This window comes from Collinsella aerofaciens, from assembly GCF_015558785.1.
GTDB lineage: Bacteria > Actinomycetota > Coriobacteriia > Coriobacteriales > Coriobacteriaceae > Collinsella > Collinsella aerofaciens_P.
In genome coordinates this window covers 57672-103676 of sequence record NZ_JADMOP010000006.1, presented here as the reverse complement: position 1 = coordinate 103676, position 46005 = coordinate 57672, and the positions used below count along the sequence as shown (strand labels likewise).

The 46005-nt window shown below is 62.0% G+C and carries 31 protein-coding genes (1 of these 31 cut by a window edge); 20 read left to right on the top strand and 11 right to left on the bottom strand.

Features of this window, described 5'->3' with window-relative positions; genetic code table 11:
• Positions 1 to 149: 149 nt before the first annotated feature.
• A complete protein-coding gene (locus I2G40_RS04610) occupies positions 150 to 1406 on the bottom strand; it encodes an Nramp family divalent metal transporter (protein WP_195544344.1) in 1257 nt (418 codons plus the stop codon).
• Positions 1407 to 1928: 522 nt separating this feature from the next.
• Here I2G40_RS04610 and gltB point away from each other — a divergent pair.
• The 5 genes from gltB to I2G40_RS04585 all read left to right on the top strand — a co-directional run bounded on the left by gltB (position 1929) and on the right by I2G40_RS04585 (position 12172).
• Complete coding sequence (gene gltB / locus I2G40_RS04605; RefSeq protein WP_195544343.1) at positions 1929 to 6626, top strand: glutamate synthase large subunit; 4698 nt, start codon at positions 1929 to 1931, stop codon at positions 6624 to 6626.
• A gap of 5 nt (positions 6627 to 6631) precedes the next feature.
• Positions 6632 to 8113: a glutamate synthase subunit beta gene (locus tag I2G40_RS04600; protein ID WP_195544342.1), complete on the top strand. Its 1482-nt coding sequence runs from the start codon at positions 6632 to 6634 to the stop codon at positions 8111 to 8113.
• Between the two features lie 416 nt (positions 8114 to 8529).
• Complete coding sequence (locus I2G40_RS04595; RefSeq protein ID WP_195544341.1) at positions 8530 to 9237, top strand: hypothetical protein; 708 nt, start codon at positions 8530 to 8532, stop codon at positions 9235 to 9237.
• Between the two features lie 272 nt (positions 9238 to 9509).
• Positions 9510 to 10586 carry a hypothetical protein gene (locus I2G40_RS04590; protein WP_195544340.1) on the top strand — a complete coding sequence of 359 codons (1077 nt, stop codon included), beginning with the start codon at positions 9510 to 9512 and terminating at the stop codon, positions 10584 to 10586.
• 188 nt (positions 10587 to 10774) lie between these two features.
• Positions 10775 to 12172 (top strand): amidohydrolase family protein, encoded by a 1398-nt coding sequence (locus I2G40_RS04585; protein ID WP_229090655.1) that lies wholly within the window; start codon positions 10775 to 10777, stop codon positions 12170 to 12172.
• 107 nt (positions 12173 to 12279) lie between these two features.
• On the opposite strand, the gene I2G40_RS04580 is transcribed toward I2G40_RS04585, so the two are convergent.
• From I2G40_RS04580 to I2G40_RS09765, 6 genes are all read right to left on the bottom strand, one after another.
• Complete coding sequence (locus tag I2G40_RS04580; RefSeq protein WP_195544338.1) at positions 12280 to 12753, bottom strand: hypothetical protein; 474 nt, start codon at positions 12751 to 12753, stop codon at positions 12280 to 12282.
• Between the two features lie 112 nt (positions 12754 to 12865).
• Positions 12866 to 13135 carry a metal-sensing transcriptional repressor gene (locus tag I2G40_RS04575; protein WP_229066831.1) on the bottom strand — a complete coding sequence of 90 codons (270 nt, stop codon included), beginning with the start codon at positions 13133 to 13135 and terminating at the stop codon, positions 12866 to 12868.
• Between the two features lie 135 nt (positions 13136 to 13270).
• A complete protein-coding gene (locus I2G40_RS04570) occupies positions 13271 to 13492 on the bottom strand; it encodes a heavy-metal-associated domain-containing protein (RefSeq protein WP_006235338.1) in 222 nt (73 codons plus the stop codon).
• Positions 13493 to 13639: 147 nt separating this feature from the next.
• Positions 13640 to 15979 carry a heavy metal translocating P-type ATPase gene (locus tag I2G40_RS04565; protein ID WP_195544337.1) on the bottom strand — a complete coding sequence of 780 codons (2340 nt, stop codon included), beginning with the start codon at positions 15977 to 15979 and terminating at the stop codon, positions 13640 to 13642.
• Positions 15980 to 16631: 652 nt separating this feature from the next.
• Positions 16632 to 18386 (bottom strand): protein kinase domain-containing protein, encoded by a 1755-nt coding sequence (locus I2G40_RS04560; protein WP_229090659.1) that lies wholly within the window; start codon positions 18384 to 18386, stop codon positions 16632 to 16634.
• Positions 18387 to 18886: 500 nt separating this feature from the next.
• Positions 18887 to 19849 carry an FHA domain-containing protein gene (locus tag I2G40_RS09765; RefSeq protein WP_195544336.1) on the bottom strand — a complete coding sequence of 321 codons (963 nt, stop codon included), beginning with the start codon at positions 19847 to 19849 and terminating at the stop codon, positions 18887 to 18889.
• Positions 19850 to 20437: 588 nt separating this feature from the next.
• On the opposite strand from I2G40_RS09765, the gene I2G40_RS04550 reads away from it, so the two are divergent.
• The 8 genes from I2G40_RS04550 to I2G40_RS04515 all read left to right on the top strand — a co-directional run bounded on the left by I2G40_RS04550 (position 20438) and on the right by I2G40_RS04515 (position 31887).
• Complete coding sequence (locus I2G40_RS04550) at positions 20438 to 22681, top strand: DEAD/DEAH box helicase (protein ID WP_195544335.1); 2244 nt, start codon at positions 20438 to 20440, stop codon at positions 22679 to 22681.
• Positions 22682 to 23301: 620 nt separating this feature from the next.
• Positions 23302 to 24063, top strand: coding sequence for a 4Fe-4S dicluster domain-containing protein (locus tag I2G40_RS04545; RefSeq protein ID WP_195544334.1), 762 nt, complete (start codon positions 23302 to 23304; stop codon positions 24061 to 24063).
• A gap of 340 nt (positions 24064 to 24403) precedes the next feature.
• Positions 24404 to 26236 carry an NAD(P)-binding protein gene (locus tag I2G40_RS04540; RefSeq protein ID WP_195544333.1) on the top strand — a complete coding sequence of 611 codons (1833 nt, stop codon included), beginning with the start codon at positions 24404 to 24406 and terminating at the stop codon, positions 26234 to 26236.
• Positions 26230 to 28041, top strand: coding sequence for a [FeFe] hydrogenase, group A (locus I2G40_RS04535; RefSeq protein WP_229090654.1), 1812 nt, complete (start codon positions 26230 to 26232; stop codon positions 28039 to 28041). Before I2G40_RS04540 ends, I2G40_RS04535 begins: the two co-directional genes overlap by 7 nt.
• 2 nt (positions 28042 to 28043) lie before the next feature.
• The gene (locus I2G40_RS04530; protein ID WP_195544332.1) at positions 28044 to 29099 is read left to right on the top strand and encodes an ABC transporter substrate-binding protein; all 1056 of its coding nucleotides are present in this window, start codon (positions 28044 to 28046) and stop codon (positions 29097 to 29099) included.
• A 3-nt stretch (positions 29100 to 29102) separates the two neighbouring features.
• Complete coding sequence (locus I2G40_RS04525; RefSeq protein WP_195544331.1) at positions 29103 to 30479, top strand: ATP-binding cassette domain-containing protein; 1377 nt, start codon at positions 29103 to 29105, stop codon at positions 30477 to 30479.
• 215 nt (positions 30480 to 30694) lie between these two features.
• A complete protein-coding gene (locus I2G40_RS04520) occupies positions 30695 to 30895 on the top strand; it encodes a type II toxin-antitoxin system RelB/DinJ family antitoxin (protein WP_195544330.1) in 201 nt (66 codons plus the stop codon).
• A gap of 83 nt (positions 30896 to 30978) precedes the next feature.
• Positions 30979 to 31887: a CPBP family intramembrane glutamic endopeptidase gene (locus I2G40_RS04515; RefSeq protein ID WP_195544329.1), complete on the top strand. Its 909-nt coding sequence runs from the start codon at positions 30979 to 30981 to the stop codon at positions 31885 to 31887.
• 156 nt (positions 31888 to 32043) lie between these two features.
• Here I2G40_RS04515 and I2G40_RS04510 read toward each other — a convergent pair whose 3' ends face one another.
• Positions 32044 to 34179: a YgiQ family radical SAM protein gene (locus I2G40_RS04510; protein WP_324252570.1), complete on the bottom strand. Its 2136-nt coding sequence runs from the start codon at positions 34177 to 34179 to the stop codon at positions 32044 to 32046.
• A 250-nt stretch (positions 34180 to 34429) separates the two neighbouring features.
• Between I2G40_RS04510 and I2G40_RS04505 the strand changes: the two genes are divergently transcribed.
• The 3 genes from I2G40_RS04505 to I2G40_RS04495 all read left to right on the top strand — a co-directional run bounded on the left by I2G40_RS04505 (position 34430) and on the right by I2G40_RS04495 (position 38127).
• On the top strand, positions 34430 to 35146 hold the full coding sequence (locus I2G40_RS04505) for a YoaK family protein (protein ID WP_118377270.1): 717 nt from the start codon (positions 34430 to 34432) through the stop codon (positions 35144 to 35146).
• Between the two features lie 165 nt (positions 35147 to 35311).
• A complete protein-coding gene (gene fucO / locus I2G40_RS04500) occupies positions 35312 to 36478 on the top strand; it encodes a lactaldehyde reductase (protein WP_035137361.1) in 1167 nt (388 codons plus the stop codon).
• A gap of 605 nt (positions 36479 to 37083) precedes the next feature.
• Positions 37084 to 38127 (top strand): M42 family metallopeptidase, encoded by a 1044-nt coding sequence (locus I2G40_RS04495; protein WP_035137360.1) that lies wholly within the window; start codon positions 37084 to 37086, stop codon positions 38125 to 38127.
• Between the two features lie 136 nt (positions 38128 to 38263).
• Here the strand turns inward: I2G40_RS04495 and mnmA are convergent, their stop codons facing one another.
• Complete coding sequence (gene mnmA / locus I2G40_RS04490) at positions 38264 to 39655, bottom strand: tRNA 2-thiouridine(34) synthase MnmA (protein WP_324252569.1); 1392 nt, start codon at positions 39653 to 39655, stop codon at positions 38264 to 38266.
• The gene (cysK, locus tag I2G40_RS04485) at positions 39544 to 40482 is read right to left on the bottom strand and encodes a cysteine synthase A (RefSeq protein ID WP_118256362.1); all 939 of its coding nucleotides are present in this window, start codon (positions 40480 to 40482) and stop codon (positions 39544 to 39546) included. Before cysK ends, mnmA begins: the two co-directional genes overlap by 112 nt.
• 253 nt (positions 40483 to 40735) lie before the next feature.
• Between cysK and I2G40_RS04480 the strand changes: the two genes are divergently transcribed.
• Entirely contained in the window at positions 40736 to 41164 is a 429-nt protein-coding gene (locus I2G40_RS04480; RefSeq protein ID WP_022094857.1) for an RrF2 family transcriptional regulator, read from the top strand.
• Positions 41165 to 41308: 144 nt separating this feature from the next.
• On the opposite strand, the gene I2G40_RS04475 is transcribed toward I2G40_RS04480, so the two are convergent.
• Positions 41309 to 41668, bottom strand: coding sequence for a phage holin family protein (locus tag I2G40_RS04475; RefSeq protein WP_055285729.1), 360 nt, complete (start codon positions 41666 to 41668; stop codon positions 41309 to 41311).
• Between the two features lie 325 nt (positions 41669 to 41993).
• Between I2G40_RS04475 and I2G40_RS04470 the strand changes: the two genes are divergently transcribed.
• The 3 genes from I2G40_RS04470 to I2G40_RS04460 all read left to right on the top strand — a co-directional run.
• Positions 41994 to 42293, top strand: a complete 300-nt coding sequence (locus tag I2G40_RS04470; protein ID WP_022094855.1) for a YerC/YecD family TrpR-related protein — start codon at positions 41994 to 41996, stop codon at positions 42291 to 42293.
• 220 nt (positions 42294 to 42513) lie between these two features.
• Entirely contained in the window at positions 42514 to 45612 is a 3099-nt protein-coding gene (locus I2G40_RS04465) for a PD-(D/E)XK nuclease family protein (RefSeq protein WP_195544326.1), read from the top strand.
• A gap of 3 nt (positions 45613 to 45615) precedes the next feature.
• Positions 45616 to 46005, top strand: partial view of a UvrD-helicase domain-containing protein gene (locus I2G40_RS04460; RefSeq protein WP_195544325.1) — the start only. 3243 nt of this gene lie beyond the right edge of the window; only the first 390 of its 3633 coding nucleotides appear in the window; the start codon lies at positions 45616 to 45618; its stop codon lies beyond the right edge, outside the window.

Here is a 46005-nt window from a genome sequence, read left to right as displayed (position 1 = left end):
GCGCCTTTAGACGCGAGCCCGGGGCCCGTGGGTTATACCCTAAGAGCAAACCACCCTTTTTAAGGGTGGTTCTGATTTATCTGACGGTTTAAAACGGTCTCACGTGTTACAGATTAAGACGTTATATCTGGACAGTCACGCCATCCCAATTACATCCCCGTTAGCAGCACGATGTCGAGAATCGTCACGATGACGCCAATCCCTACGAGCAGCGCGTTGAGCGGGCGCGAGTTGGCGTATTTGCCCATAACGCGGGCTGAGCTGGTGAGCCGTATGAGCACAAAGACCGTAATCGGCAGTTGAAGCGACAGCAGTGCCTGACTCCAGATGAGACCCTCAAAAGGATTTGGGACGACCAAGCACGCCGCCACTGCGCCGACGAAACAAGCCGCCACCCCGATCGAGGAATGTCGGTCGTGGATGTCGTATTCCTCGTCGAACATGCCCGCGGTGATGGTTCCCGCCGCCATGCCCGCTGTCACGCTGCTCGATAGTCCCGCGAACAGCAGCGCTACCGCAAAGATGGTCGAGCTCGCCGGGCCCAAGATGGGGGAGAGCGTGGCCGCTGCGACGGCGAGGTCGTCTACGACAATGCTGTGCGCAAAGAAGGTCGTTGCGGCCAGGATGACCATGGCCGAGTTGATTGCCCAGCCCACGCCCATCGAAAAGAGCGTGTCGAAGAGCTCGTAGCGCAGACGTTCTTCGATAACTTGCTCGCCTTGGCCTTCGAAGTGCATGGATTGGATGACCTCGGAGTGCAGGAAGAGGTTGTGAGGCATAACAACCGCGCCTAGGACACTTACGATAATCGCGGCCGAGCCGGTGGGCATACTGGGTGTGATCCAGCTTGCGGCGGCCTGCGGCCAGTCGACCTTGACCAGCGTAAGCTCAGCCAAAAACGAGAGTCCTACCACGCCTACGAAGGCGATGATCCATCGCTCGGCGCGCTTGTAGGAGCTCGTCATGAGCATCGCCATCGATACTGCCGCCACGATGACGCAGCCCGCGCGCACGGGCAGCCCAAAGAGCATTTGAAGGGCAATCGCGCCACCCAGGACTTCGGCCATGGCGGTGGCGATGGTCGCGAGATAGGCGCTGGCGAGCACCATGTGTCCCACGATGCGGGGGAGGTAGTGTGTCGTGGCCTCGGCAAGACAGGTGCCCGTGGCGATGCCCAGGTGCGCCGCGTTGTGCTGCAGCACAATGAGCATAATTGTGGACAGCGTGACGATCCACAGCAGCGCGTAGCCAAACTGCGAGCCCGCGGCCATATTGGAGGCCCAGTTGCCCGGGTCGATAAAGCCGACGGTCACGAGCAGCCCGGGGCCGATGTGCCGCGCAATGTCTAGGCCTCCGTGACCACCGGTGCGCCGGGAACCAAAGTGTTGTTTGAGATGGTTGAGCATGGTGCACTCCTGCGTGCCGTTTGTTTGACGCCGTAAAGGGTACCCGTTTTAGGCTTAAAGGTTAACCGAGACTAACAAAATTGTTGTATTTGAATAGGATGGGGAAAGGAGTTGCCGAAATGTCTTGATCTGTAACAACTAGGGATGGAAATTGGACCTAGGTGTTACAGATCGAGACAGGAAGAAATGGTCCTATGGAAAATCTCGATCTGTAACAGTTAGCTGCAAAAACCGGCCCTTCGTGTTACAGATCGAGACATTCGGAACTGTCTCTCGAAAACATCTCAATCTGTAACATCTAGGCGCCAAAATTGGGTCTTCCTGTTACAGATTGAGATGTTTGAAGCGGTGAGCATACGGGCCGAACTTGGGGCCCTTGTTGTCGTCCTTGAGCTCGGCGGCACCCACTCGCAGGGCGCGCGTTACGCGATTGTTTCGAAACGGGTGGGAAACACAACGGGCCGGCGATGCTCCTAGTATCCCTATTCAACTGACTGTCTAAATATCTAGGGGAGGATCGCGATGCAGGCAGATTCCGCTCAGCAGCAGGGCCTTTATCGCCCCGAATTCGACCACGATGCATGTGGCATCGGCGCGCTTGCCGATATCAACGGTGAGCGTCATCACCAGATTCTGGACGATGCGCTGTCCATTCTGGTCAACTTGGAGCACCGCGGCGGCACCGGACTCGAGAAGAACACCGGCGACGGCGCCGGAATCCTGTTCCAGGTTCCGCATCATTTTTTCCGCAAAGAGGCTCAAAAGTGCGGCCAGATTCTGCCGGCAGAGGGCGACTATGGCGTGGCCATGCTGTTCTTCCCGCAGGACGACAAGGGCGTAGAGGATGCCCGCCGCGTGTTTGAGGAGGGCTGCGCCGAGGCCGGCGTGCCGCTGCTTTTTTGGCGCGAGGTGCCGGTCGACCCGCACGATTTGGGCGAGACGGCCCGCGCCTGCATGCCCACCATCTTGCAGGCCTTCCTGGGCCGTCCGGACGACACGCCCGCCGGCGATGCCTTCGAGCGTCGTCTGTACGTGTGCCGCCGCACCATCGAGAAGAAGGCCGACGTCGAGTTTGCCCTGCGCGACAAGATCTTCTATGTGTGCTCCATGAGCTCGCGCACCATCGTGTACAAGGGTATGCTGGTCGCCACGCAGATGCGCCGCTTCTTCATCGATCTCAACGACGCCGCCGTCAAGACGGCCGTGGCGCTCGTCCACTCGCGCTACTCCACCAACACCACGCCCAGCTGGGAACGCGCGCACCCCAACCGTTATATCATCCATAACGGCGAGATCAACACCCTCAAGGGCAACGTCAACTGGATCCGCGCCCGCGAGCCCAACCTGTACAGTCCCGTGCTGCAGCATGATCTTGAGCGCGTGATGCCCATCATCAACCGCGAGGGCTCCGATTCCGCGATTCTGGACAACGTGCTTGAGTTTTTGGTCATGAACGGTCGCCCGCTTACGCGTGCCGCGTCCATGCTGTTGCCCGAGCCGTGGGACCACAACGACAGCCTGAGTGAGGAGCGCCGCGCCTACGACGCTTACCAGTCCATGCTCATGGAGCCGTGGGATGGCCCGGCGGCCATCGCCTTTACCGACGGTCGCACGCTGGGTGCCGCCCTCGACCGTAACGGCCTGCGTCCCGCCCGCTACTATGTGATGCGCGACGGTCGCTTTATGCTGGCAAGCGAGGTGGGCACCATCGAGGTGAGCCCCGAGAACATCCTGACGAGCGGCTGTCTGGGACCGGGCCAGATGCTCGAGGTCGATTTTGCCCGCGGCCGCGTCATCTACAACGACGAGCTGCGCGCCCGTTACGCCAAGGAAAAGCCCTATCGCGACTGGATCGCCGAGGAGACGCTGACCGTCGACGCGCTCGACAAGCCCGTCGCGCCCACGCCCGCCGAGGATACCGAGGTGCCCGCCGCCGTGCGCATGGCCAAGCTCGGGTATCACTGGGATGATGTTGACGAAGTCGTGCGTCCCATGGCCCAGCAGGGCAAGGCGCCGCTCGCCTCGATGGGTATCGATGCGCCGCTGGCCTGCCTGTCCAAGAAGACGCGCTCGTTCTTCGACTACTTCTATCAGCTGTTCGCTCAGGTCACGAATCCGCCCATCGACGCTCTTCGCGAGCATATGGTCACCTCGACCACGCTCTACCTGGGCAACCACGGCAACCTGCTCGAGGACTCCCGTACGGCCTGTCAGCTGGTGCGCCTGGAGCGTCCGCTGCTGAGCGAGGAGGAGTTCGAGCGTATCTGCGCCATCGACCGCGTGGGCTTTAAGACCCGCCGTTTCCGTGCCGTCTACCGCCGCGATGCCGGCGAGGGTGCGCTGCAGGCTGCGCTCAAGCAGCTTGCAGAGGACGTTGAGGCCGCGGTCCGTGACGGCGTGAACATCGTGGTGTTGAGCGACCGTGCCGCCGCGGGCGAGGTGCCCGTACCGTCGCTGCTCGCCGTGGGCTGCGTGCACAACCACCTGATCCGCGCCGGCGTGCGTACCTTTGCCGACATCGTGGTGGAGTGTGGCGACGCCGTGTCCCCGCACGACTTTGCGGCGCTGGTGGGCTACTCCGCGAGCGGCATCTATCCGTACAACGCGCATGCGTGCATTCGCGACTTGGCGGCGCACGGCGATCTGGACGTGACAGCCGAGCAGGGCATTGCCAACTACAACAAGGCTGCGACCGCCGGCATCGTCTCCATCATGTCCAAGATGGGCATCTCCACGGTGCAGAGCTACCATTCGGCGCAGATCTTCGAGGCCGTGGGCTTCACTCCGGAGTTCGTCAACGCGTACTTCGCCGGCACGGTGAGCCGTGTGGGCGGTATGGGTGTCGAGGACGTTGAGCGCGAGCAAAACGAGCGCTACGACGCCGCACTCGCTATCCTTAAGAGCCCGGCTCCCGATCAGCTGCCCACGTTGGGCCTGACCAAGTGGCGCCCGCTCGGCGGCGAGGATCACCTCATCGATCCGCAGACCGTCTACTTGCTGCAGACCGCCTGCCGCGAGGACAGCTACGACACCTTTAAGGAGTACAGCGCCCGCCTGCACCTCACGGGCCGTGCCGTGCGCCTGCGTGACTTGCTCGACTTTAATGCCAACGGTCGCACGCCGGTTTCGCTCGACGAGGTGGAGCCCGCGCTCAACATCGTCCGCCGCTTTAATACCGGTGCCATGTCGTACGGCTCCATCAGCAAGGAAGCACACGAGTGCATGGCCATCGCCATGAACCGCCTGCACGGCCGTTCCAACTCCGGCGAGGGCGGCGAGGACCCGCGTCGCGAGACCCCGCTGGCCAACGGCGACTCCAAGAACTCCGCGATCAAGCAGGTGGCAAGCGCGCGCTTTGGCGTGACAAGCCGTTATCTGTGCAGCGCCTTCGAGATTCAGATCAAGATGGCCCAGGGCGCCAAGCCTGGCGAGGGCGGTCACCTGCCCGGCAAGAAGGTCTACCCCTGGATTGCCGAGGTCCGTCAGTCCACGCCCGGCATCGGCCTGATCTCACCTCCGCCGCACCACGACATCTACTCCATCGAGGACCTGGCAGAGCTGATCTTCGATCTTAAGAACGCCAATCCCGGCGCACGCGTGTCGGTCAAGCTGGTCAGCGAGGCCGGCGTCGGCACCATCGCCACTGGTGTTGCCAAGGGCGCTGCCGACAAGATCTTGATCAGCGGCCACAATGGCGGCTCGGGTGCCGCTGCGCGCGACTCTATCTGGCACGCGGGTCTGCCGCTGGAGCTTGGCCTTGCCGAGGCCCAGCAGACGCTGCTGCAAAACGGCCTGCGCTCGCGCGTGGTGCTCGAGGCCGACGGCAAGCTTATGGACGGTACCGATGTCGCCGTTGCCTGCCTGTTGGGTGCCGAGGAGTTTGGCTTTGCGACCATGCCGCTCATCTCCATGGGCTGCCTCATGCAGCGTGACTGCCAGCAGGATACCTGCCCGGCCGGCATCGCTACGCAAAACTGCCGCCTGCGTCGTGGCTTCCGCGGCAAGCCCGAGCACGTCGAGCGCTTTATGCTCTTTGTTGCCGAGCAGTTGCGCGAGGTCATGGCGAGCCTGGGCTTCCGCACCATCGATGAGATGGTCGGCCATCCCGAGTGCTTGCGCCAGATCGAGGTCCCGGGCAACCGCAAGGCCAACCTGCTCGATTTGTCGCCCGTGCTGGCGAGCGCGACCTGCGAGTTCGGCGCTCATATCTCGGGTGCCGACGGTCGCCACTTCCTGCCGCAGATGGCCGCGGACAGCGAGCTCGACAAGACGCTCGACTCCACGTTGTTTGTGCCCTATACGGCCGATGCCCGTGCGCACCTGCGTCCGATTCGCTTCCGCGCCGATATCGCCAACGTCAACCGTTGCGTGGGCACCATCCTGGGCAATGCGGTGACCAAGGCGCATCCCGAGGGTCTGCCTGCCGGCTCCATTACCATCGATTGCGATGGTTCGGCTGGTCAGAGCTTTGGCGCCTTCCTGCCGCGCGGCATTACACTCAACGTGTGCGGCGACGCCAACGACTACTTTGGCAAGGGTCTTTCGGGCGGCGAGGTGTCGGTGCGCCCCAACCCGCATGCGACCTACAAGTTCGACGAGAACATCATCGTGGGCAACGTTGCGTTCTTTGGCGCTACGAGCGGCCGTGGCTTTATTAACGGCCTGGCCGGCCAGCGCTTTGGCGTACGCAACTCCGGTGCCACCGTGGTGGTCGAGGGTTGCGGCAACCATGGCTGCGAGTACATGACGGGCGGTCTGGCGCTCATCCTGGGTGAGGTCGGGCAGAACTTCGCTGCCGGTATGACGGGTGGCGTGGCTTATGTCTTTGACCAGTACGGCACGCTCGATGCCCGTGTGAACCACGAGAGCGTTGAGCTCAAGGCCCCGACGGCCGGCGAGCTGGCGCAGATTCGTGCGCTCATCCAGGAGCACGTGGACGCGACGCAGAGCCCGCGCGGTATTAAGCTGCTCTACAGCTTTGAGACGATGAGCAAGCACTTTGTGAAGGTCATTCCAACCGAGTACGAGCGCGTGCTGGCGATTGTCGCCTCCGCCGAGGCCGTCGGCAAGACGCATGCGCAGGCCGAGGAGCTGGCGTTTGACATTGTGACCGGTCGCGCCGACGCCGCCGATGTCGCTCGCTTTGATGTGGCGGGTGGTGTTGCTGGCGCTGCGCCCGCCACCGCCAGCTCTGTTGCTTCGACCAAGAAGGAGGCGTAAGTGCCATGGGTAAGCCCGGTGCTTTTCTTGATATCGATCGCGTGACCCACGAGCTGCGCCCCGTGGAGGAGCGCAGCCGCGATTTCGATCCACTGTACGTGGAGCTCGATGACGACGCGCGTCGCGCCCAGGCGAGCCGCTGCATGATGTGCGGTGTGGCGTTTTGTCAGATGGGCGCGAGCTTTGGCAAGGCGCGCCCGAGCGGCTGTCCGCTGCACAACTTGATTCCCGAGTGGAATGAGCTGGTGTACCGCGGCCGCTGGGATGAGGCTGCCGAGCGCCTGTCGCTCACCTCGCCCATGCCCGAGTTCACAAGTCGCGTGTGCCCGGCGCTGTGCGAGGCTGCGTGCAACCTGGGTTCGGTCGATGGCCAGCCCACGACGATCCATGACAACGAGCGAGCGATCAGCGACCATGAGTGGGCCAACGGCGGTCCGCGCAGCTTTGAGCCGGCAGGGGAGGGCGCGCCCACGGTTGCCGTGGTGGGCTCCGGTCCTGCTGGTCTGGTGGCAGCATGGGAGCTTGCGCGTCGCGGTGCCCGCGTGACGGTGTTTGAGCGTGACGACCGCCCGGGTGGTTTGCTTATGTACGGCATTCCCAACATGAAGCTCGAGAAGTCCGTGGTCGAGCGTCGCGTGACACTTATGCGCGAGCTGGGTATTGTGTTTGAGCTGGGTGCTGACGTTACGAACCCTGCGGTGGCGGCCAAGCTCAACGGCTTTGACGCTGTCGTGGTGGCTGCCGGCGCTCGTGCCCCGCGTGGGCTTTCGGCTGCGAATATTGATGCCTCGGGCGTGGTGTATGCCGTGGACTATCTGACGGCTTCGACTGTGTCGGTGCTCGATGGCGGCGAGCCTGCGGTGAATGCGCGCGGCTTGGACGTTGTGGTCATTGGCGGTGGCGATACCGGTAACGACTGCGTGGGTACCGCCGTGCGTCAGGGCGCGCGCAGCGTGCGCCAGTTTGAGTTCTTGCCGGCGGCACCCGATAAGCGCGCGGCGAGCAACCCCTGGCCGCAGTGGCCCAATGTGAAGAAGACCGACTACGGCCAGCAGGAGGCTATCGCTGCGATGGGTGGCGAGATGCGTGCCTGGGGCGTTGATACGCTCGAGGTGCTGCTGGACAAGAAGGGTGCGGCTGCGGGTCTGCGCGTGGTCGATCTGGACTGGTCGGCGGGAAAGCCCGAGCGCATCGCGGGTTCCGAGCACGAGGTGCCGGCGCAGCTGGTGCTCATCGCTTGCGGCTTTACGGGTCCTGAGCATGGCGTGCTCGACGCGGTGGGCGTGCCCGTTGCCACCACTGGTCGTCCGCTGCCTGTGATGGCTGCCGAGGGCTCGCATCTTGCAGCGCGTGTCGACGGCGTCGCCGCGGGCGCCACACCGGTATACGTGGCCGGCGATGCTCGCAATGGCAGTTCGCTCGTGGTAAGCGCCATGGCCGACGCCCTGGCCTGCGCTGCCGAAGTCGCCGAGGCGCTGGAGCTGTAAGGCGGCTGTTCACAATTGAATCGTCAAGGGCTGTCCCCAACTGCCGGCACATAAGGAGCGTCCCCAAGTGCCGGCATGCTGGGGACGTTCCTTTTGGGTCGGCATTCGGGGACACTTCTTGCGGGTTTGCGACCGATTTGTTCGTTTGTCGACGCGCGAGTGTCCATTCGGCGTCTTTTTGAGCTGTGGTCACCTGTTGTTTCTGTGGTGGCTGTGGGCATATGGCTCAAAAGGGCGGGTTGGCCGTCTATGTTTACCTGCGGTTTTATTGCGGTGCGCATTTTCGGTCAAGCATCCCGTCAAGTGTTTGGTCAGCAGTTGGTTTGCAGCCGGAGGCCTATTTTGTCCGTGCTGACAGTGGCTGCCCACCCTCCTCGTAAGCTCAAATTGAGGTTCATCAGTTTGAGGAGGATGCCGTGACTGACCACGTTTTAGACCGAGCGCATCTGGCCGAAGCCGTCGGTAACGATATTGCCGACATGGCCCATTTTTGGATGCTGCGGAAGTTTCAGTTTTTGGAGCCGGCGCGCGAGCAGTTCGAGATCATTGTCGACCCGTGGCTCGGCTATTGCACCGAGCCTTCCCAAAACGAAATCATGGCCTACAACATGGCATTTACCGATTGGCTGCTCTTCGAGCGCCCCTATCGCCATGGCAAGACGCTGCTCGAGCTGTATGTTGATGAGCCGCCGGCATCGCTTTCGCCTGCCTCGCTCAAGCGGCTCGAGCAGGTATACGACACGCAGTATTTCTCGCGCTTTGGCATTTTGGACAAGGATCCTGCGACTGGTATGGTCGCGCTGAAGGACACACGCACCGACCGTCGCTTTGACGTCTACGATCCGCATATCGTGCAAAAGGAGCATTGGAGCGACGGAGCGATTGCGGTGCGCCTCGCCTGCGTCGACGATGTCTGGCTGACGGCGGGACAACTCTATCTGTATGACATCGCACGCCTGAGTGACACGGCGGTCGATGGGCCTGGTGCGGTGCATCCGGAGGACCTGCAGGATGGCTTTGACACCTCGTGCATCAGTTTCTTCTTGCGTCTGGTCCGCGACATCATGGGCGCCCAGGGGCGGTACGTAAAGTCGCTCAACATCTACGAGCAGGAGTGGGAGTAGGGGGTGTTACTGGTGTCGCTCTGCTGCCCCTGACTTTGTCTCAATCTGTAACGTTTAGGGACAAAAAACCGGTCTACCTGTTACAGATCGAGACGAACGCTTGGGCGCCGCTGGTTTGTCTAAATCTGTAACGTTTGGGGGCTGGAGAACGTCTAACTGTTACAGATTGAGACGGAAGGTTGGCGGCTGCCGAAAGATCTTGTTCTGTAACAACTAGAGGCTCAAAGACTGTCTTCCTGTTACAGATCAAGACATTTGCCAGCGGAGGCACGGTGACGATGGTCCATTTGTCTGACGTGGTGGTGATGAAAGTGTCTAATACCGTTCTCAAACACAAACATACGACTCGCAACACGTTGGCGCGGAATAGGATGCTCGCGCGGCTCACGGAGACGGCCAAGCAAGGTGCGCTGCTCGCAACGCATGACAATACCGAGCTCATGTGGCTGCGACGCCATGTTGGAACCGACGATATCGCGGAGCCCGAGCCGTACCTGTTCTGTTTTCAGCATGATTGGGATGCATTGACGCCGGCGGAGCGAGCGCTGAGGACTATCAAAGGGCTTGCGGAATTTCATCCCGATTGGGCGTTTTGGGGCTATGACGCGGCGCTTTTGTGGGGTCTGGAGGTGCCGAATGATCTGCTCGGGCCGCGCTTTCTTGTTAAGACGGGTTGTTCGGTGACGTTGAGCGGCGGGTGCAGGTTGTTGCGTCCGCAGATGGCGGGCGCGCTCGAGCGTGTTGATGGCGTGCGGGTGACGTCGTTTTGGCGCACGGTGGAGGATTGCTTGCTGCGTGCGCCGTTCTCCTACGGGTTGGCGATTGCCGATTCTGCACTGCGGGCGAAAGGCGTATCACGTGGGGATTTGTGCGAGCGCCTCCGCGCCGATTGCGAGGGCAGGCGAGGGTATCGCAGGGCGCAGGTGATCGCGTCGTATGCGGACGGGCTGTCCGAAAACGGCGGCGAGTCTCGGTTCCGAGCGTTCTTTATTGCATACGGTTTTCCGGTTCCGGAGCTGCAGGTGGAGTTTCGTGATCCGCTCGATTCGAGCCAAGTGTTTCGCGTTGATTATTTTTGGAGGCTCGAGGACGGAACGTGCGTGATTGGCGAGCTGGACGGAAAGGGGAAGTATGCCTTGCAGAACGACGAGGGTCGGGAGTCGATCGACCCATTCGTGGCAGAACGTCAGCGGGAGTCCCATCTGACAATGCTCGGACACAAGGTGCTTCGGTTTACGTTTGATGAGCTCAAGAATCCGGGGAAGCTGGTTGAGAAGATGAGGCTGGCGGGTATTCCGCGACGGGCCGATTTGGCTGAGGAATGGAGATGCCGGTGGTATGGGCGCTGAGGGGTTTTGTCTCGATCTGTAACAGCAAGGGGCCCAATAACCCTGTACCTGTTACAGTTCGAGACATTTCCCTGGTGTCGCTGAGGTGGGACTGCAACGTATTCCGTCCCCCCACATCCCCTCTTCCCTCCGTTAGCCGATGCGTCTGCAGCAATCCAGCGGGACTAGGTAATAATGGACAAATGTTCATGTTAATCGTGAGGGAGGAGCTCGATATGGCGACTGCCGATCGTCCCACGTTGTTTATCAATGCGACCGTCCTGGATGGCTCGGAGCATATGGAGCCGCAGCCCGATATGGCCGTGGCCGTTGAGCGCGGTGTCATCACCTGGATGGGACCGAGCGCCGTGGCCCAAGCTCCAGCGGGGGCCGAGGTTATCGACCTGGCAGGTGCGTATCTCATGCCAGGCCTCATCAATATGCATGTGCATCTGTGCGGTTCGGGCAAGCCGGTTTCGGCGGGCGATGCGGGCGCGCTGATGAAGAAGCTCGACAATCCCGTGGGCCGCGCCATCGTGCGCCATATCCTCAAGAGCAGCGCTCAGCAGCAGCTGGCAAGCGGCGTGACCACGGTGCGCGGTGCAGGCGACCCGTTGTTTGCCGACATCGCCGTGCGCAACGCCATCGACGCCGGCAAGTATCAGGGTCCGCGTCTGGTGGCACCGGGAACGGGTGTCACGGTGCCGGGTGGCCACGGTGCGGGCCTCTTTGCGCAGGTGGCCAATACTCCCGCAGAGGCGGCCGAACAGGTGCGCGACCTGTATGCGCGCGGCGCCGACGTCATCAAGCTGTTCGTGACGGGTGGCGTGTTCGATGCGACCGAGGTGGGCGAGCCGGGCGTGCTGCGCATGCCGGTCGATGTCGCCGCAGCGGCGTGCAAGGCGGCGCACGAGGTTGGCCTTCCGGTTATGGCCCATGTCGAGAGTACCGAGGGCGTGAGGGCCGCGCTTGAGGCCGGTGTTGACACGATTGAGCACGGCGCTCCGTTGACGCCCGAGATCTTGGAGCTGTACCGTGGCGCCGCGGGCACGCAGCTCGAGGGGCGTGCGCCGAGCGTGACCTGCACTATCAGCCCGGCGCTGCCGTTTGTATTGCTCGACCCGGAAAAGACCCATTCGACCGATACGCAAAAGAAGAACGGCGACATCGTGTGCTCGGGCATCATCGAGAGCGCTCGTGCCGCACTGGAAGCTGGCGTTAAGGTGGGCCTTGGCACAGATTCGAGCTGCCCGTTTGTGACGCAGTACGACATGTGGCGCGAGGTGGCCTATTTTGCCAAGTATGTCGGCGTGAGCAACGCCTTTGCACTGCATACAGCCACGCAGGTTAATGCCGAGCTGCTGGGGCTGGGCGGCGAGACTGGCACAATCGAGTGCGGCAAGGCCGCCGATATCCTGGTGACGCGTGAGAACCCGCTCGATGACCTGTGCGCTCTGCGTGAGCCGGTACACGTGATGTGTCGTGGCGATCTGGTGCGCAAGCTCAAGGTGAAGCGTATTCCCGAGGTGGACGCCGAGCTCGACGCGATTATGGCCATGCCTGCCGAGGCGCTTGCCGAGGAGCTTGCCCGCGACGGCGTGGCGTAAGCGCGCGATATGGCGATGCGACAAGGGGGCAATCCTTTTGTCATAATTAGAAAAAGCCGAGGTCTCAACACGAGGCCTCGGCTTTTATTTGTCCCATGGTATGGCGGCTATGAGCGCGTCTCCATCTTGGCATGGCACTTGGGGCAGGTGACGCGGATCTTGCCTTTGCCCTTGGGAACGGAGAGCATCTGGCCGCAGTTGGGGCACTTGAGATAGGCCGTGGTCTTGCGGCCCTTCCACATCTTCTTGGCTGTGCGCTTGGCACGTTCAAAGTCTTCCTTGCTAGTACCGGCTGCGCGCGAGGCGTTGGCCGCTGCAGCTCCGCCGCCCAAGCTAGCTACAAACTTGCCCAAGCCGGGTACGTTTGCAGTCGCGGCGACAAAGGCCTCGTTCTCCTTGTGACGTGCGTCGATATTTTTGGACAGGCCGCGCAGCACGCCAATCACGATTACGGCGATGGCAATCCAGCTGAGCCACTGGATGCGGGCTATCGATCCGATCATGGCGATGATAATGCCTGCGAAGCCCATCACGATGGTGAGTTCGTCAGCGCCATTGCGGCCCTTCATAAAGTCATTCATGCAAATTGCCTTTCATTCGATATGCCGCACGCCTTTATACCCGATTTAGAGCAAGGGGGACAGGTTAATCTGCACCAATGTGGTGCAAACGTACCTGTCCCCAATGCCCCAATTACTTGGAGAGTTTGTCGACGACGCGTTCGATTTCGGCGAGTTTGGCGGCTTTGAGGTCTTCGTCGCCCGATTCGATTGCCGAAGTCACGCAGCCCTCGATATGCGCCTTGAGCACGTCGGCGTTAATGCGCGCGAGGAGCGCCTGTGTTGCCATGAGCTGCGTGGAGATGTCGACGCAATAGCGGTCCTCATCGACCATCCGCAAGATGCCGTCGATCTGGCCGCGTGCCGTTTTGAGCATGCGGGTCACCGATTTGTGGTCTGCCATCATGGCGGGTCCTCGTTTCTGGTCGATCTTCCGGATGTCCCCGTCAGTTGCGGTGAAATACGGACTGTTTAAGGGCCTAGGGCGGCTCAACAGTCCGTATTTCACCGCAACTTCTGAGGGGGCAGGTGGCGCCTGCTACGCGGCGGTTACGGACAGGGCATGGAATTTCTCGCCGGCGCCCTCGACGGCGGCAGCGAGCTGCTCAGCGGTCACGGTGTCGGCGCACTCCACCTGTACGGTCTGGGTCTCGTGATCGGCGTCGGCGTCGGTCACGCCGGCCACGTTGAGCAGCGCCGTCTCGACGGTGGCATCGCAGTGGCCGCACATAAGGCCGGAAGTCTTGATCGTGTAACGCATGGGTATTCCTCTCTGTTGTGTCGGCTTTCCCAGGCACCCGACCTTGACCTTCAAACCGTCGCTCGCGTACCAAAGTACGCGTCGCTCCTCTTTCAGGTCAATCTCGGGTACCTGGAAAACCCGTTCTAAATGAACGTAATAGTGAGCCTATTTTGCCACTTTAGGCTTAAAGGATTTCAAACGCAGGGCATTGGACACGACGCACACGCTCGACAGGCTCATGGCCGCGGCGCCAAACATCGGCGAGAGCTGCCATCCGGTGAGCGGGAAGAACGCGCCCGCGGCGAGCGGAATGCCAATGCCGTTGTAGAACAGCGCCCAGAACAGGTCCTGCTTGATGTTGCGGATTGTGGCACGTGACAGCTCGATGGCACGGGCGACGTCCATGAGGTCGCTGCGCATGAGAACCACATCTGCCCCTTCTTTGGCGATGTCGGCGCCGGTACCGATGGCAAGGCCCACGTCGGCGCGCGCCAGGGCGGGGGAGTCGTTGATGCCGTCGCCCACCATGGCGACCTTGCCGCCCGCGTCCTGCAGCTCGCGCACATGGCGTTCCTTGTCGGCGGGGAGGACGTCGGCGATGACTTGCTCGCTGCTCAGTCCCACGCGGCGGGCGATTGCTTCGGCAGTGACGCGGTTGTCGCCGGTGAGCATGCGCACGTCGACGCCAAGCGAGCGCAATGCGGCGATGGCCCCGGCGCTCGTCTCCTTGACCTCGTCAGCCACGGCAATGGTGCCGGCAAGCTCGCCGTTCTTGGCAAAGAACAACGGCGTCTTGCCTTCGGCGGCAAATTGCTCGGCGAGCCCCTCGGGCACGGTAACGCCCAGCTCGTTCATCAGGCGCATATTGCCGGCGGCAATGACATTCTGCCCCTCGCGTGCCGTAACGCCTCGCCCGGGCACGGCAGTAAAGTCCTCGACCATGCGCGCGACGATTCCGCGTGTCTTGCACTCGGCCATAATCGCCTCGGCCAGCGGGTGTTCGCTTGAGCGCTCCAGCGCGGCGGCCAGCTTGAGTAGCGCCTTTTCGCTCATGGCGGGCGATCCGTCGGCGCGCGTGGCTACCACGATATCGGTCACGGCAGGCTTGCCGCGAGTGACCGTTCCCGTCTTATCGAGCACCACGGTGCCCACGCTGCGCAGATTCTCCAGCGCCTCGGCGCTCTTGAACAGAATGCCCATCTCGGCGCCCTTGCCGGTGCCGACCATAATAGCGACGGGCGTGGCCAGACCCAATGCGCACGGACAGCTGATCACCAGCACAGCGACGGCGGAGGTGAGCGCTTCGTTCACGCTACCGGTCAGTGCCATCCACGCCACGAAGGTCATGGCCGAGATCACGAATACCACGGGCACGAACACGCCGGCGACCTTGTCGGCCATGCGGGCGATGGGCGCCTTGGTGGCGTTGGCGTCCTCGACGAGCTGGATAATCTTGGCGAGCGACGTGTCGGCGCCCACACGCGTGGCGCGGAAGGTAAACGAGACCGTGCGGTTGACCGTGGCCGCATTGACAGTGTCGCCGGCGGTCTTCTCCACGGGAATGGATTCACCAGTGAGCGCGCTTTCGTCCACGGCCGAGCTGCCCTCGAGCACCACGCCATCGACGGGGATGGACTCGCCGGGGCGCACACGCAGCACCTGGCCGGGCAGAATGGCATCGACGTCGACGGTGGCCTCGGTACCGTCCTCTGCCACGACGGTCGCGGTCTTGGGTGCCAGGTCGATGAGCGCCTCGATGGCGCCGCCGGTCTTGGATTTGCTGCGTGTCTCGAGGTATTTGCCCACGGTGACGAGCGACAGGATCGTGCCCGCACTCTCAAAATAGAGGTTGTCCATGCCTGTCATCATGGCCTCGTGGACCTGGCCCGCGGCTAACTGATCGGCCATGATGAACATGGCGTAGAGCGACCAGGCGATGGAGGCGGTGGCGCCGACGGCGATGAGGGCGTCCATGGTGGGCGCGCCGTGCACGAGCGATTTAAACCCGTTGATAAAGTACGCGTCGTTGACGTAGACGATGGGGACGAGCAGGACGAGCTCGGTGAGCGCGAGCGTCATGCTGTGGGTGTGGTCGGTGAAGATGCCGGGCAGCGGCCAGCCGAGCATGTGCCCCATGCCTATGTAGAACAGTGGGATGAGGAATACGATCGAGACGATGAGGCGGGTGCGCATGGCAGAGGCGGCGGCCTCCAACTTTTTGGTCGGCGACTCCATATGGGCGGCGCCGGACCTGGCTTGCGCACTTCCGCTTTGGACAGCGTCGGTGCCCGTGCTGATGGGCGAGGCCGAGTAGCCCGCGCGGTCGACGGCGGTGCAGATATCGTCGGGGGAGACCTGCGCGGGGTCATAGTCGACCATCATGGAACCGGCGAGCAGGTTGACCGCGACGCTCTCGACGCCGTCGAGCTTGCTCACGGCGCGGTCCACATGCGCCTGGCAGGCGGCGCATGTCATGCCGCCCACGTCGAACTTATCTTGAGCCATGGCTGCTCCTTTCTGTGACGTAGTGTCGGAAATGTTAACCTGCCGATACTATACACCCATACCCCCTGGGGGTGTCCAGTACAGAAAGAAATGTATGACATTTCGCTACAGATGAGGGTGGCTGCCGGGTTGGTGCACCATCCCCGCCCTTCGTCTCAATCTGTAACATCTAGCCCAGTTTTTGCCGAGCTGCTGTTACAGAATGAGACAAACTCTCCGGCGGCAAATCAATATCTCGATCTGTAACATCTAGCGGGGAAAATGACCTCTAACTGTTACAGATTGAGATTTTGTTTTGAGAGGTTTGAGTTTGTCTCCATCTGTAACAGTTAGACCGGTTTTTGGATTCCAGATGTTACAGATCGAGACGAACCTTCAGCAATAAACTCAATGTCTCAATCTGTAACATCTGGCGGGAAATATGACCCCTTACTGTTACAGATCGAGACAGACCGTCCGCGGCCAACTCAAATGTCTTGATCTGTAACATCTAGAGAGGTTTTTGACCCCTTACTGTTACAGATTGAGATGTTGTCTCGCGGGATTGGGGTTTGTCTCGTTCTGTAGCATCTAGACCTGTATCTGCCGAGCTAGTGTTACAAATCGAGACAACTGCCGGGGAGGGGTCCCGTCACGGCAAGACGCCCGCCGCCTAGATACAGAACCCGGGGATCACACAGGTTCGTTTGTTTGGCTTGTCCGCAGGCGTTGCGTACGTAAAGACGTCGCCGTCGTGGCCCACGCGGTTTATGTAGAGCGTGCCTTCGGTCTCCGACGTATCGGGGCTCACCGTGCGCTCCCACCAGCAGGTGTCCTTGCCCTTCCACTGGCGGACCATCGTCTCGTTCGTGGAATACGGGCTCACCTTGAGCTCGCGGAAGAGCTGATACTCCTTGCCCTCGCCGTTGTAGATGTCAGCAAGGTAGTGATAGTCCTCGACAAACGAATCGGGCGGTTGCGCGCCGCACAGCTCGACCATGGCGGGCAGCCAAAGGGTTGCGGGCAACTCGCTCAGGCACGATGCGCTGTTGGCGGCGCCCACATTGTTCGAGACCTTCTTGACCCCTTTAATGAGTGCGCGCAACTCGTTGGGCAGCAGCTTAAGGCCGTCGCCGTTGAGCCATTCCCGCAGCTCGCAATCTGCCCAGCCGGCGCTCGGCGGTTCAGCTGCAGCGTTGCGCTCGGCAATACCCGCGTCGAACATAAACGTCAGCCCGGCCTTGCCCGTACCGTCCAGAAGCTCATCGTGACGGATGCCCACAAGCTGCGCGCCGACCTCCAGCCCGTTGGTGAGCGTGACACGCTTGGTGCACGGATAGGGGATATGCCCATCAGCGTCGAGCAGGTGGTAACGCTTGGCAATCTCGCGTGCCTCGCTACGGGTCTCGGCGGCCTTAATCTTGAGCGAAATCTCCTGCAGCTGATCCCAGGTGTAGTCGTCAAGTGAACCGCGGATGCCGTCAAGGTAGTCGGGGATGCCAAAGCCATGGGTTGCCGCCCCGATAACGCTGAGCCCCGCAACGGCTGCGATAGCGCCGCCGATAATAAAGCGGCGGCGGGTCATGGCATCGTGGCGGGCCTGATTCAGGATCTCTCGTGCGCGCTCGCCGGCGACGTCGACCTTAAGGTGCGTGCCAGAATCGATATCAATCGCGGCCTCGTCTCCTGTGCCTTCGCGGCCCTCGGATTCGGCATCAGTGAGGTATGCCGAGAGCACCTCGAGCATCTGCTGCTCGGTGGGACGATCGCACTGCTCGACTGAGAGACCCTTCATGATGATTTGGACGAGCGCTTCATCGCCCTCGCAGCGCGGCTCGAGCGGCGCCGGCTTGGTCTTGGTCTTTACGAGATAGAACGAGCCGGTTGCAGTGGCGTCCGTCGACTCAAAGTCAAACGGTTTGCGACCGCTGTAGAGCTGGTACAGAATGCTCGAAAGCGCGTAGACATCGATTGCCGGCGAACGGCGAAGGGCCGCGATGCCTTCGATATCCTGCGTGAGCATCTCGGGCGCGGCGTATGCGGGCGTGGCAAAGCGCCAGATGTCGGCGCGCCGGGTGATCGTGTCGTCGCCGAGGGCCATGGTCGCGGAGCCCATGTCGATGAGGCAGGGGTCAAAGGAGCAATCGGCAATCTGCTGCTCGAGCGTTCGGCTGGTGGTGCGGAACATGATATTGGCAGGCGACAGGTCGCGATGAATGATCGGATTCACGAGGCCTTGGGTCATCAAGAGTGCGCGAAGCACGGCGTTTCCGACGGCGGCGACCATCTGGGTGGTCAGCCCGCCCGAGGCATCGTGCGGAAGCAAGGGCAGCGCCTGCTTGAGCGAGGTTCCCTCGACCCACTCCATGAGGATGAGCGGGTCATCCTCGCGCGATCCGTAGCCATAGACGCGCGGAAATCCGCGCAGGTGCGAGACGGTACACAGATGACGGTACTCCTCGAACAGCGCGGCGGTGTTGGCCAGGGCGCTGCCGATTGCTCGGCGGAGCGGTCGGGGGCTTGGCCGGAAAGGATGGCGTTGTCCTTGAGTAGCTTGACGGCAAAGACCTCGCCGCTCGTGTTGGTCGCGCGCAGCACGTGTCCGATGTTGCCGTTGTTGCGGTGGGCCGTCTGGAGAATAAGCGTCATAAACCGACGTTTGGCGTCGTCCTCGGCGCTGGGGTCGACCGCCACGGCGGTATCGAACGTATCGAGACGGATGAGTTTGTCGCCATAGGCGCTATCGGTAGTATCCATGGCGTTCCTTTGTCTGGCATGGGTTGCCGCACGTATACGTGAGCAGTGCGGATATCGGTAAAGTACCATGATAGCCGCACTGCCCACGTATACCGCTGTGCATTGTCGTTTACGACGCAGAAGGTAGAAGACGAAAGACGGACGGCGACCGTCTTTCGATCGCCGTCCGCGCTAGTCCACAATGACAAGGAATGTCGTATAGAGACCCAAATGAAGTCTGTCGCTGTTGGCGATTTCCACGGGGGGATAGATCTTGCCGGGCTCGCGTTGGTCGCGCGGCGGCTCAATCACAATATCGCCGTCGCGCGCGCCCGATTCGAGCACCGTGCCGTTGGTCGATCCAAGGCCCTGGGCGTACCAGTGCTCACCCTCAAGCCAAATGCGAAGATGCTCGCGCGATGCGTCGGCGCCCACATCGGTGATGCTGGGCGAGGTTTTGGGCAGAGAACCAATCACGGTGCCGTGCGGATCGCGTGTGAGGGGATGGATTTGCATGTCGGCGCAGTTGTCGGCATGGGTTCTGAGCAGACCGAGGTTGGGGGCGACGGTGCGCGGCTGCTCCAGGCTGCTCATAAAGCCACGTCCGACGGTAGTTTCGGTGGTGCCAAAGTGCTCGCCCGTCTTGCTGTCGCAAAAGCGCTCGACGGTGGCCACGCCCTGAACGGGATCGGCGAGCGCCCCCGTTGCCACAAAGAGCATAAGGTAAAGCGTGCTTTTCTCGCGCACGGCATTGCCGTCAAAGTTGTCGATGCGATTGAGGGCATTTGCATATAGGCGGCTGTCCAGCTTGTAGCTGGTGAGAGCCGACATCATTTCGTTGGCGGCCGGACCGCGATAGTGCTCGGCGATTGCCCGATAGGCGGACTCGCCGCCGCCGAGCTTGCTGCAGATTGCCGAGGAAAGGTTGAGCGTGGTGACGGTAAAGTCGCTGTAGATGGAGGGCGCGCACTGGTCAGGCTTGCGATGGACGATGTAACGGGTGAGATACGAGCGGTTGGAAGAGCATTTCTCGAGCAGGGTACTGCCGAGATAAGAGTTTCCATTGATAAGCATTCGGGCGATCTCGAGATGTTTAAGACCGCCGAACGAGCGAATATCGTTATAGAGGACCGAGCAAGGCGTCTCTGCTGCCACGGATACCTCCTTTGATTGCTTCCTAGCCAATATGGCGATAGGAATTAATGGCCCCCGGTGGGCGACGTATTAAATGGCCGCGCAATATATAGCGTAACCAAAGCAACATTATAGGCCACATGTTCGAAATTGCAGGAAGCCTGAGAGATTTGGTTTGGACTGGACGGAAATCCCCCTCTGTCTTGATCTATAACAATTAGGACCGATTTTACTCGGTAACTGTTACAGATTGAGACGTTTGTGAACCGTGTCGACCGTTTGTCTCGATCTGTAACACGTAGAGGAAGATTTGCCCTGTAACTGTTACAGATTGAGACAATCAGCCGGGCCCACCTCGTCCGCCTCGTCATCTGTGGTTTACGTGGGGGCATGCGAAGCACGGGTATACTAACCGGCGGCGAATCTGCTCCATCGCTTAGAGCTGCTGCGTCTGGACGGCGCGTGATAGGGCTGCCAAAGCGATCGCCAGCGTGCTGAGCAACGTCCTCTCTGTGCGCACCCGTTTTTGTATGTATTAGCGCACTACCAAGCACGCCCGCGCGGCCGCATGCCGTGCCCATAGCGCGTGCAGATAAGGAACAACAACATATGCGTAATTCTGTATCTGACGTCACGGACGCCGAGATCCTGGACGAGGCCCGCGAGGCTATGACCCAGGCTGCCTTCGATGCCGCCGATGAGGCCAATGCTGCCCAGGCCGTCGAGTCCGCTACCGAGAGCCTGCCCGCCTTTGACGAGCTGGGGCTTTCCGACGAGATGCTCCGTGCTATCGAGAACCTGGGCTACACGGCGCCCACGCCCGTTCAGGCCGGCTCCATCCCCGTGGTGCTCGAGGGCCGTGACCTGCTTGCCGCCGCCCAGACCGGTACCGGCAAGACAGCCGCCTTTTTGCTGCCGACCATGAACAATCTGGAGCACATCGCTCCTCCCAAACCCGTGCGCGAGCGCGGCGGCCGCAACCGTCGTCGCGGTGCTAAAAAGCCCGAGGGCAACGGTCGAGGCCCCGTGATGCTCGTCATCACCCCTACGCGCGAGCTTGCCCAGCAAATCGACGAGGTCGCAAGCAAAATCGCCGACGTCACCGGCCATGTTGCCGTGACCGTCGTGGGCGGCGTGAGCTACAAGCCGCAGACCGCGGCACTTAAGTACGGCTGCGACATCCTGGTCGCAACGCCGGGCCGTCTGGTCGATCTGATCGAGCAGGGCGCCTGCCACCTGGACGAGGTTAAGGTCCTGGTGCTCGACGAGGCCGACCGTATGCTCGACATGGGCTTTTTGCCCGCCGTCCGGCGCATTGTGCGCGAGACGCCGGCCGAGCGCCAGACGCTGCTGTTCTCGGCGACCCTCGACGAGGAGGCCGTGGGCGAGATCACCGACCTGGTGAGCGACCCGGCTCGCGTGGAGATCGCACCTGCCACGTCGACCGCCGACACCGTCGATCAGTTTGTGTTCCCGGTGTCCATCGAGGCCAAAAACAACCTGCTGCCCGAGTTCCTCAAGAAGGAGGGCCCGGAGCGCACTATCGTCTTTATGCGCACCAAGCACCGCGCCGACAGCTGCTGCCGTCGTCTGGAACGTAAGGGCATCAAGGCCGCCGCGATTCATGGCAACCGCAGCCAGGCCCAGCGCGAGCGTGCCCTTTCGGCCTTCCGCGACGGTACCGTCGACGTGCTGGTGGCAACCGACGTGCTCGCCCGCGGCATCGACATCAGCGACGTGCGCTACGTCGTGAACTTTGACGTGCCGGCCGAGCCGACCGACTACATCCACCGTATTGGCCGTACGGGCCGCGCTGGCGAGCTGGGCTGGGCCATCACGTTTGTGACCGAGCAGGACGTCGACGAGTTCTACGAGATCGAGAAGCTCATGGACAAGACGGCCGATATTTACGAAGCCGGCGACCTGCACGTGGGTCCCAACCCGCCCGCCGTTGACCCCGAGCGCGATCCTGCCGCCTTTAAGGTGAAGAAGAAGACTAAGCGCGGCAAGTCCAAGAGCAAGAAGAAGCTTGAGCAGGCGCGTCGCGACGGCAAGCGCAACGGCGATGACTACGGCGATGTGGCCGGTCGTTCCAACCGCGGTCGCGACGAGCGTCGCGGCGACGGCGAGCGTCCGAGCCGTCCCAAGCGCGGCGGCAAGACCCGCGTGCGCGAGGGCGTTCAGGCTCGCGTGGACGAGGCTGTTGAGAGCGTGGCCCGCGAGGTGGCTGCCGAGGAGCGCGGCGGTGCTGTCGAGCAGGCCCCGCGTGGCAACCGTGCCGAGCGTCGTGCCAAGCAGTTCCAGGGCGAGGCGCATCGCCGCCGCCGCGAGGACGAGGATCGCGGTGGCCGTCGTCGTGTCGAGCGCGAGGACGAGGGCCACGGTTCGCGCGGTGGCAAGCGCGGTGCGGGCGACCGCCGTCGTTCCGGTCGCGACGGCGAGCGCGGCGGGCGCGATGAGCGCCGTGGCGGCGAGGGCCGTGGTGAGCGCGGTGCCCGCGGTGGCGAGTCCCGTGGCGGCAAGCGCTTTGAAGAGCGCGGTAGCCGCGGCGGCGAGCGTCGCGAGGGTGCTCGCGGCAATGGCGGCCGCGGCGGCGCCGCTCGTTCTAACGAGTCGCGCGATCGTCGTGACCCGCGTGCCAGCCGCGATCGTCGCGATGACTGGCGCAACTACGACGATACCCGCGAGGAGCGTCGCGGCGGCTATCGTGGTGGGCGTGGCGGCAACCAGGCCGGTTCCCGTGGCGGCCGCGCCGGCGGTCGCGATAACCGTGGCAGCTACGGCAACAGCCGTGGCGGCAAGCGCGGCGGCAGCTCCCGTCGCCCCGGCGACGGCGGCGGCAAGCGTAAATAACACACGCATCGCCCGCTAGAGCGAGGTGAACCAAGGGCCCCGAGCAACTACGCTCGGGGCCCTTTTTGTTTGCCGTATCCGATCGCTAGTTCAAATGTGATTTCCTCGGGAATGCATCTAGAGGATGCCGTGGGCCTGTTTCCTACCATGCGGCAATGGGTCCCATGGGGTGCGCCGTGCATTTTTTGGAGTATTCTGCAGTTCGAGTTGTCTGCATATGATTTGACGTCGCCAACGGTGGCTTTCGGATATCCCTAGCGAGCGTTCTGAGTCAGATTTCGTCGTTTTCCGGAGCAGGGGCGCGTCATTCTCGCCATGTCGGAACCCAAAATGACGCAGCGCCCTAAAGGTTTGCCCGCTCGGGGTATTGCTGGCGCGGTCACGTTGCAGAATACTCCGTTTTTTGCACGGGCCAGGATGGGGTACCTCGGGAGAACACGGCGGTATCCCGTAAATATATACAATCTGTACCGTAATTTATACAAAACGAAGAGGCAGACAGCGTAGGGTGGGTGCATTGGGGTGCTTGGTGCATCAAAACGGGGACCCCACGTGCCGTATACTCTGGCTGGATGTGAAAGCGGCTTGACGCGTTGCCAGGCGTAGGGGAGGGTGCCTCGATGAGCGTATTCGAAATTGTGTTTAGTCCGACGGGTGGAACGCAGAAGGTGTCTGGCCTTGTGGCCGGGGCACTGGACAAGAATACCGTTACCGTCGATCTGACCGTTAGCGGGCTAGATTTCAGCGCTGTCTCGATGACCGAGGACGACGTGGCCGTAATCTCTGTGCCGGCGTATGCCGGTAGAATCCCGGCTGTGGTGGCTGACCGGTTGGGCATGGTGCGCGGCAACGGGGCTCGGGCTGTTTTGGTTTGCGTATACGGAAACCGCGCGTTTGAGGACACGCTCGTAGAGCTGGAGGACGTTGCGAAGCATGCGGGATTCCGGGTGATCGCGGCAGTTGCAGCCATTGCAGAACATTCCATTGCACGACAGTTTGCTGCCGGTCGTCCGGATGCGCAGGATACGGCGCAGCTCGCAGAGTTTGCGCAGCAAATTCAGCAAAAGCTGTTGGCTGAGGATACATCCGAGCCCTCTATTCCCGGCAATCGTCCTTATAAACAAGCCGGAGGTCACCGCATGGCACCCGAGGCAACAGGGGATTGTGTCTCCTGCGGTGCATGCGCCGCGGCGTGCCCCGTTTGTGCTATCGACAAGGGTGACCCCAAACGAGCAGCTGGCGAGGCGTGCATCTCCTGCATGCGCTGCATTGCCGTATGTCCGCGAGGCGCTCGTAAGCTTGATCCCAACAAGCTATCCGCTGTTTCCCAGATGCTGAGCAAGGTTTGCGTCGCGCGGAAGGAATGCGAGCTCTTCATCTAGCGCAAGTGAGATTGGTGCAAACAAACCTGGCCCTTTTGCACCAAAAACGATCCGTTTTCCTCCGTTCCCAAGGGATCATGTGATCCGAAGGGGACGGAGGAAAACGGATCAAAAAGGAAAAATAGTAAGGCGCTCTTTTTCACATTGAATATTGCAATTTGGTAACGCGTTTTATCAAATATGGCATTTATCTGCGATAATGTTCATTTTCACCGCTGATGGTGACATTTCATACCGCCTGCCGAACTGCGTGGAGACCTAACAACTTTTTAGGTCAGTGTTGTGCGTGTAGCAATTTCGCCCGGCCTCGCCTCCGGGCTGCCATGTGAGAGGGGATCTTATGGCTCGACTGCACGTAATGGAACGCAGCCACGCTCAGGCCGTCATGGACGACCTGCACGATGCACTCGGACGTCGTCTGGCGGTGAGTTCACTCGCCCCGTGCCCCGTCGAGTTTACGGCGGCGCTCGTCAACCTGTGCTCCACCCAGAGCTGCGGCAAGTGCACGCCCTGCCGCGTGGGCCTGAGCGCGCTGAGCGACCTGCTCGCCGATGTGCTCGAGGGCCGCGCCGACGAGTCCACGCTCAACTTGATTGAGCGCACGGCCCGCACCATCTACCTTTCGAGCGACTGCGCCATCGGCTACGAAGCTGGCGCCATGGCACTCACGGCCATTCGCGGCTTCCGCGACGATTTTGAGCACCACATCCGCGAGCACTCCTGCGGCTTTGACCGCGAGGCTCGCGTCCCGTGTGTCTCGGGCTGCCCGGCGCACGTCGACATTCCTGGTTACATCTCGCTCGTCGAGGCAGGCCGTTATGCCGACGCCGTCAAGGTCATCCGCAAGAACAACCCGCTACCGCTCGTCTGTGGCCTGGTGTGCGAGCATCCCTGCGAGATGCATTGCCGCCGTGGCATGGTCGACGACCCCATGAACATCCTCGCCCTCAAGCGTTTTGCCGTTGAGCATAGCGACCTCAACGACCACAAGCCACATGTAGTGGACAACACCGGTAAGCGCGTCGCCGTGATCGGCGGCGGCCCGGCCGGCCTTTCCTGTGCCTACTACCTGGCCGTGATGGGCCACAAGGTGACCATTTTTGAGCAGCGCCACCACTTGGGCGGCATGCTGCGCTACGGCATCCCCAGCTATCGTCTGCCGCGCGAGCGCCTGCAGGCCGAGATCGACTGGATCTTGAGCGCCGGCATCGACGTGGAGCTCGACCACTCCGTGAGCGGCGAGGAGCTCGCCCGTCTGCGCGACGAGTTCGATGCCGTCTACCTGGCCATCGGTGCCCACAGTGACAAGAAGCTCGGCCTTCCGGGTGAAGAGGCGCCCGGCGTGGAATCGGCCGTCAAGATGCTGCGCGCCATCGGCGATGACGAGCTGCCCGACCTGAGCGGCCAGCGCGTGTGCGTCATCGGCGGCGGCAACGTTGCCATGGACGTGGCACGCTCCGCCGTGCGCTGCGGTGCCGAAAAGGTAAGCATCGTCTACCGCCGTCGCATCTGCGATATGACGGCCCAGGACGCCGAGATTGCCGGTGCCCAGGCCGAGGGCTGTGAGGTGCTGGAGCTGACGGCCCCGCTCGCCATCGAGACGGGCGAGGACGGTCGCGTGAGCGGCCTGCGCGTGCAGCCGCAGATTATCGGCGAGCCCCGTCGCGGTCGTCCGGCTCCGCGTGCCGCCGCCACGCCCGAGCGCGTCATCCCCTGCGAGCGTGTGTTCGTCGCCATTGGCCAAGACATCGATTCCAAACCGTTTGAGGAGGTGGGCATTGCCTGCAAGTGGGGCTGCGTGGTCACCGATTCGGACGGTGCCGTGCCCAACTTCGACGGCCTCTTTAGCGGCGGCGACTGCCAGACCGGTCCCGCCACCGTCATCCGTGCCATCAACGCTGGCCGCGTGGCTTCGGCAAATATCGACCGCTACCTGGGCTTCGACCACAAGATCAAGCTCGACGTGGAGCTGCCGACCGTGCAGTTTAAGGGCAAGCACGAGTGCGGCCGCTGCGAGCTGGGTGAGCGCGAGGCCGGCGAGCGTATTCACGATTGGAATCTGGTCGAGCAGGGCCTTACCGAGGAGGAGGCGCGCCAGGAGGCAAGCCGCTGCCTGCGTTGCGACCACTTTGGCTTTGGCGCGTTCCGCGGAGGGAGGAGCCTGGAATGGTAGAGCTCAACAACCCCACTGTCAGCGACAACACCGAAAGCGGAGCACTCAATATGGTCAAGCTCACTATCGATAATTGCGAGGTCGTGGTACCCGAGCACACCACGATCCTGGACGCGGCCAAGTCCGTCGGTATCCAGATTCCCACCCTGTGCTACCTGCGCGATCTAAACGAGATCGGCGGCTGCCGCGTGTGCGTGGTCGAAGTCGAGGGCTGCGATCAGCTGGTTGCCGCCTGCAACAACTACGTGCTCGACGGCATGGTGGTCCACACCAACAGCCCCAAGGCTCGCGAGGCCCGTCGCACCAACGTGCAGCTGCTGCTGTCCCAGCACGATTCGCAGTGCACGAGCTGCGTGCGCAGCGGCAACTGCAACCTACAGACCATCGCCAACGACCTGGGTATTTTTTATCTGCCGTATCAAAGGCATTTGGCGGGCGAGGGCTGGGATTTCGATTTTCCCATCATCCGCGAAAACGACAAGTGCATTAAATGCATGCGCTGTATCAAGGTGTGCGAGAGCGTGCAGGGGCTAGGGATTTGGGACCTGACCAACCGCGCCACGCATACCGCCGTGGGTACCCGCGGGCGCGCGCCGATCGGCAAGACCGAATGCGTCGCGTGCGGCCAGTGCATAACGCATTGCCCGACGGGCGCACTGCGCGAGCGCGACGATACCGAGACCGTGTTCGATGCTCTCGCCGATCCCGACAAGATCGTGCTGGTGCAGATTGCGCCGGCCGTGCGCAGCGCCTGGGGCGAGGAGCTCGGCATATCTCGCGAGGAGGCTACCGTTGAGCGCTTGGCTTGCGCGCTGCGCCGCGTTGGCTTTGAGTACGTGTTCGATACCGATTTCTCGGCCGACCTCACCATTATGGAAGAGGGCTCCGAGCTGCTCAAGCGCCTGGGCGAGGCCGCCAAGGGCGAGGGCGACAGCCGCAGCTGGCCCATGTTCACGAGCTGCTGCCCGGGCTGGGTACGCTTTGTGAAGGCGCGTTACCCCGAGTTTGTCGACAGCCTGTCCACGTCCAAGTCGCCGCAGCAGATGTTCGGCACCATCGCCAAGACCTACTACGCCAAGGTGCTGGGCGTGGAGCCCGAGCGCCTGTTTGTGGTGTCCGTGATGCCGTGCACGGCCAAGAAGGCCGAGTGCGCGCTGCCGAGCATGGTGGGCGAGGGCGGCACGCCCGATGTGGACGTTGCGCTGACGGTGCGCGAGATGGTGCGCATGGTCCGCGCGAGCCACGTGAGCGTGGATACGCTAGTTGAGGAGCCGCTCGATACGCCGCTGGGCTTTGGCACGGGTGCGGGTGTGATCTTTGGCGCCACGGGCGGCGTGATGGAGGCCGCCGTGCGCTCGGCCTATTACCTGGTGACGGGCAAGAACCCCGACGCCGACTTCTTTACCGATGTGCGCGGCCTGGACGGCTGGAAGGAGGCCGTGGCCGATATCGATGGCACCAAGGTGCGCGTCGCCGTGGCACACGGGCTGGGCAACGCTGCCCGTCTGCTCGACGCGATTCGCGACGGCCGCGTGAGCTATGACTTCGTTGAGGTTATGGCGTGCCCGGGCGGCTGCGTCGGTGGCGGCGGTCAGCCCATCCACGACGGCTGCGAGCTGGCAGCCGAGCGTGGCCAGGTGCTCTGGGGCCTGGATGCCGCTGCGGACATTCGTTTCTCGCACGAGAATCCCGATGTCCAGGCGTGCTACCGCGAGTTCTTGGGCGAGCCGCTCTCGTCGCTGGCTGAGGATCTGCTGCATACCGACCATCACGCATGGACGATGCCTAACGAGGGGACGTGCTAGCGATGCGCGCGTTTGATTTTGAGCTGTCGCGCCGGGGGTTTGCCTCGGCGCTTGCCGCGGGTGCGCTGTCGCTTGCACTCGCGGGCTGTGGCGGCGGGGCTGCCGGTGCCGGGTCCGCCGCGGGCTCGGCTGCCACGGACGGCGCCGGTGCTGCTGCAGAGCCGGTCGAGGTGCGCGTCGCCTCGCTCAAGGGGCCGACCTCGATTGGTCTGGTGCAGTTTATGGACCGGGCAGCCGATGGCGAGACGGACAATGAGTTCGACTTTGCGATCAATACTGCCGCCGATGAGATTGTGCCCAAGGTCATTCAGGACGATATCGATATCGCCCTGGTGCCCGCCAACGTGGCGAGCGTACTCTACAACAAGACTGAGGGTGCGGTGCAGGTCATCGACATCAACACGCTGGGCGTGCTGAACGTGGTGACGGGCGACGCGAGTGTGGCCTCGTTTGGCGATTTGGCGGGCCATACCGTCTATATGACGGGCAAGGGCACCACGCCGGAGTACGTCATGAACTACCTGCTGGAGCGCGCGGGCCTGACCGGCCAGGTGGCGCTTGAGTTTAAGAGCGAGCCCACCGAGGTGCTGTCGGCGCTGCTTGCCGACCCGACTGCCGCGGGCGTGCTACCCGAGCCGTTCAAGACGGCGGCCATCGCCAAGAGCGAGGACAAGCTGTCGGCTCCGGTAAGTCTGACCGATGTGTGGGATGAGCTGGCAGGTGACACGGGTTCGCGCCTGCTGACGGGCGTGACCGTGGTGCGCCGTGTCTTTGCCGAGGAGCATCCCGATGCCGTGGCGGAATTCCTGAGCTGCCATGCTGCGAGCGTTGAGGCCGTGAACGCGGCGCCGGCGGACTGGGCTCAGTCCGTGGTCGATGCGGGTATCGTGGATAACGCCGCGATTGCCGAAAAGGCGATTCCCGGGTGCATGCTCGTGTGCCAGACGGGGAAGGATATGAAGGCGGCACTCGGTGGGTACCTGCAGGTGCTGGCCGATGCGGACGCGAGCGCCGTGGGCGGCAAGCTCCCGGCCGATGATTTCTACTACATGGAGTAGCCCGTGCGTGCGTTTGCTCGACAAATGACAAAGCGTATGAAGGCGGTGGCGGCAGCAGGTGCCGTTGCCGCCTTTTGGCTTGCCGTGTGGGCTTTCGCGGCGGCGCTGGTGGCGCAGCCGCTGATTTTGCCGGGGCCGGGCGCTGTTGTGGTGGCGTTGCTGCGGCTGGTGTGCGATGCCAACACGTGGGCGATTCTGGTGGGTTCAGGCGCACGAATCTTGGGCGGACTGGCGCTTGCCGCGATCTGCGGCGGTGTACTGGCGGGAGTCTCGGTGCGGTCGCGGACGTTTGCCCGTCTGGTGGCGCCGGCGCTTTCGTTTGTAAAGGCGACGCCGGTTGCCTGCGTGGTGGTTCTGCTGCTCATTTGGCTGGGGTCGGCGCGCGTGAGCATTGCAGCGGTCTTTTTGATGGCACTGCCGGGCGTGTATTTTTCGCTGGTCGAGGGTTTGGCACAAGTGGATAAGCCGCTGGAGCAGATGTTTTGTCTGCATGGTGTGCGGGGTTGGCGACTGTTCTTCGCCCATACCTGGCGCGAAGTCCTGCCGTTTGTGCTTTCGTGCGCCCGCGCCGTGATCGGCATGAGCTGGAAGGCCGGCGTGGCGGCGGAGTTGATTGGCATGGCGGCTGGTACCGTGGGCGAGCGCATCTATCAGGCGAAGCTGCTCATTGAGACGGCTGACCTGCTGGCGTGGACCGTGTTGGTCGTGGCGGCATCGTGGGCATGCGAGCGCGTGCTGATGTGGCTGCTGCGGGCTTCGGGTTCCGTGGCATGGCGTGTTGCCGTGCGGACGCATGGACATGGACTGCGCGGGCGTGCGGGGGCCGCGAGCGATGGCGCTTCGGCGGAGCTTGCGCTTGCCGTGGGCGATCGCGCGCCCTGGGCGCCGGTGCTGGACGGTCTGGTGCTTCGTGTGCCCACCGGCGGGCGTACCTGCGTGATGGGCGCCTCGGGGGTGGGCAAGTCGACGTTGCTCGCGCTAGCGGCGGGGGAGTGCGCACCGTGCTCGATGGTGTTTCAGGATGTGCGCCTGGTAGAGGACGCTTCTGCTCTGGATAACGTGCTGGTGTGCGCCGACGCGCGCGTGGACGCCTCGAGTGCCGCAGCCCTGTTGCGCCTGCTGGTGCCGGGGGTCGATGTACATGCTCGTGTGGCCGAGCTCTCGGGCGGGCAGCGCCGTCGCGTCGAGATTGCCCGAGCCCTGCTGTGCCCAGGCGACGCGGTGATTCTGGACGAGCCCTTTACCGGTCTAGATACCGCTGCGCGCGACGCATGCGCCGAAGTCGTGCTCGACTTGCTCGACGGTCGCATGCTGTTGCTTGCCACGCACGATGCCGTCGACGCTCGGGCCCTCAATATCTCGGACATCATCACACTCTAAATACTTATTCAGCAACAAAATGATCCGTTTTCCTCCGTCCCCAAGGGATCAGGTGTGCTATTCTATCTACGGGGTAATACTTAGGAATACCAAGTAATACCAACGCCGTAGAAACAAACTCCAGATGCGGGCCAATCGGGTTGCCTTCACAGCCCGTCGCCCAGCCGCGTGGCCCGCATCTATCCGCACCACCGTCGTTTCAAAAAGGAAGCGCCATGGCAGAACACATGACCCCGGTTGTAGCGAAGGTCTTGCCTGAGGAAAAGGCGGCCTTCGCGGCGGCAACCCAGCTCGTAGGCACCACGCCGTCCAACGCCATCCGCATGTTCATCGCCGCCTTCAATCGCTGCGGCACCTTTCCGTTCGACATTTCGCCCAGCGGGGCCTTTGGCGCTGTGCCCGATTCTCATCAATAAGTGATCCGTTTTCCTCCGTCCCCATGGGATCAGCTCTCTGCCGAGTTGTGGTAGAACTAGGGAACGGTTTTGAGGAGGTTGGCATGCTCAATGCGATGGCGTGGGCGCTTGCATGTTTTGGCGTTGTCGCTGCCGATATAGCCCTGAGCGTGGTTCTGTTTTCGGTTCTCGATGCCGTATCGGTGCTGACGGGCTATCCGATCGACAATCTCGATATCCAATGGTTCCAGGCTGCCGCTCAGACGGCGTCGTTTTTGATGGCGCTGCTGTGGTGGCGTTATCTGTGGCCCCGCTCCTTCATGGCGCGCCGGCAAGGTGAACGTCCGCTCGGCGGGGGAGCAAGTGCTGCATGGAAGCGCATCGCTTGCGTTGTCGTGATTGGCCTTGCCCTGCAGGTGGTCGTTGGCTACGTGACCGACGCCGTGCTGTCGCTGTTGCCCGACGCCGCGGCCGACTACAGCGAGCTTGTCGAGGAAACAGGTATGGGCGACACCAGCTATCTCGCCGTCCTGACTACGGTGCTCGGCGCCCCATTTTGTGAAGAGCTGCTGGTGCGCGGCATTATTTTTGAGTTTTCGCTCCGAGCGTTTAATCCGCAGTGCCGCCCACTTTGGAAGCGCCCGCGTCGTGCGAGCGCGCAGAACGGCGCCATGGTGCCCTGGGCGGCCCCAAGTACGTGGGGTATCGCCGCGGCGATTGTGCTGCAGGCGGCAATCTTCGGTTTTATGCACATGAATTGGGTGCAGGGTTGCTACGCGGGTGCCGCCGGCCTCATCTTTGGCTGGGTGCTCGTGACGACCGGAAAGCTCCGCTACACGATTCTGCTGCACTTTGCCTTTAATGCCGGGTCGTACCTCATGGGCCTGCTGTGGTTTGTGAACACGCCGCTCGACGTAGTGATCACGGTTGCCATCGCCGGCTTTGTGCTGGTAGAGGCGATGCGGTCGCTCAAACTGACGTGCCAGACGGATCGTCCCTACCAGCAAGCGTGATTCCCCTAAGGAAAACACGGCTAGGCGTGTCTGAGCGTGTTCCCCCTAGGGAAATCACGACTGGAGACAGCCCAAGCGTGTTTCCCCTAGGGAAAACACGCTTGGCCGATGAGGAGACGCCGACTGGCCAAGAGACACCGGCCGGCCCTCGCCACGCTAGTTGCGGCGTCCGCCGCCGTTGGCGCCCTGACGTCCCTGGGCCGCGCGGTTGCGTCCGGCAGTGTTCTGCGCGCGCGACATGCCACCGTGGCCCTTGCTGCCTTTGGGTCCCTTGCCGGCGGCGCCACCGTGGGCCTTGCCGCCCTTCTTGCCGGTGCCATGGCCACCGCCAGCAGACGTCTCGCCCGGACGCGGGGGCACGGGACGAATCAGGCAATGCTTGGTGTAGCCGATCAAATCGCGGCGGCCGGCCTTTTCCAGCGCCTCGCGCACCAGCTTGTAGTTCTCGGGCTTGCGATACTGGATGAGCGCGCGCTGCATGGCCTTCTCGTGCGGGTCGCGCGCCACATAGATCGGCTCCATGGTGCGCGGATCCACGCCGGTGTAGTACATGCACGTCGACATGGTGGACGGCGTGGGGTAGAAGTCCTGCACCTGTTCGGGCATGTAGCCCATGTCTCTTACGGCCTCGGCAAGGTCCACAGCTTCCTTCATGGTTGAACCGGGGTGGCTCGAGATCAGATACGGCACCACGTACTGCTTGAGTCCGTATTCGCGGTTCAAGCGTTCAAATTTACGGCAGAATGCGTCGTAGACGGCGCGGCTCGGCTTGCCCATCACAGACAGCACGGCGTCGCTCACGTGCTCGGGCGCTACGCGCAGCTGGCCCGAGACGTGATGCTCCAGCAGCTCGCGCAAAAACTCGTCCGAGGCATCGGCCATGGTGTAGTCAAAACGGATGCCGCTGCGGACGAAGACCTTCTTGACGCCCGGTAGCTGGCGCAGGTCGCGCAGCAACTGCGTGTAGCCGCTCTCGTCGACCACCATGTTCTTGCATACGCTCGGCCACAGGCAGCGCTTGTTCTTGCACACGCCGTGCTTGAGCTGCTTGTCGCAGGCAGGGCGGCTAAAGTTGGCCGTCGGCCCGCCCACGTCGTTGATGTAGCCCTTAAACTCGGGGTCGCGCGTGAGCAGCTCGGCCTCGCGCATGATCGAATCGTGGCTGCGCATCTGCAGCACGCGGCCCTGGTGGAAGGTGAGCGCGCAAAACGAGCACTCGCCAAAGCACCCGCGGTTGGAGCTAATGGAAAACTTGATCTCGGCAAAGGCCGGCACGCCGCCTGCCGCGTCGTAGTCGGGATGCCAATCGCGTGCGTAGGGGAGTTCGGCCACCTCGTCCATCTCGTCGGTGGTGAGTGTCGCCGACGGCGGGTTCTGCACCACATAGACGCTGTTGGGGTAGGGCTCTACCAGGCGATGTCCGGTGATGGGGTCCATATTCTGCTGCTGCACGTTAAAGCTGCGCGCGTAGTTGAGCTTGTCGGCGGCAAGGTCGTCCCAGCTGGGCAGCAGGTCGTAGTCGTAGACCTCGTCGAGCGAGCTGGTGCGGTAGACGATGCCGTTGATATAGGTGATCTGATCGACGGGTAGTCCCGCGTCGAGCGCGTCGGCGATCTCGACGATCGCGTGCTCGCCCATGCCGTAGATGAGGATGTCGGCGCCCGAGTCGAGCAGTACCGAGCGCTTGAGCTTGTCCTGCCAGTAGTCGTAGTGGGCCAGGCGGCGCAGGCTCGCCTCGATGCCGCCGATGATGATGGGGGCGTCCTTGAACGTCTGGCGGATGAGGTTGCCGTAGACCGTGACGGCACGATTGGGACGGTGCCCCTCCTCGCCACCGGGGGTATAGGCGTCGGTGTGGCGGCGGTGCTTGGTCACCGAATAGTGGTTGACCATGGAGTCCATGTTGCCGGCGCTGACGAGAAAGCCCAGGCGCGGCTCGCCGAGCACAGTGATGCTGGCGGGGTCAGTCCAGTCGGGTTGACAGATGATGCCCACCTTGTAGCCGTGCGCGTCGAGGACACGGCTGATGATGGCCATGCCAAAGCTGGGATGGTCCACGTAAGCATCGCCGCAGACGTAGACAAAGTCGCACTGGTCCCAGCCGCGCGCATCCATGTCGGCCCGGCTGACGGGGAGAAACTTATCGCGGCCCGGGCGCCAGGGGCGGACGGGCGCAGCCGGGGTATGCGTGGGGCGCGAATCTTGGGCCTTGCCGCCACGCTTTTGCTGCCGGCCGCGCTGGGCATGCTTGCCATGCTGGTTGTGCTGAGCGTCCTGGGGCTTTTTTGCCACGATTCCTCCCGTTGTTAGTATGCTGCACGTAATTGTAACCAGTCTTTTTGGGACGGGGCTAAAAAGACTGGTGGAGTACACGAGGTGTCGGGCGTCGGCGCCGTACCCGCCGTTTGTTTCCAGACTGTGTATCTGCGCGTTGGAGAACTCGTCTCGCGCGCACGCCATGTTGTCAATGGGTTACAGTATGAACGGCGGCTATGTCTCCGCCAACGCACGAGAGGGTCGTCAACAAGGAGGACGCACGACGATGCAGCGTGCCAAACAGATATCGGAGTCTATTGAGCTGGGCATCATCTTGGCGCTCGCCGGTGGCTTTATGGATGTGTATTCGTACATTGGGCGCGACCATGTTTTCGCAAACGCGCAGACGGGCAACATCCTGCTCGTGGGCGTGAGCATCTCGGAGGGCAACTGGGCGCTGGCGGGACGCTACTTCTTTCCCGTGGTGTCGTTTGCCGTGGGCATTATGCTTGCCGACCTGGTGCACGAGCGGTTTGGCAGTGTGATTCACTGGCGTCAGGTGACGGTGTTTTTTGAAGCCGTTATCTTGCTTGGCGTGAGCTTTATCCCCGGTGGCGGTTACAACCTGCTCGCCAACTGTCTCACGTCGTTTGCCTGCGGCATGCAGGTTGAGAGCTTCCGCAAGATCCACGGTCACGGCATTGCCACGACGATGTGTATCGGCAACCTCCGTAATGCCTTGCAAAACGTGGACGACTACATCATCACCCATAGGCGTGGCTTTTTGGAAAACGGCCTGCTGTACTTTGGCGTGATCTTTACCTTTGTGTTTGGCGCCGTGCTGGGCAATTGGTGTATTGAGCGCATGGGCCTGCATGCCATCGTCGTGGCGAGCTTGCTGCTGTTTGTCGCGTTTGCCATCATGTTCATCGACCGCGAGCGCGACTTGCGCTTACGCTGGAAGGTTGCGGCCGAGGCTTGGAAAGAGGGCTGCCGAAAGTAACCGAATGCGGCAAAGGGGCTGTCCCTTTGCCGCAATATTTTTCATCATCTGTTGAAACGCTTTAACAATTTTGACGTTCTCACGCGTTTTTCGTTTCAAAAGCGTTAGGATGGGACTCATAGCGTGGGGCGTAATGGGTGCCCCGCACACGATGGGAGGCTATCAATGGCTAATCGTTTCGTTCTCAATACCATCTCTTATCATGGTTCCGGCGCCATCAAGGAAATCCCCGGCGAGCTCCAGCGTCGCGGCTACAAGAAGATTTTCGTCTGCTCCGATCCCGATCTGGTCAAGTTTGGCGTTACCGCCAAGGTGACCGACGAGCTCGACGCCGCCGGCATCGCTTGGAGCCTCTACTCCGAGATCAAGCCCAACCCCACCATCCAGAACGTCAAGGACGGCGTCGAGGCCTTCAAGGCCGCCGAGGCTGACGCTATCGTGACCATCGGCGGCGGCTCCTCCATGGACACCGCTAAGGCCATCGGCATCATCATCAACAACCCCGAGTTCGCCGATGTCCGCAGCCTCGAGGGCGTTGCTCCCACTAAGAACCACGCCGTGTTCACCATCGCCGTGCCGACGACCGCCGGTACCGCCGCCGAGGTGACCATCAACTACGTCATCACCGACCCCGAGAAGGTCCGCAAGTTCGTGTGCGTCGACACCAACGACGCCCCCGAGGTCGCCGTCGTCGACCCCGACATGATGGCTTCCATGCCCGCCGGCCTGACTGCTTCCACCGGCATGGACGCTCTGACCCACGCCATCGAGGGCTACACCACCAAGGGCGCTTGGGAGCTCTCCGACATGTTCCACTTTGAGGCCATTAAGCTGATCAGCGAGAACCTGCGCGACTCCGTCGCCGAGGCCAAGTCCGGCCAGCCCGGCTCCGGCCGTGAGGGCATGGCTCTTGGTCAGTATGTCGCCGGCATGGGCTTCTCCAATGTTGGCCTGGGCATCGACCACGCCATGGCTCACACCCTGTCCGCTCACTACGATACCCCGCACGGCGTCGCTTGCGCCATGCTGCTGCCGATCGCCATGGAGTTCAACAAGCCGGTTTGCGCTGAGCGCCTGGCCAAGGTTGCCGTCGCCATGGGCGTTGACACCACGGGCATGAGCACCGCCGAGGCCGCCGATGCCGCCATCGCCGCCGTCAAGCAGCTTTCCGCCGACGTGAACATCCCGCACGTCTGTGAGGCCATGAAGGCTGACGAGATCGAGGTCCTGGCCAAGGACGCCATGGCCGACGCCTGCTTCCCGGGTAACCCGCGCGAGGCAACGCTCGACGACGTCATCGAGCTCTTCAAGAAGATCTGCCCGGCTGCCTAGCCCAGTTTGGTGGTCCTTCGCCCGTAGGTGTATGGTCTTTTGACGTGCCGCTGGCCCCGCCGTGCTACGCACGGCGGGGCTTTTTGTGCTGCGTCGATGCCCTGAGACGGACAAAACCAAGGCGTACTGCCCGCTGCGGATAGGTGGTGCACTTCCCAGCGTGCATTTTTGGGAGTACTCAGCAAGCTCTTAAAAATGCATAACGTTTTGAATGGCCCGTAGTGGCCCGCAGGCGCCCATCGACAGCCATTGTGGGCGGGCTATCGATGAGTGGGGGGGGGTTGTTACTGAGTTTTTGCTTTGCGACGACCTGCAACACTGCTGTAACCACGTCGTTTTGTCGTTCGTGATGGGGCCGTTGGGGCCCACGGTGCTGAATACTCCGTTTTTTGCACGGCCCAAGGTGGGGTACCCTGAGACGAAGCAAAAAGATGCCTCATTTCTATGCAAATACCAATAGGATTTATGCAAGATTGAGATTGTAAACCGTGCACGTGCACAAAACCGGTGCGGGGACGTCTGGAGGCGGCTCGGCTCCTGGGGCATTGCACGTGCAGAACGGTTAAAATCGGGACTCGGTCTTAGTTTTACTTGGAAGGATGCATATGACTTCTAATATTGATGCTTCTCTAGAGGAGACGCTCTCCTATATCGCAGGACAGCTTAAGACGCTGACTTCTATTGCCTCCCCTACCGGCTATACCCGTGCGGCGACTGATTATCTGATGGAGACCCTGCGCGATATGGGGTTTGGGCCTGAGCGTTCTAATAAGGGTAACGTGCTCGTTGAGCTTGGCGGCGAGGGCGAGCCGCTCGTACTGGCGAGCCATGTCGATACCCTAGGCGCCATGGTGCGTTCCATTAAGGACAATGGCCGCCTGCGCCCCACGACGCTCGGTGGGCATCAGTGGTCTACGGCCGATGGCGAGAACTGCACCGTCTACACGCGCGACGGCAATGTCTACACGGGCGTGGTTCTTAACACCGAGCCTTCGGCGCACGTGGCCGACGAGCCGGTCAAGACCATCGAGAAGAACATGGAGATCTTGCTCGACGAGAACGTCGACAGCAAGGACGATGTGCTCGAGCTGGGTATTCAGACCGGCGACATCATCGCTATGGATCCTCGCACGACGGTGACGGAGAGCGGCTACATTAAGAGCCGCTTCCTGGATGACAAGCTATCGGCCGCCATTTTGTTGGGCTTGGCGCGTGCCGTCGCCGCTGGCGAGGTGACGCTTTCGCGTAAGGTTTCGCTGCTCTTTACCGTGTACGAGGAGGTGGGCCACGGCGGCGCCTTCGTGCCGGCCGACACGCGCGAGATGATCAGCGTTGACATGGGCTGCGTGGGCGACGACCTAGGCTGCACCGAGCACATGGTGTCGATCTGCGCCAAGGATTCGGGCGGTCCGTACAACTACGACCTGGTGACGGCGCTGTCCAATATCGCGCGCGAGCTTGAGCTCGATTACGCTATCGACGTGTATCCGCATTACGGTTCGGACGTCGAAGCCACGCTCTCTGCCGGCTACGACATTCGCCATGGTCTGATCGGCCCCGGCGTGTATGCGAGCCACAACTACGAGCGTAGCCACATGGACGGCGTGCGCAACACCTTCGAGCTCGTCCGCGCCTACGTACAGCGCTAGCGATGCAGCGGCCTCGGCTGATACGGCAGTACCGACCGAGGCCGTCCTCTCTAAGTTGCGGTGAAATAGGGACTGTTTGGCGGTTTTAAACGCTTAAACAGTCCCTATTTCACCGCAATTTATGAAGGGGATGGGGCTACTTAAGTGCGCCGGTCACCGTGCCGCCGCCGAGGACGATGTCGCCGTGGTAGACTACAACGGCCTGGCCGGGGGCGATGGCTCGCTGCGGCTCGTCAAAAGTCAGCAGCATTTGTCCATCGGCGCCACGCGTAAGGGTCGCTGCCTGGTCCTTTTGACGGTAGCGGTACTTGGCGCCCACATGAATGCCGCCGGACGTGAGTTCTGCTTCCATGCGGTCGGCAGGGGCGCTCCAGATCCAGTCGTTGGCCGTGAGCGCTGTGGCCGTCAGGTCGTCGGCCTCGCCCAGATGCACAATGTTGTTGGCGGCATCGACGCCCGTTACGTACACGGGATGCGCCATCGCGACGCCCAGGCCCTTGCGCTGGCCGATGGTATAGCGCAACGCGCCGTTGTGACGTCCGACCACGCTGCCGTCACGCCATACAATATCGCCCGGCTCGGCGGGATGCCCGCGGCGGCGCTCGATATAGCCCGCGTAGTCGCCGTCCGCGATAAAGCAGATATCCTCGCTTTCGGCCTTCTTGGCGTTGGCAAAGCCCTGCTCGGCGGCAATCCGGCGCACGTCGCGCTCTTTGTCCAGCCCAGCCAGCGGAAAGATTGTGCGTGCCAGACGCTCTTGCGTGAGCGAATACAAAAAGTAACTCTGGTCCTTCTTGGGGTCCTCGCCGCGGTTCAGCTGCCAGGTGCCGTCGGCCGCTTGGCTCGTTTTGGCGTAGTGACCTGTGGCGATGTGGTCGCAGCCCATATCGAGTGCCGCATCGAGCAGCGCGCCAAACTTAATATGGCGGTTGCAGATGATGCATGGGTTGGGCGTCAGCCCCTCCTGATAGGCAGTCACAAATCGCTCGATAACGTTACAATCGAAGGTCTGCTGCAGGTCGAGCACGTGGTGGGGTATCCCCAGTCGCTCGGCGACGGCCTTTGCATCGGCGATGTCGCGGTCGACCTTATTCATGCCCGTGACGGGATCGGGCGCGGGACAGGTGAGGCGCATGGTGGCGCCGACGCATTCGTAGCCCTGGCTTTTGAGCAGGTACGCAGTCACGCTGGAATCGACGCCGCCGCTCATGGCGACGAGCACGCGCTTGTTGTGCATGGGGAGGTTCTCCTTGGTGGCATGTGGCCAAAAAAGAAAAGCGGCGCGGGAGGCTGGTTCCGCGCCGCAGACATTGTAACAAGTTCGGACGGCTCGTGGGACACCCTGATGGGATGGGCTCAGACTGCCGGGAGAGAGGAGACCGGTTCGCCCTGGGCTCAACCTATGGGCGACGGGCCCTAGTCCTGGAAGAGCGCCGTGGACAGGTAGCGCTCGCCGGTGTCGGCAAGCAGGGCCACGATGGTCTTGCCCTCGTTCTCGGGGCGCTTGGCCAGCTGCAGCGCGGCCCACACGGCGGCACCGGACGAAATGCCCACGAGCACGCCCTCCTTGTGGCCCACGGCGCGGCCGGTGGCAAAGGCGTCGTCGTTCTCGACGGGGATGATCTCGTCATAGACCCGGGTGTCGAGGACGTCGGGCACAAAGCCGGCGCCGATGCCCTGGATCTTGTGCGGGCCGGCCTGGCCCTTGGAGAGCACCGGGGAGGTGGCGGGCTCGACGGCGACGACCTGAATCTCGGGGTTTTGCTCCTTGAGGAACTCGCCCACGCCGGTCACGGTACCGCCGGTGCCGACGCCGGCGACGAAGATGTCGACCTTGCCGTCGGTGTCATCCCAGATCTCGGGGCCGGTCGTGGCCTTGTGGATGGCGGGGTTGGCGGGGTTCACGAACTGGCCGGCGATAATGCTGTTGGGCGTCTCCTTCTGCAGCTCCTCGGCCTTGGCGATGGCACCCTTCATGCCCTTGGAGCCGTCGGTGAGCACGAGCTGTGCGCCGTATGCCTGCATCAGCTTGCGGCGCTCGACGGACATAGTCTCGGGCATGGTGATGATCACCTTGTAGCCGCGAGCCGCCGCCACCGAGGCGATGCCGACGCCGGTATTGCCGCTCGTGGGCTCGATGATGGTGTAGTCGCCGCCGCGCACGAGCTTGCCGGCCTTCTCGGCCTCGTCGATCATGTTCTTGGCGACGCGGTCTTTGACGGAGCCGGCGGGGTTGAAGTATTCCAGCTTGACGAGCACGCGGGCCTTGAGATCCTCATCGGCCTCAAAGTGAGTGAGCTCCAGAAGCGGGGTGTGGCCGATAAGCTGATCGATGGACGTATAAACATTGCTCATGGTGAACCTCCAAAGTGTTCAAATGGCTGGATACCGTGTGGTTTTACGGTGTGTGTAGCAGCTAAACCCATAAACCTTATAGGTTGTTTGTTTAGCTGTTGGCAAGCATAGTAGACACTAAAGCCTAGTAACGCAATAGGAAATAGAAGATTATTACGAGTCGATTAACCAGCTTGACGGGAATAGGTATTTTCAAAACCAATTTTTCGGCTAGAATTTCTACGAATTAAAAGACCGAAAGGCAGCACTATACATGTTGGTTTCTACTAAGGGCAGATATGCCCTGCGCGTTATGGTCGATCTGGCCGAGCACCAGGCGGCCGGTCGCATCCCGCTCAAAGAGATCGCGGCGCGACAGGGGATTTCCGAGAAATATCTCGAGAACATCTTGGCTACGCTCGTGCGCGCCAACATGCTCTCGGGCATGCGCGGCAAGGGCGGCGGCTACGTGCTTACGCGCCCGCCCGAGCAGTATACGGTGGGCGAGATCCTGCGCCTGACCGAGGGCAGCTTGGCGCCGGTCGCATGCCTGGACGGCGACTGCAAGGGCTGTTCGCGTTCGGACGAGTGCCCCACGCTCGACGTGTGGAAGAACCTGGACAAGCTCATCAACGACTACCTCGACGGTGTGACGCTTGATCAACTTGTCGCTCCCAACCATGGCTACGACTACGTCATCTAACCCATACCCGCCATTTGGGGACGGAGCGGAAATGGTAGATTCTCTCGCCCTTTGAGACTTGACAAATAAGAAGGCCGCCCATTTTTGCGATGGGCGGCCTTCGTTTTGGGTCGATATGACGGTTCGTATTGAACAGTTCTAGCCCTAGGCGATGCTATCGAGAATGCTGCGCATGATGGATACCAGGATGCTGCCCATAAAGGCCGATCCAAAGCCGGCAATGGAGATACCAGCGCCCAACAGATTGACCGACAGGTAGCTGGCCAGCTCGAGCATAAAGCTGTTGACTACGAGCTGAAAAATACCAAGCGTAATAATAGTGAGCGGCAGTGAGATGACCGTCAGGAACGGCTTGACGAGCGAATCGACGATGTTGAGGAACAGTCCCACAAAGGCGAAACAGACCCAGGCCTCGGCAAAACCGAAGGGTTGGATGCCGGGGACGAGGAACGTGGCGATCGCGATGGCGATCGAAGTAAAGAGCCAGTTAAGCATAAAGCGCATGGTAGGGGGTCCTTTCTTGCGCGGGGAGAGTTAGTGACGCGTGAAGCAGCTTGCCGTGGCGACTTGGACGGCTGCGCGAACGCGGGGCCTTGCCTGGATGCCCATTGTCGCAAATATTCGTGGAGCTTACGTGCGCATTCGATTTCAAAACGGCGTTCGTCCTGAAAAACGCGCCGCTGACAGAGAGTCTTGTCGCTTTAGTTTGGTGGTGTGCTACACTGCTACGGGCAAAAGCCACAGGCGTTGCCCTATTGCATAGAACGGGCGAACGATGTCCGATGTCAGTATCAACTTCGATGCCTTTTGGCGGGTTTGGCGGTGATCGATGAATATCGAGAACATGTTTGACAAGCCTGATGTCAAGCAGCTGGTCCACGCATTTAGCCTTTTGGACGACGAGAAGGATATCCAAGCGTTTTTGACCGATATCTGCACGCCGCGCGAGATTTGCGACCTTTCTCAGCGTTTGCAGGTTGCGCGCTATTTGGACGAGGGCGAGCCTTATGTTGAGGTTCAGGCCCGTACCGGCGCTTCGTCCACCACGGTGAGCCGCGTTTCAAAGGCGCTGAACGGCGAGTACGGTGGCTACCGCAAGATCCTCATTAAGTTGGAGGATGGCGAGTAGGCCAGCGACAACATTGAATTACGAAGAACCGTCCCTCCGGGGGCGGTTTTTTGATCCCTTGGGGACGGAGGAAAACGAATCACCGGGTTAGACTGACCCCCTCTGTGATCCATTTTCCTCCGTCCTCAAGGGATCAAATCTGTTGGCGTGGGGCAAATCTGTCCGCTTGGGCGGGTAGGATGGATGCATTGATTATTGCGAACAGTTTGAGCGGAGGACCATGCCTGTTCGAATCTATACCACCAATGCCGGCACGGATTTGAGCGATGCCGAGGCGGCGCTACTGGCCGACCTGGTTGCCCGCCACGGGCGCGCTGTTCTGTTGGCGCCAACATTTGCCGAGCTCGACCTGTGCCGCCATGATGCGGCGGAAGCCGGGGTTTCACTGGGTGTCGACTACAAGACGCCCACATCGTGGCTCAGCTCGCTGTGGGAGCTTATGGGCGATGGCCGCAGCTTTGTGGACAACCTTCAGCGCCAGATGCTGTTCTCGGACATGATCGACCGCCGCGACGACGCCGCTCTGCAGCCGCTTTCGCGCAGCCAGGGCACAGTGCGCATGCTCGCGCGCATGGCCCGCGACGTGTTGCCGGGCGTTGCGGGGACGGGTGCCGAACGATGCCGTGGCGACAACTGCCGGCCTGAGCCAAAAAGCGATGCCGAGGCTCGTGTGTTCGAGCTGTTGAGCGCCTATGCGAGCGGTTTGGACCGTCGAGATATGGTCGAGCCCTGCGAGGCAGCCGACATTATGGCCGGTGGCCTGGCCGATAGCCTGCCGGCGTGCGCCCGCGCCGTATGCGTGCGCGGTACCACGTCGTTTACGCACGGTCTACTCGAGCTGCTGTCTGCCGTGGCGAACAATGGGGGAGAGGTCGTCGTGCTGCTTGCCCGCGAGCAGGCGGCGATGCGCGAGGAGCTTGCCACGGCATTTGATGCCCGCGGTGTGCTGTTTGAGATCGCGCCGCTGGGGGAGGACGCCGTCGCGTCTGATGTCGCTTGCGGGGCCGCCGCTCAGCCTGCCTTTATTGAGGTCGCCGGCCCCCATGCCCGTGCTCATGTCTATGCGGACGCCATCGATAAGTTGGTGAAAGCGCACAAGGAGTCCAAGGCCGATAAAGCTACTGCAACGCCCGCCGACCCCGTGCGCGTGCTCGTCGTTTCTGCCCGGGCACCCCAGCTGTTCGGCGAGCTCGCCGCCCGTTTGGCGGCGCGTCACATTGCGGCCGAGACGGCTGAGTTCACGGCGTTTTCCCAGTCCATCGCGGGCAGGCAGTTTACGGCGCTCGCCAACCTGATCGAGCGTATGAAAGCCGCCGACGAGGGCACCGCTTCCAAGACTGAGTGGTGGCCCGCGCCGGAGCTTACCGACTGGATCTACAGTCCGCTTTCGGGCGCTGATGCCGTCAATGCCCGTACCTTCGATAAGAATATGCGTCTCTCGCGCAGCAAGACTACCGCGGGCGTCAAGAGCCTGCTGCAGAGCGTTCAGGGCCAGGTGAGGGGCGCGCGCAAGGCGACGAGCGACGATAACTGGTTTAAGAACGTACCGTGTGTGGTCTCGGACGTGTTCCAGGCGCTGTGGCGTGACAAGCCCGTGACGGCGCTTAAGGCCATGCTTGCCGTTGCCGAGGCGTTGCCCGATCGCGCTCTAGGCGGCCTTGACGGCCAGGCCCGTCGCCAGGCAGAGACGGCTTTGCTGCGCCATGCCATCGACATCCTTATGAACGATGCTCGCGCGCTCGACGTGTCGCAGGCCGCGACCGTGCCGGTTCTCGACGGCGTTCGAACCAAGGTGGACAAGCGCAGTACCGCCTACGATTACGAGACCTATGAGGTCGATCGCACACCACGAGCACAAGTGCGCTTCGCGTCGCTTGCCGATGCGTCGGTTCTTCGCCCTGACAGCTACGATGCCGTGCTGTTTGCCGATGTCGACCTGGACAGCTATCCGCTTTCGCACGAAGAGGGCCCGCTTGCCACGTTGACAGCCGAGCTGCGCCGCGACGGCGTGTCTTTGGAGCCCGCTGCCCTGCTGCGCGTGCGCTTTGGCCGTGCGATGCAGGCGGCGAGCGGTCCGGTCGCGCTCGCCCGTGTGACGCACGATCGCCAGGCACGCGAGTGCTACCCGGCAGCCGTATGGACCGAGCTGTGGGCACATGCCGAGGCCGCTGGCGCTGCCAAGCCCATGCGCGTGGGCGAGGGCGATATCATCGCCGACTTTGATCCCGCGGCAGGTGAAGGCCTCAAGCGCGAGCGCGTGACCTGTGAAGCCCCTCAGCATCTGAGTGCCGAGGCCGTGCCGTATTTGGTCCTGCGCCGTCGCGATGGCGAGGGTGAGGACGCGCCGCTCGTGCCGCGTCTGACGTCCGCCTCGCAGATCGAGGCCTATTCGACCTGCCCGCTATGCTGGTTCGTCTCGTACCGCGTGAAGCCCCAGTCGATCGACGCGGGCTTTGGCAACATGGAAAAGGGCAACTTTGTCCACGACGTGCTGGAGCATCTGCATGCCCGTCTGCCCCAAGAGGGCATGGAGCGCGTGACGCCCGAGAATCTGCCGCGCGCACAGAAGCTGCTGCACGAGGTCTTTGACGAGACGTTGGCCGAGCACGCCGGCAAGCGCGGCACGGAGGGCCCGCTGGTGCCGCTCTCTGCGGTGGAGGAACGCCAGGTGGCCGAGATCTTGCCGCAGCTGGAGGGTGTGCTTGCCTACGAGTCCGAGGCACTTGCCCCCTTTGCCCCGCGCTACCTGGAGTTTGCGTTCAACGAGCTCCAGGTCGAGTATGCCGGTTGGCCGCTCGGCGGGCGCATCGACCGCGTAGATGTGGATGCCGAGAATCGCGCCGTGGTAATCGACTACAAGCATCGTTCGGGTGTCGAGGAGTTTAAGCTTGCCGACCCCACGGTGCGTGACGAGGAGACGGGCGAGGCTCCCATCGACGACCCGCGCTGGCTGCCGCCCCATACCCAAACGCTCATCTACGCGCAGGCCATGCGTCGGGCACTGGGCTTGGATACCCGTGCAGCGCTCTATTTTTCGACCAAGGGCGGCAAGCCCGCGCTGCGCGGTGCGGCGAGCGCCGAGTTGCTCGAGGAAGAGCGCGGTGACGGTCGCATCCCGGGCCTCAAGAAGGGCTTCCCGGGCGAGGGCGGCAGCATGGACTTCGATGCCCTGCTCGATCGCGTGGAGGCCGACATCGCCGAGCGCCTGCGCGAGCTCGAGGCGGGCAACGTTGCCGCCGTCGACCCGGCGTCGGCTCAGGCCGCGCATGCGCGCTGCTCGTATAACCACGAAGGAACGTTTGTAAGGAGGGACGTGTAGACCATGGATCTTTCGACTTTGATGCCGCAACAGCTGCAGATTGTCAAAACGCTCGACCGCCCGCTGTTTGTCTCGGCGGGCGCCGGTTCGGGTAAGACCTTTACCCTCACGCGCCGCATCGTCTATGCGCTCTCGCCCGAATCCGGTCCGTTCGTTGAGCATCTGGACCAGGTGCTCGCCATTACCTTTACCAAAGATGCCGCGGCCGAGATTCGCGACCGCGTGCGCCGTGCGCTTATCGACGAGGGCATGGACGAGGAAGCACTGACCGTCGACGACGCGTGGATTTCGACCATTCACGGCATGTGCTCGCGCATCCTGCGCGCACACGCGTTGGAGCTGGGCATCGATCCCGAGTTCACGGTGCTCACCGATACCGACGAGCTTATGGAC

What these genes read in the sequence shown, in the direction of transcription:
- I2G40_RS04610 (WP_195544344.1), bottom strand. Translation starts at nt 1,406, where the DNA reads ATGCTCAACCATCTCAAACAACACTTTGGTTCCCGGCGCACCGGTGGT.
- gltB (WP_195544343.1), top strand. Translation starts at nt 1,929, where the DNA reads ATGCAGGCAGATTCCGCTCAGCAGCAGGGCCTTTATCGCCCCGAATTC.
- I2G40_RS04600 (WP_195544342.1), top strand. Translation starts at nt 6,632, where the DNA reads ATGGGTAAGCCCGGTGCTTTTCTTGATATCGATCGCGTGACCCACGAG.
- I2G40_RS04585 (WP_229090655.1), top strand. Translation starts at nt 10,775, where the DNA reads ATGTTAATCGTGAGGGAGGAGCTCGATATGGCGACTGCCGATCGTCCC.
- I2G40_RS04580 (WP_195544338.1), bottom strand. Translation starts at nt 12,753, where the DNA reads ATGAATGACTTTATGAAGGGCCGCAATGGCGCTGACGAACTCACCATC.
- I2G40_RS04575 (WP_229066831.1), bottom strand. Translation starts at nt 13,135, where the DNA reads ATGGCAGACCACAAATCGGTGACCCGCATGCTCAAAACGGCACGCGGC.
- I2G40_RS04570 (WP_006235338.1), bottom strand. Translation starts at nt 13,492, where the DNA reads ATGCGTTACACGATCAAGACTTCCGGCCTTATGTGCGGCCACTGCGAT.
- I2G40_RS04565 (WP_195544337.1), bottom strand. Translation starts at nt 15,979, where the DNA reads ATGGCTCAAGATAAGTTCGACGTGGGCGGCATGACATGCGCCGCCTGC.
- I2G40_RS04550 (WP_195544335.1), top strand. Translation starts at nt 20,438, where the DNA reads ATGCGTAATTCTGTATCTGACGTCACGGACGCCGAGATCCTGGACGAG.
- I2G40_RS04545 (WP_195544334.1), top strand. Translation starts at nt 23,302, where the DNA reads ATGAGCGTATTCGAAATTGTGTTTAGTCCGACGGGTGGAACGCAGAAG.
- I2G40_RS04540 (WP_195544333.1), top strand. Translation starts at nt 24,404, where the DNA reads ATGGCTCGACTGCACGTAATGGAACGCAGCCACGCTCAGGCCGTCATG.
- I2G40_RS04535 (WP_229090654.1), top strand. Translation starts at nt 26,230, where the DNA reads ATGGTAGAGCTCAACAACCCCACTGTCAGCGACAACACCGAAAGCGGA.
- I2G40_RS04530 (WP_195544332.1), top strand. Translation starts at nt 28,044, where the DNA reads ATGCGCGCGTTTGATTTTGAGCTGTCGCGCCGGGGGTTTGCCTCGGCG.
- I2G40_RS04520 (WP_195544330.1), top strand. Translation starts at nt 30,695, where the DNA reads ATGGCAGAACACATGACCCCGGTTGTAGCGAAGGTCTTGCCTGAGGAA.
- I2G40_RS04515 (WP_195544329.1), top strand. Translation starts at nt 30,979, where the DNA reads ATGCTCAATGCGATGGCGTGGGCGCTTGCATGTTTTGGCGTTGTCGCT.
- I2G40_RS04505 (WP_118377270.1), top strand. Translation starts at nt 34,430, where the DNA reads ATGCAGCGTGCCAAACAGATATCGGAGTCTATTGAGCTGGGCATCATC.
- fucO (WP_035137361.1), top strand. Translation starts at nt 35,312, where the DNA reads ATGGCTAATCGTTTCGTTCTCAATACCATCTCTTATCATGGTTCCGGC.
- I2G40_RS04495 (WP_035137360.1), top strand. Translation starts at nt 37,084, where the DNA reads ATGACTTCTAATATTGATGCTTCTCTAGAGGAGACGCTCTCCTATATC.
- cysK (WP_118256362.1), bottom strand. Translation starts at nt 40,482, where the DNA reads ATGAGCAATGTTTATACGTCCATCGATCAGCTTATCGGCCACACCCCG.
- I2G40_RS04480 (WP_022094857.1), top strand. Translation starts at nt 40,736, where the DNA reads ATGTTGGTTTCTACTAAGGGCAGATATGCCCTGCGCGTTATGGTCGAT.
- I2G40_RS04475 (WP_055285729.1), bottom strand. Translation starts at nt 41,668, where the DNA reads ATGCGCTTTATGCTTAACTGGCTCTTTACTTCGATCGCCATCGCGATC.
- I2G40_RS04470 (WP_022094855.1), top strand. Translation starts at nt 41,994, where the DNA reads ATGAATATCGAGAACATGTTTGACAAGCCTGATGTCAAGCAGCTGGTC.
- I2G40_RS04465 (WP_195544326.1), top strand. Translation starts at nt 42,514, where the DNA reads ATGCCTGTTCGAATCTATACCACCAATGCCGGCACGGATTTGAGCGAT.